Annotated in this window: 49 protein-coding genes, 1 other RNA gene, 4 pseudogenes and 1 riboswitch (1 of these 55 only partly in view); of the genes and pseudogenes, 20 read left to right on the plus strand and 34 right to left on the minus strand. The window is 71.7% G+C overall.

All coding sequences use genetic code 11. The annotated features are described in order from the left end of the window. From JK364_RS36360 to JK364_RS36370, 3 genes are all read left to right on the plus strand, one after another. Positions 1 to 705, plus strand: partial view of an AraC family transcriptional regulator gene (locus JK364_RS36360; RefSeq protein WP_201855715.1) — the 3' portion only. It extends 108 nt beyond the left edge of the window; the window shows 705 of its 813 coding nt (coding positions 109–813); its start codon lies off the left edge, out of view; it ends in the stop codon at positions 703 to 705. Positions 706 to 979: 274 nt separating this feature from the next. Next, entirely contained in the window at positions 980 to 3064 is a 2085-nt protein-coding gene (locus tag JK364_RS36365) for a bifunctional glycosyltransferase 87/phosphatase PAP2 family protein (protein ID WP_201855631.1), read from the plus strand. Positions 3065 to 3163: 99 nt separating this feature from the next. Then, entirely contained in the window at positions 3164 to 3796 is a 633-nt protein-coding gene (locus JK364_RS36370) for a superoxide dismutase family protein (protein WP_201855632.1), read from the plus strand. 75 nt (positions 3797 to 3871) lie between these two features. On the opposite strand, the gene JK364_RS36375 is transcribed toward JK364_RS36370, so the two are convergent. Continuing rightward, complete coding sequence (locus JK364_RS36375; RefSeq protein ID WP_201855633.1) at positions 3872 to 4471, minus strand: HD domain-containing protein; 600 nt, start codon at positions 4469 to 4471, stop codon at positions 3872 to 3874. A 170-nt stretch (positions 4472 to 4641) separates the two neighbouring features. Beyond that, positions 4642 to 5067, minus strand: coding sequence for a Rid family hydrolase (locus JK364_RS36380; RefSeq protein WP_201855634.1), 426 nt, complete (start codon positions 5065 to 5067; stop codon positions 4642 to 4644). A 128-nt stretch (positions 5068 to 5195) separates the two neighbouring features. On the opposite strand from JK364_RS36380, the gene JK364_RS36385 reads away from it, so the two are divergent. Further along, complete coding sequence (locus JK364_RS36385; protein WP_230993021.1) at positions 5196 to 5705, plus strand: MarR family winged helix-turn-helix transcriptional regulator; 510 nt, start codon at positions 5196 to 5198, stop codon at positions 5703 to 5705. Between the two features lie 74 nt (positions 5706 to 5779). Here JK364_RS36385 and JK364_RS36390 read toward each other — a convergent pair whose 3' ends face one another. Next, positions 5780 to 7012 (minus strand): cytochrome P450, encoded by a 1233-nt coding sequence (locus JK364_RS36390; RefSeq protein ID WP_201855635.1) that lies wholly within the window; start codon positions 7010 to 7012, stop codon positions 5780 to 5782. Positions 7013 to 7262: 250 nt separating this feature from the next. Between JK364_RS36390 and JK364_RS36395 the strand changes: the two genes are divergently transcribed. After that, the gene (locus JK364_RS36395) at positions 7263 to 8432 is read left to right on the plus strand and encodes a steroid 3-ketoacyl-CoA thiolase (protein ID WP_201855636.1); all 1170 of its coding nucleotides are present in this window, start codon (positions 7263 to 7265) and stop codon (positions 8430 to 8432) included. Here the strand turns inward: JK364_RS36395 and JK364_RS36400 are convergent. The 8 genes from JK364_RS36400 to JK364_RS36435 form a co-directional block, all read right to left on the minus strand. After that, the gene (locus JK364_RS36400) at positions 8416 to 9351 is read right to left on the minus strand and encodes an ECF transporter S component (RefSeq protein WP_230993022.1); all 936 of its coding nucleotides are present in this window, start codon (positions 9349 to 9351) and stop codon (positions 8416 to 8418) included. The genes JK364_RS36395 and JK364_RS36400 overlap by 17 nt on opposite strands. Continuing rightward, on the minus strand, positions 9348 to 10976 hold the full coding sequence (locus tag JK364_RS36405) for an ABC transporter ATP-binding protein (RefSeq protein ID WP_201855637.1): 1629 nt from the start codon (positions 10974 to 10976) through the stop codon (positions 9348 to 9350). Before JK364_RS36405 ends, JK364_RS36400 begins: the two co-directional genes overlap by 4 nt. Continuing rightward, on the minus strand, positions 10973 to 12457 hold the full coding sequence (locus JK364_RS36410) for an energy-coupling factor transporter transmembrane component T (RefSeq protein ID WP_372462051.1): 1485 nt from the start codon (positions 12455 to 12457) through the stop codon (positions 10973 to 10975). Before JK364_RS36410 ends, JK364_RS36405 begins: the two co-directional genes overlap by 4 nt. After that, positions 12430 to 13041, minus strand: coding sequence for an SCO2322 family protein (locus JK364_RS36415; RefSeq protein WP_230993048.1), 612 nt, complete (start codon positions 13039 to 13041; stop codon positions 12430 to 12432). Before JK364_RS36415 ends, JK364_RS36410 begins: the two co-directional genes overlap by 28 nt. Positions 13042 to 13346: 305 nt before the next feature. After that, positions 13347 to 14684: a prenyltransferase/squalene oxidase repeat-containing protein gene (locus tag JK364_RS36420; RefSeq protein ID WP_201855639.1), complete on the minus strand. Its 1338-nt coding sequence runs from the start codon at positions 14682 to 14684 to the stop codon at positions 13347 to 13349. Positions 14685 to 14857: 173 nt separating this feature from the next. After that, a riboswitch (cobalamin riboswitch) is annotated at positions 14858 to 14932 on the minus strand. A 56-nt stretch (positions 14933 to 14988) separates the two neighbouring features. After that, positions 14989 to 15528, minus strand: coding sequence for a GNAT family N-acetyltransferase (locus JK364_RS36425; protein WP_201855640.1), 540 nt, complete (start codon positions 15526 to 15528; stop codon positions 14989 to 14991). 93 nt (positions 15529 to 15621) lie between these two features. After that, a complete protein-coding gene (locus tag JK364_RS36430; protein ID WP_201855641.1) occupies positions 15622 to 17220 on the minus strand; it encodes a cytochrome P450 in 1599 nt (532 codons plus the stop codon). A gap of 102 nt (positions 17221 to 17322) precedes the next feature. After that, positions 17323 to 18375 (minus strand): Strvi_7410 family MBL fold metallo-hydrolase, encoded by a 1053-nt coding sequence (locus tag JK364_RS36435; RefSeq protein WP_201855642.1) that lies wholly within the window; start codon positions 18373 to 18375, stop codon positions 17323 to 17325. 267 nt (positions 18376 to 18642) lie between these two features. On the opposite strand from JK364_RS36435, the gene JK364_RS36440 reads away from it, so the two are divergent. Next, positions 18643 to 20109: an aldehyde dehydrogenase gene (locus tag JK364_RS36440; protein ID WP_201855643.1), complete on the plus strand. Its 1467-nt coding sequence runs from the start codon at positions 18643 to 18645 to the stop codon at positions 20107 to 20109. Then, complete coding sequence (locus tag JK364_RS36445; protein WP_037947116.1) at positions 20109 to 20342, plus strand: ferredoxin; 234 nt, start codon at positions 20109 to 20111, stop codon at positions 20340 to 20342. Before JK364_RS36440 ends, JK364_RS36445 begins: the two co-directional genes overlap by 1 nt. Before the next feature lie 113 nt (positions 20343 to 20455). Here JK364_RS36445 and JK364_RS36450 read toward each other — a convergent pair whose 3' ends face one another. Both JK364_RS36450 and JK364_RS36455 read right to left on the minus strand, forming a co-directional pair. Continuing rightward, complete coding sequence (locus JK364_RS36450) at positions 20456 to 21076, minus strand: response regulator transcription factor (RefSeq protein WP_201855644.1); 621 nt, start codon at positions 21074 to 21076, stop codon at positions 20456 to 20458. 203 nt (positions 21077 to 21279) lie between these two features. Beyond that, positions 21280 to 21894 carry a TetR family transcriptional regulator gene (locus JK364_RS36455; protein WP_201855645.1) on the minus strand — a complete coding sequence of 205 codons (615 nt, stop codon included), beginning with the start codon at positions 21892 to 21894 and terminating at the stop codon, positions 21280 to 21282. Between the two features lie 393 nt (positions 21895 to 22287). Here JK364_RS36455 and JK364_RS36460 point away from each other — a divergent pair, with 393 nt between their 5' ends. The 3 genes from JK364_RS36460 to JK364_RS36470 all read left to right on the plus strand — a co-directional run bounded on the left by JK364_RS36460 (position 22288) and on the right by JK364_RS36470 (position 25617). Next, the gene (locus JK364_RS36460; protein WP_201855646.1) at positions 22288 to 23628 is read left to right on the plus strand and encodes a glycosyltransferase family 4 protein; all 1341 of its coding nucleotides are present in this window, start codon (positions 22288 to 22290) and stop codon (positions 23626 to 23628) included. Between the two features lie 136 nt (positions 23629 to 23764). Continuing rightward, the gene (locus JK364_RS36465) at positions 23765 to 24499 is read left to right on the plus strand and encodes a class I SAM-dependent methyltransferase (protein WP_201855647.1); all 735 of its coding nucleotides are present in this window, start codon (positions 23765 to 23767) and stop codon (positions 24497 to 24499) included. Next, entirely contained in the window at positions 24496 to 25617 is a 1122-nt protein-coding gene (locus tag JK364_RS36470) for a glucosidase family protein (RefSeq protein WP_201855648.1), read from the plus strand. The genes JK364_RS36465 and JK364_RS36470 overlap by 4 nt, the downstream gene beginning before the upstream one ends. Before the next feature lie 330 nt (positions 25618 to 25947). On the opposite strand, the gene JK364_RS36475 is transcribed toward JK364_RS36470, so the two are convergent. From JK364_RS36475 to JK364_RS36505, 7 genes and pseudogenes are all read right to left on the minus strand, one after another. Next, a complete protein-coding gene (locus JK364_RS36475; RefSeq protein ID WP_201855649.1) occupies positions 25948 to 26241 on the minus strand; it encodes a hypothetical protein in 294 nt (97 codons plus the stop codon). Between the two features lie 89 nt (positions 26242 to 26330). Next, a complete protein-coding gene (locus JK364_RS36480) occupies positions 26331 to 27341 on the minus strand; it encodes an LLM class F420-dependent oxidoreductase (protein WP_201855650.1) in 1011 nt (336 codons plus the stop codon). A gap of 255 nt (positions 27342 to 27596) precedes the next feature. Next, positions 27597 to 28436, minus strand: coding sequence for a DUF5336 domain-containing protein (locus JK364_RS36485; RefSeq protein WP_201855652.1), 840 nt, complete (start codon positions 28434 to 28436; stop codon positions 27597 to 27599). Between the two features lie 162 nt (positions 28437 to 28598). Next, the gene (locus JK364_RS36490) at positions 28599 to 29543 is read right to left on the minus strand and encodes an N-acetylmuramoyl-L-alanine amidase (protein ID WP_201855654.1); all 945 of its coding nucleotides are present in this window, start codon (positions 29541 to 29543) and stop codon (positions 28599 to 28601) included. A gap of 304 nt (positions 29544 to 29847) precedes the next feature. Then, positions 29848 to 30519: a class I SAM-dependent methyltransferase gene (locus JK364_RS36495; protein WP_201855656.1), complete on the minus strand. Its 672-nt coding sequence runs from the start codon at positions 30517 to 30519 to the stop codon at positions 29848 to 29850. Between the two features lie 112 nt (positions 30520 to 30631). After that, on the minus strand, positions 30632 to 31291 hold the full coding sequence (locus JK364_RS36500; protein WP_230993023.1) for a response regulator transcription factor: 660 nt from the start codon (positions 31289 to 31291) through the stop codon (positions 30632 to 30634). Further along, a pseudogene (locus tag JK364_RS36505) lies at positions 31275 to 32477 on the minus strand (sensor histidine kinase); the annotation flags it as partial. The pseudogene JK364_RS36505 and the gene JK364_RS36500, both read right to left, overlap by 17 nt. Positions 32478 to 32809: 332 nt before the next feature. Between JK364_RS36505 and chsH3 the strand changes: the two are divergent. The 3 genes from chsH3 to JK364_RS36520 all read left to right on the plus strand — a co-directional run bounded on the left by chsH3 (position 32810) and on the right by JK364_RS36520 (position 35858). Beyond that, a complete protein-coding gene (gene chsH3 / locus JK364_RS36510; RefSeq protein ID WP_201855658.1) occupies positions 32810 to 33664 on the plus strand; it encodes an enoyl-CoA hydratase ChsH3 in 855 nt (284 codons plus the stop codon). Positions 33665 to 33834: 170 nt separating this feature from the next. Continuing rightward, positions 33835 to 34920: a Zn-dependent alcohol dehydrogenase gene (locus JK364_RS36515; RefSeq protein WP_201855660.1), complete on the plus strand. Its 1086-nt coding sequence runs from the start codon at positions 33835 to 33837 to the stop codon at positions 34918 to 34920. Beyond that, entirely contained in the window at positions 34905 to 35858 is a 954-nt protein-coding gene (locus JK364_RS36520) for a 3-oxoacyl-ACP reductase (RefSeq protein WP_201855661.1), read from the plus strand. The genes JK364_RS36515 and JK364_RS36520 overlap by 16 nt, the downstream gene beginning before the upstream one ends. A 184-nt stretch (positions 35859 to 36042) precedes the next feature. On the opposite strand, the gene JK364_RS36525 is transcribed toward JK364_RS36520, so the two are convergent. Then, positions 36043 to 36204 (minus strand): hypothetical protein, encoded by a 162-nt coding sequence (locus JK364_RS36525; protein WP_020871724.1) that lies wholly within the window; start codon positions 36202 to 36204, stop codon positions 36043 to 36045. A 137-nt stretch (positions 36205 to 36341) separates the two neighbouring features. Further along, positions 36342 to 38549 carry a hypothetical protein gene (locus tag JK364_RS58180; RefSeq protein WP_201855662.1) on the minus strand — a complete coding sequence of 736 codons (2208 nt, stop codon included), beginning with the start codon at positions 38547 to 38549 and terminating at the stop codon, positions 36342 to 36344. A 241-nt stretch (positions 38550 to 38790) separates the two neighbouring features. Between JK364_RS58180 and JK364_RS36535 the strand changes: the two genes are divergently transcribed. From JK364_RS36535 to JK364_RS36550, 4 genes are all read left to right on the plus strand, one after another. Further along, complete coding sequence (locus JK364_RS36535; RefSeq protein ID WP_201855663.1) at positions 38791 to 39825, plus strand: ABC transporter substrate-binding protein; 1035 nt, start codon at positions 38791 to 38793, stop codon at positions 39823 to 39825. A 150-nt stretch (positions 39826 to 39975) separates the two neighbouring features. Further along, positions 39976 to 40824, plus strand: a complete 849-nt coding sequence (locus tag JK364_RS36540) for a Nif3-like dinuclear metal center hexameric protein (protein ID WP_201855667.1) — start codon at positions 39976 to 39978, stop codon at positions 40822 to 40824. A 39-nt stretch (positions 40825 to 40863) separates the two neighbouring features. Continuing rightward, positions 40864 to 41607: a zinc ribbon domain-containing protein gene (locus JK364_RS36545; RefSeq protein WP_201855719.1), complete on the plus strand. Its 744-nt coding sequence runs from the start codon at positions 40864 to 40866 to the stop codon at positions 41605 to 41607. 4 nt (positions 41608 to 41611) lie between these two features. Continuing rightward, positions 41612 to 42916, plus strand: coding sequence for a bifunctional RNase H/acid phosphatase (locus tag JK364_RS36550; protein WP_201855668.1), 1305 nt, complete (start codon positions 41612 to 41614; stop codon positions 42914 to 42916). A gap of 102 nt (positions 42917 to 43018) precedes the next feature. Here JK364_RS36550 and eda read toward each other — a convergent pair whose 3' ends face one another. Both eda and yaaA read right to left on the minus strand, forming a co-directional pair. Further along, the gene (gene eda / locus JK364_RS36555) at positions 43019 to 43678 is read right to left on the minus strand and encodes a bifunctional 4-hydroxy-2-oxoglutarate aldolase/2-dehydro-3-deoxy-phosphogluconate aldolase (protein WP_201855670.1); all 660 of its coding nucleotides are present in this window, start codon (positions 43676 to 43678) and stop codon (positions 43019 to 43021) included. 118 nt (positions 43679 to 43796) lie between these two features. Further along, positions 43797 to 44600: a peroxide stress protein YaaA gene (gene yaaA / locus JK364_RS36560; protein ID WP_201855671.1), complete on the minus strand. Its 804-nt coding sequence runs from the start codon at positions 44598 to 44600 to the stop codon at positions 43797 to 43799. A gap of 316 nt (positions 44601 to 44916) precedes the next feature. Here yaaA and rnpB point away from each other — a divergent pair. Further along, an RNA gene (rnpB, locus tag JK364_RS36565) (RNase P RNA component class A) lies at positions 44917 to 45321 on the plus strand. 240 nt (positions 45322 to 45561) lie between these two features. Here rnpB and JK364_RS36570 read toward each other — a convergent pair. From JK364_RS36570 to JK364_RS36610, 10 genes and pseudogenes are all read right to left on the minus strand, one after another. Then, positions 45562 to 46365 (minus strand): SDR family NAD(P)-dependent oxidoreductase, encoded by an 804-nt coding sequence (locus JK364_RS36570; protein ID WP_201855672.1) that lies wholly within the window; start codon positions 46363 to 46365, stop codon positions 45562 to 45564. 233 nt (positions 46366 to 46598) lie between these two features. After that, a pseudogene (locus tag JK364_RS36575) lies at positions 46599 to 47215 on the minus strand (LLM class oxidoreductase); the annotation flags it as partial. Between the two features lie 27 nt (positions 47216 to 47242). After that, the gene (gene gcvPB, locus JK364_RS36580) at positions 47243 to 48805 is read right to left on the minus strand and encodes an aminomethyl-transferring glycine dehydrogenase subunit GcvPB (protein WP_201855674.1); all 1563 of its coding nucleotides are present in this window, start codon (positions 48803 to 48805) and stop codon (positions 47243 to 47245) included. Then, on the minus strand, positions 48802 to 50178 hold the full coding sequence (gene gcvPA / locus JK364_RS36585) for an aminomethyl-transferring glycine dehydrogenase subunit GcvPA (RefSeq protein WP_201855676.1): 1377 nt from the start codon (positions 50176 to 50178) through the stop codon (positions 48802 to 48804). The genes gcvPB and gcvPA overlap by 4 nt, the downstream gene beginning before the upstream one ends. A gap of 95 nt (positions 50179 to 50273) precedes the next feature. Next, positions 50274 to 51497 carry an ATP-NAD kinase family protein gene (locus JK364_RS36590; protein ID WP_201855677.1) on the minus strand — a complete coding sequence of 408 codons (1224 nt, stop codon included), beginning with the start codon at positions 51495 to 51497 and terminating at the stop codon, positions 50274 to 50276. Between the two features lie 323 nt (positions 51498 to 51820). Continuing rightward, positions 51821 to 52765, minus strand: a complete 945-nt coding sequence (locus JK364_RS36595; protein ID WP_201855679.1) for a LysR family transcriptional regulator — start codon at positions 52763 to 52765, stop codon at positions 51821 to 51823. A gap of 101 nt (positions 52766 to 52866) precedes the next feature. Further along, positions 52867 to 53100: pseudogene (locus tag JK364_RS55795) on the minus strand (3-hydroxyacyl-CoA dehydrogenase family protein); the annotation flags it as partial. Between the two features lie 59 nt (positions 53101 to 53159). Further along, positions 53160 to 53210: pseudogene (locus JK364_RS57700) on the minus strand (hypothetical protein); the annotation flags it as partial. A gap of 30 nt (positions 53211 to 53240) precedes the next feature. Beyond that, the gene (locus tag JK364_RS36605; RefSeq protein ID WP_201855681.1) at positions 53241 to 54869 is read right to left on the minus strand and encodes an acyl--CoA ligase family protein; all 1629 of its coding nucleotides are present in this window, start codon (positions 54867 to 54869) and stop codon (positions 53241 to 53243) included. A 216-nt stretch (positions 54870 to 55085) separates the two neighbouring features. Further along, the gene (locus tag JK364_RS36610) at positions 55086 to 56327 is read right to left on the minus strand and encodes a PucR family transcriptional regulator (RefSeq protein ID WP_201855682.1); all 1242 of its coding nucleotides are present in this window, start codon (positions 56325 to 56327) and stop codon (positions 55086 to 55088) included. Positions 56328 to 56413: 86 nt separating this feature from the next. On the opposite strand from JK364_RS36610, the gene JK364_RS36615 reads away from it, so the two are divergent. Both JK364_RS36615 and JK364_RS58185 read left to right on the plus strand, forming a co-directional pair. After that, a complete protein-coding gene (locus JK364_RS36615) occupies positions 56414 to 56560 on the plus strand; it encodes a hypothetical protein (protein ID WP_230993024.1) in 147 nt (48 codons plus the stop codon). 97 nt (positions 56561 to 56657) lie between these two features. Then, the gene (locus JK364_RS58185) at positions 56658 to 56735 is read left to right on the plus strand and encodes a 50S ribosomal protein bL37 (RefSeq protein WP_370443954.1); all 78 of its coding nucleotides are present in this window, start codon (positions 56658 to 56660) and stop codon (positions 56733 to 56735) included. Positions 56736 to 57092 lie beyond the last annotated feature (357 nt).

A 57092-nucleotide genomic window follows, 5' to 3' on the forward strand; every position in this document is an offset into this window, starting at 1 on the left:
CGCACCAGCGGGGCGGGGATGGTGATGGTCTTCAATCCCGACGATCCGCATGACGGGGAGGCGGCCGCCGAGCTCGGCTACAAGTACCGCATCGTCCATATAGGTCCCGATGTGGTACGGGATGTCCTCGCCGATGTGGCCGACAGCGCGGACGGCCGGGCGGCGCTGCCGCTGTTCGACCGGCCCGTGGTGTCCGATCCCCTGCTGCCCCGCGCCCTGCTGCGGCTGCACACCGCCCTGGTCGGCGGCGCCGGTCCGCTGGTGCGGGACGAGCGGCTGACCGCGGCCGTCGGGGCGATGGTGCGGCGCGGGGCCACCGGGCCGTTGTGGGCCCGGGAGCTTCCGGACGGGAGCGGCGAGCAGGTGCGGGCCGCGCGACAGGCCAGGGCGCTGCTGGAGGAGGCGTACGCGGAGGAGATCCCGGCGGCGCGGCTCGCGGAGGCCGCCAGGTGCAGCCGCTTCGCGCTCTACCGGGCGTTCCGTGCCGCGTACGGGATGGCGCCGAGCGACTTCCAGCGGCAGCTCCGGCTGCGCCGGGCGCGCGGGCTGCTCGTGGCGGGCAGCAGTGCGGCGGAGGCCGCGGCCCAGGCGGGGTTCGCCGATCAGAGCCACTTCCACCGCTGGTTCGTACGGTGCTTCGGAGTGACGCCGGGAACATTTCAGCGCGCCGCGAGTCCCGATTCGCCGCGCACCCCGCGGCCCTGATGAAATTGGCCCGGACCATACGGACCCTCGCGGAGCGCAAGGACCCTGCCAAAGTCTGACATCTTTCGGACAACCCCGGACGACAGTCAGGTGAAGAGGGGGTGTTCGGCGTCTGTGTAGGGGGCTCAGTAAGGTCTCAAACATCCGGGACAGATGAAGAGGGCGAGTGGGGGAGCGGCACGGCGTGGCGAACGTGGAGCGGAGCGGACTGGGGAGAAGTCCGGACACGGGGCCGGCCTCCGGCACCGTAGGGGCGCGGACGCCACGGACCAGAATGGGGCTCGTCGCCCTGTGGCTGCTGGCGGGCGTGCTGGCGGTCCGTCAGGCGGCGGCGGTGCTGCGGCTGCCGCCCGATGAGCGGCTGACCGACCTGGAGACCTGGATCGGCGCACACGGGGTGCTGCATGTCAGCGGGTCGCTGTACGACGGGGACTCCTTCACCGGCACCCCGTTCTCCGGGCTCGTCCTCAAACCCCTGACCCAGGCCGCCGAGCAGAGCCTCGGGGTCGCCTGGACCTTCGGCACCCTGCTGCTGGTCGTCGTCCTCGGGCTGGTCGTGGCCCGGTCGCTGCCCGGCCCGGTCTCCCGCCGCACCTCGCTGATCGCCGCACCGCTGGCCATCAGCCTGCTGGTGCTGTCGCTTCCGGTGCGCAACACCTTCACCCTCGGCCAGACCAGCATCATCCCGGTGCTCCTGGTCGTCCTCACCGTGCTGCCCAGAACCTCCGGGCGGCAGGCCGGTGTGCTCATCGGAGTGGCCGCGGCGCTGCAGCCCGCGCTGCTGCTGTTCGCCGTCGTGCTGTGGCTGATCGGACGGCGCCGGGCCGCCGCGCTCGCGGGCGCCACGTTCGCCGTCTGCACCGCGCTCGCCTGGGCGGCCATGCCGCACGACTCGTGGACGTACTGGGGGCATCACATCGGCGGCTTCGGGCTCGGCGCCCCCGCCGACAGCCTGGCCAACCAGTCGCTGCACGGGCTGCTGCTGCGCATCGGCATCGAGGGCCCGATGGAGCTCGCGCTGCTGGCCGTGCTCGGGGTCGCGGTCGCGGTGATCGGCCTGCGGCGCGCGGTGCGCTACGCGAGGGACGGGCAGCTGCTGCTCGCCGCCGCCATCACCGGCAGCGTGGCACTCGCGGTCTCGCCCACCTCCTGGCAGCACCAGCAGCTGTGGATCCTGCTGGCCATGGTCGGCCGGGTGGGGCGGCGTGGCTCCGACCGGCTGGTGTGGCCGGTTCTGGTCGTACTGACGATGTCGCTCAACCGCACCGCGCTGCTGCCCGACATCGAGATCCTCGGCCATATCGGCTATAATGCGCCGCTGCTCGCCGCGCTCGCCGCCGCCTGTCTGGTGCCGTTCCTCTCCCGCACCTCGCCGCGCTGGGACGACCCCGAGCCGACGCCGGTCGCCGAACCGGCCAGGAGCCGCTTCGCCTGGGTGCCGCTGCTGCGCGTCCTCAAGCGGCCGCTGTCCCGCCCGAACCTGATGCTCGAGCTGGTGCTGATCCGCGTCGGCTACTTCGCCTACTCCTGGATCCGGGGCCACGCCCCGGACGAGCGCAGCGTGGCCGAGGGCCACGGAGACCAGGTGCTCACCCTCGAGGGCTGGCTGCACATCGACATCGAGCACTGGTTCAACGCCATCGTGGCCGACACCGGATGGCTCAGAGACTTCATGAACTGGTACTACAGCACCTTCCACTTCATGATTCCGCTGTCCCTGCTGGCCTGGCTCTATCTGCGCCGCCCGGCGACCTACCGCTGGGCCCGCACTCCGCTGGCCTTCGCCACGATGCTCGCCCTGGTCGGCTTCTGGCTCTACCCGCTGGCCCCGCCACGGCTGATGGGGCTCGGCTACGTGGACACCGCGCACGGCCCGCAGGACCTGAGCAACCCGGACTTCGGCGCGCTCACCAAGCTGTCCAACCAGTACGCGGCCATGCCGTCGCTGCACGTGGGGTGGTCGCTGTGGTGCGGGGTGGTCATCGCGATCGTGGCGCCGTACGTCTGGGCGAAGGTGCTCGGCATCCTGTACCCGCTGCTGACCACGGCGGTCATCGTGGGCACCGCGAACCACTATGTGCTGGACGCGATCGGCGGCGCGGTCATCGTCACGGCCGGGTTCGCGCTGCAGTACGTGTTCCTCGGCGTGGGCGGGCGCCCGCACGAGGAGGCGCCACCTCTGTCGGCGACGATGGGCGCCGCGGTCACCCGCGTCAGGGGGCTGGTCCCGGGGCTGGTACGGCAGCGCAGTGGACGGCACGACGGCGCCGAGCCCGCGGAGCAGACCCGGATCGGGGCCGCCGAGTCCCCCGAAAAGGGGGCCGGGGCTCGCGTTGAGCGGGATGACCAGCGGGTCTAGCGTGGTGAGAAGGGGGCGGAAAGGCGTGAAAGCGCGTTAAACGGGGGGATCCGGGAATCGAGACGGGGAGCGGGGACCCCGACCGAGGAGGGATCAAGGATGTCCCTGGTGAAGGCAGTAACCGCGGCGGTCGCGCTGGGTGCCTCAATGGCGATCGCGACACCCGCGGTCGCCGCGCCGCCACACCCCTTCGTCATCGTCCACGACAGGTTCCAGCCGGCGTCGGAGGCGAAGCACGCCGGTGCGGTGACCTACGACAAGTCGCTGGTGCCGACGTCCGCGTCGGTGTTCATCGCGGAGGCGCGGCTGAGCGGCAAGGGCATGAAGTACCACCACGAAGGTGGGGAGAACCACGGCCACTACCCGATGCACAAGGGCACGTTCGTGTTCATCAGCGTGCGTGGCCTCGCGGCCGACCACCACTTCGGGATCCACGTCCACACGAAGCCGTGTGGCACCAAGCCCGACTCGTCGGGGCCGCACTACCAGAACAAGAAGGACCCCAAGCAGCCCTCGACCAACCCGAAGTACGCCAACCCGCAGAACGAGGTGTGGCTGGACATCACCACCAAGAGCAACGGCAAGGGCTGGGCCAAGTCCTGGGTGAAGTGGAACTTCCGGCCCGATGAGGCCCGTTCCGTGGTGATCCACAAGCATGCGACGGGCACCACGTCGGGCAAGGCCGGGCAGGCCGGCGCCCGGGTGGCGTGTGTGAACGTGCCGTTCAAGTAGCGGTTGGCGGCCACCAAGTAGCGGTTGGCGTCCACGGCGCTCGGTGGAGGGCGGGCAGGCATCACGCCTCACGCCTCACGGCGGTAGCAGTCCGCCCTCCACCGAGGCGTCCCTGATCTCCTCGTACAGTGCGCGCAGCGTCTCGCTCACGGCCACCCGCGGCAGATGCAGCCCGTCCAGCGCCTCGGCGTCCACGGGAGCGTGGCTGTCGGTGGCCATATCGCCCCAGCCCTGGCCGGTCAGACAGCGCATCAGGGTGGGGTTGAGCCGGTCCACCCCGCGCACCAGGCACGCCTCGGGCGTACGGCCCTCCTCGTACTCCCGCCACAGCGCGAGGAGTTCGGTCCCGAGCGGCGCGGGGAGCGCGGCGAAGCGCGGCGGTTCACCGCCCGCGGCGCCGCGCTCCACCGCGTCCATCTCGACGAGGTCGTGCATCAGGCAGAGCTTGAGCATCTTGGTGAGGTCGAGCCGCTGCCCGGCCTCGCGCTCGAACTCGGCGTGCAGGATCCAGCTCACCATCGCCAGATGCCAGGAGTGCTCCGCCACGCTCTCCTTGCGCTCCGGGGTGGCGTTGTTGGCGCGCTCGGTCTCACGGAGGCGGGCGGTGAGGGCTATGAAGTCGAAGAGTCTTCGACGGTCGCCCGCCGCGCCATGCGGGCCGCACATCTCGCTCATGGCGGTCAGTGTGCCCCCGCCCGGCGGGTTGTGGGACTCCTGGCGCGGCACGAACAGCTTACGTCTCGGCACCGAGCGGCGAGTGGTTTGCGGCGAAGAGGCGCGGTTCAGTCCTTGGTGACGACGGTTCGGTCGCTGGAGATGATGGTTCAGTTCCCGGAGATGATGGATCAGTTCCCGGAGCCGACGATGGCGGTGACGCGGATCTCCACGCGCACGGCGGCGAGGCCGAGGACCGTGACGCCGGTCTCGGTCCAGATCGGCGCGCGGCCGTCGAGGCGACGGCGGAACTGCTCGGCCATGACCGTGTTGTGGTCGTCGCCGATGACGTCTTCTCCCGGTGCGACCTTGTGGTAGGAGTTGACGTGGATGACGTCCTTCCATGTCGCGCCGACCGTGGCGAGCGTGCGCTCCACGTTGTCGAAAGCCTGGATGATCTCGTCTTCCAGCGAGTCGGGGATGACCAGGTCGTCATCCACCCCGGCCTGACCGGAGATCTCGACCCGGTCGCCGACGCGGACGGCTCCGCTGTAGCCGAGGGCCTCGTGCAGCTTCTCGCCGTAGCCCGGAGCGATGCCGAAGGTGACGGTGCTCATGATGCTCCCTCTTCCTGTCCATGGGGGCGCGTTTCCTCTTGTATGAGTTCACGCGTAAAGTGAGGCTAGCACGCAATGACTTCAAGCGTAAAGTGATGCCAGCCTTCACCGGAGAGGCGGGAAGATCCATGACCAGCACGGGAGGGCCCATGAGCGGCGCGGACGAACACGAGGACGACGAGGAGCTCCGATGGCTCGACGAGCAGGAGAAGGCGGCGTGGACGGGGATGATCTCCCTTGTCCTGCTGCTGCCCGGCAAGCTGGAGTCGCCGCTGCGGCAGGAGCACGGCCTCACCCTGTTCGAGTACCTCGTGCTCAGCCACCTCTCCGAGGCTCCGCGGCGCAAGCTGCGGATGGGAGAACTCGCCTTCCTCGCCAGCGGGTCGCTCTCCCGCCTGTCCAACGTCATCAAGCGCTGTGAACAGCGCGGCTGGGTCGTACGGACACCTGACCCGGCCGACGGCCGTTACACCCTCGCCGAACTCACCGACGCCGGCTTCGACATCGTGCGCCTGGCAGCGCCCACACACCTGCGCGCCGTACGCCGCATCGTCCTCGACTCGCTCAACGCCGCCGACCAGAAGGCCCTCGCCCGCATCGCGCAGAAACTCCGTATCGTCCCCGACGACTTCGGCTGACAGCCGTCCCACGCGACGACCCGGGACGAGCGGGCGCCGAGGCCACATGACCCGCCGGACAGCGGCTGGGTCGCTTATGTGTAGGTCACCCTGAGCTCCTTGATCCCGTTCAGCCAGGCCGAGCGCAGCCGCCGGGGCTCACCCGCGAGCCGGATGTCCGGGAGGGTGTCCGCGATGGCGTTGAAAATCAGCCGGATCTCCAGCTCCGCCAGGCTCTTGCCGAGGCAGAAGTGCGGTCCGCCGCCGCCGAAGCCGAGGTGGGGGTTGGGGTCGCGGGTGATGTCGAAGACCTCGGGGCGGTCGAAGACCTCGGGGTCGTTGTTGGCGGACGAGTAGAAGACGCCGACCCGCGCTCCCGCCGCGATGGGCTGTCCGCCGAGTTCGGTGTCCTGGGTGGCGGTGCGCTGGAAGGACATCACGGGGGTGGCCCAGCGCACGATCTCGTCGGCGGCGGTGGCGGGGCGCTCGGCCTTGAACAGCTCCCACTGGTCGGGGTGGGTGAGGAAGGCGTGCATCCCGTGGCTGATGGCGTTGCGCGTGGTCTCGTTCCCGGCGACGGCGAGCAGCAGTACGAAGAAGCCGAACTCGTCCGAGCCCAGATTGCCCTCGTCCTCGGCGGCCACCAGCCGGCTGACGATGTCCTTGGCCGGGCACGCCTTGCGGTCGGCGGCGAGGTTCATGGCGTACGAGATCAGCTCCATGGCCGACTCGGCGCCGATCTCCTCGGTGATGGCCAGTTCGGGATCGTCGTACGCGACCATCTTGTTGGACCAGTCGAAGATCTTGGACCGGTCCTGCTGGGGGACGCCGATCAGCTCGGCGATCGCCTGCAGTGGCAGTTCGCAGGCGACGTCGGTGACGAAGTCCCCGTTGCCGCTCTCCCTGGCCCCGGCCACGATGCGGGTGGCGCGGTCGCGCAGGGCGTCCTCGAGGGCGCGGATGGCGCGCGGGGTGAAGCCGCGCTGGACGATTTGGCGGACCCGGGTGTGCTCGGGCGGGTCCATGTTCAGCATGATCAGCTTCTGGACGTCGATCTGATCGCGCTGGATGTGCTCGTTGAAGCGGATGATCGCGGTGTTGGCGTGGGAGGAGAAGATCTCCGGCCGGGTGGAGACCTCCTTGACATCGGCATGGCGGGTGACGGCCCAGTAGCCGTCGTCGTCGAAACCGGCCACGCCGTGTGGCTGGGGGATCCAGCACACCGGGGCCGTCTGCCGCAGCTGGGCGAGCTCCGGGAGTGGCACCCGATGCTGATGGAGGTCGGGGTCGGTGAGGTCAAAGCCTTCGGGGAGAGCTGGACAGGACATCGGCCACTCCAGAGATCTGACGGCCTATCAGAAGTGTCCGCAAGGTAGTAACGGGTTCTACAAGTAGCAAGAGATAACGCGGCCATAGTTTCGGGGGATTGATGCCCCTCGATGTCCGCTCAACCCCTGCACAACCCTTGCGCCGCCGGGCCGGGGCTCAGCAGACTGAGCTGAAGAACTAGAACGCGTACTAGTTCTGACGCGGGCGCTGCCGGGAGCCCCGCGGATGCGATGAGAGGACGAGACAGCCATGGCCGCCGAACCCGTCATCGTCGAAGCCGTCCGCACGCCCATCGGCAAGCGCGGAGGCGCGCTCGCCAACCTCCACCCCGCCTATCTGCTCGGCGAGACCTACCGCGAACTCCTCGCCCGCACCGGCATCCAGCCCGACTGCGTCGAGCAGATCGTCGGCGGCACGGTCACCCACGCCGGGGAGCAGTCGATGAACCCCGCGCGCACCGCCTGGCTGGCGATGGGGCTGCCGTACGAGACCGCGGCGACGACGGTGGACTGTCAGTGCGGCTCTTCGCAGCAAGCCAATCATATGGTCGCCAATATGGTCGCCACCGGTGTCATCGACGTCGGCATCGGCTGCGGCGTCGAAGCCATGTCGAGGGTGCCGCTGGGCAGCGGCTCCAAACACGGCCCGGGCAAACCGTTCCCCGAGGAGTGGAACGTGGATCTGCCCAATCAGTTCCAGGCCGCCGAACGCATCGCCCGCAACCGCGGCCTGACCCGCGGACACGTCGACGCCCTCGGGCTGCTCTCCCAGGAGCGGGCGGCACGGGCCTGGGCCGAGGAGCGGTTCAAGCGCGAGACCTTCGCGGTGCAGGTGCCCACGACGGAGGACGAGCAGACGGCCGGCGAGGGCATGTGGCGCGCCGTCGACCGGGACGAGGGGCTCCGCGACACCAGCATGGAGGCGCTGGCCGGACTGAAGCCCATCATGCCCACCGCCGTGCACACCGCGGGCAACTCCTCCCAGATCTCCGACGGCGCCTGCGCGGTCCTGTGGGCCTCCAAACGCATGGCCCGCGCCCTCAAACTCCGCCCCCGCGCCCGCATCGTGGCCCAGGCCCTGGTCGGCACCGATCCGCACTTCCACCTGGACGGGCCCATCGACGCCACGAAAGCGGTCCTGGGCAAGGCCGGGATGACCCTGAAGGACATCGACCTGATCGAGATCAACGAGGCATTCGCCTCGGTGGTGCTGTCCTGGGCGCAGGTCTTCGAGCAGAACCTGGAGAAGGTGAATGTGAACGGCGGCGCGATCGCCCTGGGGCACCCGGTGGGGGCCACGGGGGCGCGCCTGATCACGACGGCACTGCATGAACTGGAGCGCGCGGACAAGGAGTTCGCGCTGATCACGATGTGCGCGGGCGGGGCGCTGGCGACGGGCACGATCATTCAGCGGCTGTAGGGGCGTCGGAAGCGCCCTGGTCCTCGAAGGTGGTCGGGTCCTCGAAGGTGGTCGGGGTCTCGAAGGCCGCGCGGCGGGTGGCGCGGCGGAGGGCCTTGAGGATGGGGGTGCCGAGGGTGAGGGTGAGCACCATCGTGACCACGGCGCGCGGCAGGTCCCAGCCCAGCGAGGTGGCCAGGCAGTACGCCATGAAGCGGGCGAGGTTGTCGCCGAGCGGGTCGCCGGGGACGTAGGAGATCCCCGAGGCCATGCCCTGCATCAGGGTCCAGCCCTGGAGGTTCATGACCGTTCCGTAGGCCACGGACGCCACCGCCCCGTACCCCGCGAGCAGCAGCGACTCCGCCCGGCCGGGCGGCCGGGCGGCGCCGGGGAGCAGGCCCGCGCCCATCGCCACCCAGCCCATCGCCAGCATCTGGAACGGCATCCACGGGCCCACCCCGCCCGTGAGCAGCGCGGACGCGAACATCGAGACGGCGCCGAGGACAAAGCCGAAACCGGGGCCCAGCACCCGCCCCGACAGCACCATCAGGAAGAACATCGGCTCGATCCCGGCCGTTCCCGCGCCCAGTGGGCGCAGGGCCGCCCCCGCCGCCGCCAGCACTCCGAGCATCGCGACGGCCTTGGCGTCCAGACCGGTGTCCGCGATGGTCGCCACGACCACGGCCAGCAGGAGCGGGAGCAGCGCGGCGAACAGCCAGGGCGCGTCGGCGGCGTGGGTGGTGATCCCGGAGTCGCCCGGTGCGAACAGCGGCCAGCCGAAGGCGACGACACCGATCGCGGAGACGAGCGCGAGCGCCGCCACGGAGCGCGGGCCGAGGCGGATGGCCTTCGTCCTGCCGTCGCGTTTCCGCTCCGCCCGGTGCGGCCCGCTCGGTGCTGTCCCGCTCAGCGCTCTCCGGCTCGGCGCTGTCCGGCTCATGGGGCTTCCTCCAGGGCCAGTGCCTTGCGTATCTGCGGCACCGTCAGCCACGGCAGTGGGGCCAGCACCTTGGCCACTTGTGGGGCGAAGGCGGGGGAGGAGACCACCACCTCCGCCGTGGGGCCGTCCGCGACCACCTCGCCCTCGGCCAGGATGACGACGCGGTGGGCGAGTTCGGCCGCGAGTTCCACATCGTGGGTGGCCAGTACGGTCGCGTGGCCGTCCGCGGCCAGCCCGCGTACCACCTCCACCAGGCGCGCCTTCGCCGCGTAGTCGAGCCCGCGGGTGGGCTCGTCGAGCAGCAGCAGGGGCGGACGGGCGGTGAGGATGACGGACAGGGCGAGCGCCAGCCGCTGCCCCTCCGACAGATCGCGCGGATGGGCGGTGTCCGGCACCTCCGGCAGCAGTCGGCCCACCAGCTCCCGGCAGGTGCCGGGCGCGGCGCCCGCGTCCTGGTCGGCCGCCGCGCACTCGGCGGCGACCGTGTCCGCGTAGAGCAGATCGCGCGGCTCCTGCGGTACGAGGCCCACTTGGCGGAGCAGTTGGGCGGGGCGGGTGCGGTGCGGTACGACCCGGTCCGGGCCGACGCGCACCGAGCCCGAGGCGGGTTCGTACAGTCCGACCAGGCTCGCCAGAAGCGTGGACTTGCCCGCGCCGTTGCGTCCCATCAGCGCCACCGTCTCGCCCGGCCGGACCGTCAGGTCCACCCCGCGCAGTGCCTCCACCCGGCCGTGGCGTACGGACAGCCGCGCCACCTCGCCCACCGGCTCGCCCGGCGGCGGATCGGCCACCCTCCGCGGGGCGAGCGGCGCGAGCCGCTCCCGCAGCGGCCCCGCCTTGCGGCGGGCGTCCCGTACGGACAGCGGCACCGGCGGCGGCCACCCCGCGAGGCCGCCCAGCGCCACCACGGGCGGCTGGACGGGCGACATCGGCAGCAGCTCGGCCGGTGCGCCGGTCAGCGGGGCGGCGCCGGGGGAGGGGAGCAGGATCATCTGGTCCGCGTACTGCACCACGCGCTCGAGGCGGTGTTCGGCCATCAGGACCGTGGTGCCCAGGTCGTGCACCAGCCGCTGCAGCACGGCCAGCACCTCCTCGGCCGCGGCCGGGTCGAGCGCGGAGGTCGGCTCGTCGAGGACCAGGACGCGGGGGTGGGTGGTGAGCACCGAGCCGATCGCCACGCGCTGCCGCTGCCCGCCGGAGAGCGTGGCGATGGGACGGTCCCGCAACTCGGCCAGGCCCAGCAGATCGAGGGTCTCCTCGACCCGGCGGCGCATGGTGTCCGGGGCGATGCCGAGCGACTCCATGCCGTACGCCAGCTCGTCCTCGACGGTGTCGGTGACGAAGTGCGCGAGCGGATCCTGGCCCACGGTGCCGACCACGTCGGCGAGTTCGCGCGGCTTGTGGGTACGGGTGTCCCGGCCCGCGACGGTGACGCGGCCGCGCAGGGTGCCACCGGTGAAATGCGGTACGAGACCGGAGACGGCCCCCAGGAGTGTCGACTTACCGACCCCGGACGGGCCCACGAGCAGACACAGCTCGCCCTCGGGGACCGTCAGGTCCACCCCCGCGAGGGCGGGCCGCGCCGCACCGTCGTAGTGGACCGACACCTGCTCGAAGCGGATCACTGCGTGGCCTCCTCGGGCCCCGCCCCGGCTCGGGCGTCGCCTTGGGCGCCGGGCGGGGTGTGTGCGGTGGGGTTGCTCGGGGGTGGCGCCGTGGCCGCGTCGCCGGGTCGCGGGTGTGGCTCGATGGCGGGTTGGGCGCCGGGTTGCGGGTGCCGCTTGGCCGCGGGCCGGGTGTCGGGGCCGGGGGATTCCGGGCGCTGCCGGTCCCGGGCTTGGGCCGGTTCGGTGGGGGCCTTGTGCGGCGGGGCCGGTTCGCGGGCCGGGGCCGGTGTCGGTGGCGGGGCGGCGAGGGCCGGGAGCAGGCCCAGGAGTACGGCCGCCGCGGGCCATAGCGGCAGCGTTGGGGTGGTGAGCGGGACGACCGATGGCTGGAGGGCCTCGGGGGCGTAGGAGGCGGCGCGGATCATCAGTGCCGCGACCGCCGCTCCCGACCCCGCAACCAGCCACGCCCGTACGCCCCAGCGGTCCGGGCGGTAGCGGCTGCGCACCGAGCGGCGGCCGCCCAGCCACAGGCCGCCGAGCGCGGCGGCGAGTCCGGCGAGCAGCAGCGGCAGACCGTAGCCCGCGCCCTCGGCCGCGAGCAGACCGTACGTACCGCAGCAGACGCCGAGCAGCCCGCCCAGCGTCAGCGCGGTGGTGGTACGGGCGACGGCGGGCGGGACCTGGGCGGTGCGGCCGTAGCCGCGCGCGTCCATCGCCGCCGCCAGAGCCACCGAGCGTTCCAACGCGCCCTCCAGCACCGGCAGTCCGACCTGCAACAGCGCCTTCACCCCGCGGTCGGGGCGGCCGCGCAGCCTACGGGCGGAGCGCAGCCGAGTCACGTCCGCCACCAGATGGGGTGCGAAGGTCATCGCCACCACGACCGCGACCCCGGCCTCGTAGAGCGCGCCGGGCAGCGACTTGAGCAGCCGCGCCGGGCTGGCGAGCGCGTTCGCGGCGCCGACGCAGATCAGCAGGGTGGCCAGCCGCAGCCCGTCGTACAGCGCGAAGACCAGCCCCTCGGCCGACACCCGGCCGCCGATGCGCACCCCCTGCGCCCAGTGGGGCAACGGGACTTCGGGGAGGGTGAAGAGCACCCGCGTCCCGGGGATCGGCGAGCCGAAGAAGACCGCGAAGAACAGCCGGATGGCCAGCACGACGAGACCCAGCTTGAGGAACGCGGTGTACGAGCGGGCCCATGGCGCGTCCGTGCGGCGCACGGCCACCACATAGCCCGCGACCGCGATGAGCAGCCCGAGCAGCAGCGGGTTGGTGGTGCGGGACGCGGCCGTGGCCAGCCCGAGCGCCCACAGCCACCAGGCTCCGGCGTGCAGGGCGCCTCCGCGGCGCGGGGTACCGGCTCGCAGCCGGGCGCGGAAGCCGTTGCGGAAGCCGTTGCGGAAGCCGACGCCGGGGCGGCGTGGGGCGGTGGCCTCGGGGGCGGTGTGCGGTGGCATGGCGGTCTTCCGCGCGCTCATCCGCGACGGCGGCGCGCCTGCCACACCGCCGCGGCGCCGAGCAGTACGACGGCGGCGAGCCCGCCGATCAGCCCGGCCGAGGGGCCCGAGCCGCCGTCGTCCGCCTTGCCGCCGTCGCCCTTCGGGGCGGCGTGGGCGTCCACGGAGGTGCTCGCCTTGTCCCCGCAGCCCGTCTCCGGATAGCCGGAGATGGCGCACAGCAGCGCGGCGGAGTTGTAGCGCAGCGGCTTCGCGACGGCGGCGAGCGCCTCCCCGGCGGACGCGTCCTCGCCGACCCGCGCGCACTCCGTACGGGGTGCGGGTGGCGTCCGGCGGTCGGGTGCGTCGGTGGCCGTACCGAAGTCGATGACCACCGCGACCCGTTTGGTGGAGTCCGTGGCCGGGGTGTCGGCACAGACGGCGGCGAAATCGGCCATGCCGCGCGGCCGGGTGGCGTCGTCCGAGTCCTCGCTGAGCGCGAAACGGAAACCGATCATGTCGCCATCACCGGGCCGTGCGGAGGAGGGCCCTTGGGTGGCATAGCTCCAACTGCCGCCGTCCCCGCCCCGCTGCCAGAACGACCAGTAGCGATACCCGTCGGCGGCCTGCGCGGGCGCCGCGCAGGCCATCGCGAGAAGGGCGACGACGGGCAGCGCCAAGGCGACGGCGGACAGCGACAGCCGGGCCGCCCGGCCGCACCAGGCGAAACGCGCGCGGGTGCGCGGGACGGAAATCGCGTCCGCGCGCCGGGCCTGGGCCGCGCGGGTGCGCGGTGCCGGTGCCGGTGCCGGTGCCGGTGCCGAGGAGGCGTACCGGACCCGTGCCGTGCGGGTGCGCGGGACCGAAGCGGCCCCGGTGCGCGGGACCGGAGCCGCCCCGGTGCGCGGGGCCGAAGCCGCCCCGGTGCGGACCGGTGCCCCATATGTGCGCGGGCTCAAAGCTGCCGCCTCTTCCGGCCGCTCAGGAGGAAGCCGATGCCCACGCCGGCGACCGCGCAGACGCCGACCGTCCACCAGACGCCGCCGATCCCGCCGTCGTCGTCCTTCTTCTCTTCCTTCTCCTCGCTCTTGCCGCTCCCGTCCGACTCCGCGCCCGGGGCCGCCGCCTCGGGCTTCGGGCCGGTGGCGTTCAGCTGCCGCACGAGGTCGGCGCCGCCGAAGTCGCGGGGGTTGGCGCCGGCCGCGTGGGCCGCGAGGGTCAGTTTGGCGAGGGCGCCGGGGTCGCCCTTGGCCCAGGCCGCCGCGCCGCTGCCCTTGCTCTGCAGCCACTGCAGGGGCTTGCTCGCGGCCGCGCTGTGCTCTCCGGCGGCGAGCGCCACCACCGCGTCGGCCGTGCCGCCGAAGTCGGGCTGGTCCTTGGCGCCGGGCATCGCGGACTTCAGATGCGTACCGGTGTCGGACATGACGCGGGAGAGGTGGGCCAGGGCGGCCTCGGCGGCGTCCTCGGGCGAACCGGCTCCGCCCTTTCCGCCCGCGCAGCGCAGCGGCTTCGGCTCGGCGCCGCTGTCCTTCCCGACGGTCTCGAAGACGAAGCCCTTGCCCCGCGCGGCCAGCGCGGCGCTCGCGGTGGCCAGCTCATTGGCGACGGGCTCGCCCTTGGCCGCCGTGTACGCGAACGCCCCGCGCTCCGCCGCCTTCGCCGAGCAGTCCAGTTGCAGGCCGAGCAGCGCGTCGTACGGGCTCTTGCCGCCCTTGTCCGAGGCCTCCTTGTCCGAGGCCCCCTTGCCCGAGGCCGCCTTGTCCGAGGCCGCCGTCACCTTCGCCGGGTCCTGGCCGGTGGCGGCGAAGGCGCCGACCGCCGCCGCGGTGGAGTTGGCGTCGCTCGGGCCGCCCGGGTTCATGCCCCAGCCGCCGTCCTCGTTCTGGTGGCGCTTCAGCCAGCCGATGCCCTTCTCCACGGTGCCGGAGCGCCCGCCCACCGCGGCCAGCGCCTGGATCGCCGCCGCCGTCGCGTCCGTGAACTCGCCCTTCTTCGGGTCACACGCCTTGGACGTGTCCGCGCGGTACGCCGCGAAGCCGCCGTCAGCGCAACTCTGCCCGGCCAGCCAGTCGATGGCCGACTTCGCCGGGGTGACGCCCACCGCGTCCTGGGCGAGCAGCGCCAGCGACTGCCGCCACACCCCGTCGAACTTCGGGTCCTTGGCGCCGTAGAGCCCCTCGGCACGCCCGGCCGGGCCGTCGTCGGCCACGGCGGCAGGCGCGGCGGCCGCGCCCAGGGCGGCGCACAGGGCGGCGCACAGGGAAAGAGCCGCCACGCTGCGGCGAATGTTCATGGCTGTGGTGCCTCTCGGTCGGTGGACGGGCGCACGCAGCCGCGCACGGCCGTCCAGCCGCGCCGTACGCGGAACGCTCCGCGGCACGCCTGGCACCCGGCTCAGCTCCGCATACCTCGACGGTGCCGCCACCGGTCGTCCGGCGGCGGGAGCCTGCGTCGTCGCGCCCGCCCGGGTGTTCCGGCTCGTACGCCCCGCGGGGCGCGCTCACGGTTGCGGGTCAGCGCCGGAATCGCACCGGCTTCCCCCGATCGGACGCGTATGAAGTTTACGGACAGCTTATCGGCCGACTTATCGGGCGCCTTCAGCCGCCCATGGACGGGGCCGATCGACGGCCTTCGCGCCGGACGGCCGTGAGACAGCGCGTCGTCGTGCCGTCCTCCTCCTCGATATCACGGCGGTGCGCGAAGCCGAGCCGGGTGAGCAGGGTCAGCGACGCCTCGTTGGCCGCCATGACCGTGGCGTGCACCTCGTTCAGCCCGAGCGCGCCGAAGCCGTGGCCGACGACCGCCTCGGTCAGCTCGGTTCCCAGACCGCGCCCCCACGCCTCCGGCGCCAGCGCGTAGACGATCTCGTGGCCGCCGACGACCTCGGTCGGCTTGATCTCGGCGTGGCCGACGTACCGGCCGTCCTCGCGGACGGCCCATACGTCGAACAGCCGCCGGGCGTAGACCTTGGTGAGGATCCGCCCGAACAGCGCCCGGTCCTCGGCCTCCGCGGCGAGCCGCCCGTCCCCCAGCCAGCGGCACACCCGCCGGTCCTGGAACAGCGTCACGAAGGCGTCCTCGTCCTCGGGCCGGTACGGCTCGAGCAGCAGGCGCGCGGTGCGCAGCGTCGGGGTCACGCGCCGCGACGCTACGCGGCCGGGCACCACCCGGCAATCCGATACCGCGCGCCCAGCGGTCCGGCCCCTCAGCCCCCCGCTCCCGGTCGTCCGCTACCCGCGGCGCCACCACTGGGCCAGGGACTTCCACCAGCGGCGCCGGGCCTCGTGCTCGGCGCCGGATTCGGGCTCCGTCTGCGGCTCCGGCTGCGGCTCCGACTGATGCTCCGCGGTGGCGGACGCGGTGTCCGGGGTCTCGCCGGAACCGTCGTCCGGGGCATCCGCGCGGGCGACCGCGGGCGTCCTGCCCACGGCCCCCGAGATGGCCGCGGTCGCCGCCGCCGCCATTTCGGCCAGCGCCTCGTCGGACTTGGCGGCCGTCCGCGGGAAGCGCACCGGCAGCGCGGCCAGGGCCCGGTGGAAGGGGCCGGGCCGCCACTCCAACCGCTCGGCGGGAACGGCGAGTTCGAGATCGGGCAGGCGATCGATCAGCTTCTCGATGGCGACGGAGGCGATCAGCTGGGCCGGGTCCTTCGCGGGGCAGGTGTGGGGGCCCGCGCTCCACGCCAGATGGGCCCGGTTGCCGCGCCGGTTCGACAGCAGATACGGGTCGTTGTTGGCGGCCGCGAGGCTGATGACGACGGGGTCGCCCTTGGACAGCCGGTGTCCGTCGACCGTGACGTCATGACGCGGGTAGTGGACGCAGAAGTTGGCGAGCGGCGGGTCCTTCCACAGGACCTCGTTGAGCGCGTCCTCGATCAGCATGGTGCCGCCCGCGAGATCGCCCCGGAACCGTTCGTCCGACAGCAGGAGCAACAGCCCGTTGCAGATCAGGTTCTGCTGGGGCTGGGTACCCGCGCCGACGAGGACGACGATCTGGTGGATCAGCTCCTCGTCGGTGAGCTCGGCGGGGTGGGCGATCAGCCAGGACGTCATGTCCGGGCCCGGAGTCTCCCGCTTCAGGGCGATGAGCTGGAAGAGGGTCTCCGCGAGGAGCGCGTTGGCCTGCTCGGAGTCCTCGGTGACGTCGAAGAGCGCCGAGAGCGCCCGGACCAGATTGTCGCTCAGCTCGGGCGGGCAGCCGAAGAGCTGGTTGAAGACGAGCAGGGGGAGCCGGGCGGAGTACTCCTTGAGCAGATCGGCCTCGCCCTTGGGGCCGAAGAGGTCGATAAGGAAGTCGGCGCTCCGCTCCACGTAGCGGCGCAGCGCGTGGATGTCCAGGCGGTCGAGGGTGTCGGAGATCGCCGCGCGCAGCCGGTGGTGCTGCTCGCCGTCGCTGCACAGCGCGTTCGGCCGGTACATCATCATCGGCACCACGGGGTTGTCCATGGGGATGGTGCCGTCGGTGAGCGCCTGCCAGTGGCGGGCGTCCTTGGAGAACGTCTCGGGGCCGCGCAGGATGTCCAGCGCGGTCTGATAGCTGGTGACGAGCGAGACGGGGACGCCGGGCGCCAGCTCCACGGGCGCGATGCGTCCGTGATCCCGCAGGCGGGCGTAGGTGGCGGACGGGTCGGCGGCGAACTCGGGGCCGTGCAGCGACTCGAGCCCTGCCCCGGCCGGGGCAGGGCTCGAGTGTGCGGGGCAGCCCGGGGGCGGTGTCGGATCAGCGGCCGGATCTGCCGGATCTGCCGGGCCTGCTGCCGGATCGGCCGTCGGAGTCGGAGTCGGATCGGCCGTCGGAGTCGGGTCGGAATCGCGGGTGGGGCTCGTCACGCATGCTCCTGCTGATACGGCTGTTACGGGGGGTGTGCGGCTGTGTGCGCCAGGCCGGTAAGGCTAGCTTCCGGTTCGTCGGACCGGCACCCCATACGTCACTCAAATCGCTCGGTACATCACAGGATCGCTGCCCGGCACCGCTTCCGCCCTGCCCAGCTTCACCAGGCGGCGCAGATGCGCCTCCGCCTCCGAGACCGCGATATTGCGGGAGCCGAAGGGGATCTGCTCCCACGGGCGGTTCCACTCCATGGCCTCGGCCAGCCGCCACGGGGTGAGCGGGGTGGTGAGCAGCGCCAGCAGCCCGGCCAGCCGCTCCTCGTGGTGGTCCAGCAGCGCCCGCACCCGCGCCGGGGCGTCGGTGAAGGCGTACTGATGGGCGGGGAGCACCTCGGCGGGGGCGAGGGCGGCGACGCGTTCGAGGGAGTCGAGGTAGTCGCCGAGCGGGTCGGTGACGGTCATGTCGTCGGGGTCCTCGTAGAGCCCGATATGGGGGGTGATCTCGGGCAGCAGATGGTCGCCGGAGAACAGGCGGCCATGGCCGGACAGGCCCTCCCCAGCCTTCGGATGGGCCTCTTCGAGGTGGAGGCAGACATGGCCGGGGGTGTGGCCGGGGGTCCAGATGGCGCGCAGCCGCCGGCCCGCCAGATCGAGGAGTTCACCGGGGACGATCTCGCGGTCGGGGAGGGCGGCCCGCTGCCCCGGGAGGCGTGTGCGGCCGGACGCGCGGGTGGCGCGCAGCGGAGCCAGATGCTCCTCGGGCGCCCCGGCCGCGCCGAGCTTCTCCTCCAGATAGTCCAGCCAGCGGGAGGGCTCGGCCTCCCGGGTGCGCCGGACGACCTGGGCGTCGGCGGTGTGCATGGCGATCCACGCCCCGGACACCTCCCGCACCTGGCCGGACAGCCCGTGGTGGTCGGGGTGGTGATGGGTGACGAGGACGCCGTGGACATCGGCGACGGAGGCGCCGCACGCGGCGAGCCCGGCGGTGAGGGTGTCCCAGGCCGTGGGGTCGTCCCAGCCGGTGTCGATCAGGACCGGGCCGCGGTCGGTGTCGAGAAGGTGGACCAGGGTGTGCCCGAGTGGGTTGTCGGGGATCGGCACCGGGATGCTCCACACTCCGCCGCCATGGTCGGTCACGCGCGTCACCTGCGCCATCGGCTCCCCCTCTCCTCGACACAAGCATTGCCCACTATAGCTAGAACTGGTATCAGTTCTGATGCAGCGTCAGATATTGGCTGCCTCGATTGGCGGACCCGGCCCCGTTCGGGCCGACCGTACGTACCCGTACCCCCTCAGTCAGACGTATCCCCTCAGCCAGACCCACACCTCAGCCAGACCCGCACCTCAGCCAGACCCGTACCTCAGCCAGACCCGTACCTCAGCCAGACCCACACCTCAGTCATCGGCCGGAAGGCAGCAGCGATGAACGACCTCATCGAGCACGGGCAGCTCTTCATCGGCGGCGCGCTGGCCGATCCGGCGGGCGAGGACACCATCGAGGTCGTCTCGCCGCACACCGAGCAGGTCATCGGCAGGGTGCCGCACGCCTCCCGCGCCGATGTGGACCGGGCCGTCGCGGCGGCGCGGACCTCCTTCGACGAGGGCCCGTGGGCCCGGACGAGCCTGGACGAGCGGATCGCGGTGGTCACCCGGATCAAGGACGCCATCGCCGTACGCCATGAGGAGATCGCCCGGGTCATCAGCGCGCAGAACGGCTCCCCGTACTCCTGGAGCGTGCTCGCCCAGGCGCTCGGCGCGATGATGGTGTGGGACGCGGCGATCACCGTGGCCCGCGACTTCGTCTACGAGGAGCGGCGGGCCGGGGTGCTCGGCCCGCTGTTGGTGCGGCGGGAGCCGGTCGGGGTGGTCGCGGCCGTGGTGCCGTGGAACGTACCGCAGTTCGTGGCCGCCGCGAAGCTGGCGCCCGCGCTGCTCGCGGGGTGCTCGGTGATCCTCAAGCCGTCGCCCGAGACGCCGCTGGACTCCTACATCCTGGCGGAGATCGCGGCCGAGTCGGGGCTGCCCGAGGGGGTGCTGTCGATCCTTCCGGCCGACCGCGAGGTCAGCGAGTACCTCGTCGGCCACCCGGGCGTGGACAAGGTGTCGTTCACCGGCTCGGTCGCGGCCGGCAAGCGGGTGATGGAGGTGGCCTCGCGCCAATTGACCCGGGTCACACTGGAGCTGGGCGGCAAGTCGGCCGCGGTGATCCTGCCGGACGCGGACCTGGAGGCGGCCGTCACCGGGATCGTGCCCAACGCCTGGATGAACAACGGCCAGGCGTGTGTGGCCCAGACCCGGATCCTCGCGCCGCGCACCCGCTACGACGAGATCGCCGAGCGGTTCGCGGCCGCCGCCTCCGCCCTGGTCGTCGGCGACCCGCTGGATCCGGCCACCCAGGTCGGGCCGCTGGTGGCGCGGCGGCAGCAGCGGCGGTCGCTGGACTACATCGCGCTGGGGCAGCGGGAGGGCGCCAAGGTGCTGACCGGCGGCGGCCGTCCGGAGGCCCAGCAGACCGGCTGGTACGTGGAGCCCACGCTCTTCGGCGACGTCGGCAACGACATGCGGATCGCCCGTGAGGAGATCTTCGGCCCGGTGATCTGTCTGCTGCCGTACGGGGACGAGGAGGAGGCGGCCCGGATCGCCAATGACTCCGACTACGGGCTGTCCGGCTCCGTCTGGACGGCGGACGTCGGGCACGGCATCGACTTCGCACGGCGCGTCCGCACCGGCACCTACTCGGTCAACACCTTCAGCCTCGACATGCTCGGGCCGTTCGGCGGCTACAAGAACTCCGGTCTGGGCAGGGAGTTCGGCCCGGAGGGGTTCTCCGCGTACCTGGAGCACAAGATGATCCACCTGCCCCAGGGGTGGGACGGGGAGCCGAGCTGATGGGGGACCGCTGGCGGATCGAGGTGGACCGCGGCGTGTGCATCGGCTCGGGGATGTGCGTGAGCACCGCCCCCGGCGGCTTCCGGCTCGACGGGGCGCGGCAGTCGCATCCGGTCGAGACGGAGGCCGATGCCTCCGAGGCGGTGCTCGCGGCGGCCGAGGGCTGCCCGGTCGAGGCGATCGCCATCCGGCTGTCCGAAACCGGTGAACAGGTCTTTCCCCCCGACGAGTAGCTCTCCTGGCCGCCGTTGGCCGGATCGGAACCCGCCGACCGCCGGGTCAGAGGCCGCGTTTGGCCGGTTCAGGACCCGCCGTCGGCGCCTGCGGACCCGGGGCCGGACTCATCTCAGACCCAGCCCTCGCACTGCGATATCCGTATGGCGTCCACGCGGTTGCGCGCCCCGGTCTTCCGGGTGATCGCGGCCAGATAGTTGCGGATCGTCCCGGTGGACAGATGCAGCGTACGGGCGATCTCCGATATGGAGGCGCCGTCGGCGGCCAGCGACAGCACGCCCAACTCCCGCTCGGTCAGCGGGATCTTGGCCGCCTGGAGGAAGCCGTAGCCGAGCGCGTCGTCCACGTACCGCTCCTTCTTCGCCACCCGCCGTATGGCCTCGATCAGCCGTTGCGGCGGGGCGTCCTTGTCGACGTAGCCGAGCGCACGGGCCTCATGCGCGCGGCGCAGTGGGCCCGGCCGCTCCGAGTTGACCAGCACCAGCAGTCCGCAGTCCGCGCCCTCCCCAGAGGCGGATGCCACGAACTTCCCCCACTCGCCCTTCCGCGCCGCCTTGTCGGCCGCCGGGCTGTCCGTATCCACCACGCACACCTGCGGCTGTAAGGAACGGGCCCTGCTACGCGCGTCGCGCCAGGAGCACGCGGCCGCCTCGATGTCTGGTTCGGCCCCTATCACGGATGCCAGAGCCGATCTCAGCAATCCTGACTCGTGTACCAGAAGTAACCGGATCACGAACTTCTCCACCCCCCACGATGCGGTTCTCTCGTCGCGCGCCGTTGTCGCTCTGTCGCGCGCCGTTCATGAATACCGGGATTGGGCAGGGCGTGAACGCGGAATTTGAGCCAATGGGGGGCGCGAGGGCGCATAAACCCCTTCCAGGAGCTCGAAGGGGCGCAGGAATTGGCGCGCGCGCCCCTGTTGTACCGTCCGTCCGGCTATCGGGCCGGGGTGGGGGCGGTGAGGTCGATCAGCCGGCAGACGGTCTCGATGTCGATCTTCACCTGGGCGATCGAGGCCCGCCCCGAGAGCCAGGTGATCAGCGCCGAATGCCAGGTGTGCTCGATGACGCGGACCGCCGAGAGCTGCTCGGCGGTCGGAGCCTCGTCCAGCCCCATCGCGTCGAGGATGATCGCGGTGGTGAGCCGGGAGACCGTGTCCACCTCCGGGCTGACCGACCGGTCGGCGAAGGTGAGCGCGCGCACCATCGCGTCGGCCAGATGGGGTTCGCGCTGCAGTGCGCGGAAGGCGCGCATCAGCGTCTGGGCGACCCGGGCGGCCGGTTCCTCCTCGGACGGCGGCCGCTTGCGCAGCGTCTCGTGCATGTGCTGCAGCTGATCCTGCATCGTGGCGACCAGCAGATGGACCTTGGAGGGGAAGTAGCGGTAGAGGGTGCCGAGCGCCACTCCGGAGTTCTCCGCGACCTCGCGCATCTGGACCGCGTCGAAGCCGCCCCGGCTGGCCAGCCGGGCGCTGGCGTGCAGGATGCGCCGACGGCGCGCCTCCTGCCGCTCGGTCAGCTGCAGGGCGGCCGGCTTGACTTCTGCGGTCATTTGTCCCACTTCGAATGTGTTGCGTCTGCGGGTCGGCGACAAGCGGACATCGTGCATGATGACAGGACCGTCCCGCGCCTGCGAGTCACTGGAACTCGTTCTAGGCTAGCGCGGGTCCTCCCTGAAGCACCCGGGTCCGCGCGGTTGGGGCAGGTTGCTGTCGAGCGGCGCTCGCGGTCGCGTCGGCGGGGGGTGCGTCCGGTGCACACCCCCGTCGTCAACTTCTCCTGAACGTCCGGGCTACCGAGTGGTAGGGATCACCTGCCCCGGCCCTGGAGAGGTCGCCCGGGGCAGGTATCTTCGTGACTCCTCAGGGGATGCGTTAGTGAAACTTGTTCTAGATAAACGGAAGCGGATACGCTCCCGCTGAACTGCACCAAGGAGGGGGCGCGAGTGACCGCAGAGGCCGCGCAGGAGACCGGGGCCGACCCGCTTCGAGCAGCACCCCCCACCGCCGCCGGGGAACGGCCGCTGCGCATCGCACTGCTCAGCTACAAGGGGAATCCGTTCTGCGGGGGCCAGGGCGTCTATGTGCGCCATCTCTCCCGCGAACTCGTCCGGCTCGGCCACACCGTCGAGGTCATCGGCGCCCAGCCGTACCCGGTGCTCGACACCGAGGAGGGCGTCACCCTCACCGAGCTGCCCAGCCTGGACCTCTACCGCCAGCCCGACCCGTTCCGCACCCCCCGGCGGGAGGAGTATCGGGACTGGATCGACGCCCTGGAGGTCTCCACCATGTGGACCGGCGGCTTCCCCGAGCCGCTCACCTTCAGCCTGCGCGCCCGCCGCCATCTCGCCGCGCGCCCCGGCCAGTTCGACGTCGTCCACGACAACCAGACCCTGGGCTACGGGCTGCTGGGCCTGGAGAAACTCGGCTTCCCGCTGGTGACCACCATCCACCACCCGATCACCGTCGACCGCCGGCTGGAGCTGGACGCCGCCGACGGCTGGAAGCGCCGGTTCTCCGTGCGCCGCTGGTACGGCTTCACCCGGATGCAGAAGCGGGTGGCCCGGCGGCTGCCCTCGGTGCTCACCGTCTCCGGCTCCTCCCGCCGGGAGATCGTGGAGGACCTCGGGGTGCGGCCGGACCGGATTCATGTGGTGCACATCGGCGCGGACACCGGCCTGTTCTCGCCCGACCCCGCCGTCCCGGAGACCCCCGGCCGGATCGTCACCACCTCCAGCGCGGATGTGCCGCTCAAGGGCCTGGTGTATCTGATCGAGGCGCTCGCCAAGGTCCGCACCGAGAACCCCCAGGCGCATCTGGTCGTCGTCGGCAAGCGGCCGGAGGAGGGGCCGGTGGCCACCACCATGGCGCGCCACGGGCTCGAGGACGCCGTCGAGTTCGTCAAGGGCATCAGCGACGCCGAACTGGTGGACCTGGTGCGCGGCGCCCAGATCGCCTGTGTGCCCTCGCTGTACGAGGGGTTCTCGCTGCCCGCCGCCGAGGCCATGGCCACCGGCACCCCGCTGGTCGCCACCACCGGCGGCGCGATACCCGAGGTCGCCGGGGTCGACGGCGAGACCTGTCTGGCCGTACCGCCCGGCGACGCCGACGCGCTCGCCGCGGCCCTGACCCGGCTGCTGGGCGACGCCGACCTCAGACGGCGGCTGGGCGCGGCCGGCCGGGAACGGGTGCTGCGGCGCTTCACCTGGGAGCAGGCCGCCCGCGGCACCGTCGAGCAGTACCGCCAGGCCATCGGCGTCTCCGCGCGGACCGCCGCCCACCGCTGAGCCCCTTGTCCTTCCCAGTTCCCACGCCTCCCGACCGCCCGACGCCTCCCGACCGCCCGATGCCTCCCGACCGCCCGACGCCTCCCGCCCCCGACCTCTCCCGCCTCACGAATCCGCCGGACGAAAGCAGACCCCCGTGCTGACCGTCGATTTCTCCCGCTTCCCCCTCGCCCCCGGCGATCGCGTCCTCGACCTCGGCTGTGGCGCCGGACGGCACGCCTTCGAGTGCTACCGGCGCGGCGCCCAGGTCGTGGCGCTCGACCGCAACGGCGAGGAGATACGCGAGGTGGCCAAGTGGTTCGCCGCCATGAAGGAGGCCGGTGAGGCCCCGGCGGGCGCCACGGCCACCGCCATGGAGGGCGACGCCCTCGCCCTGCCCTTCCCCGACGACAGCTTCGACGTGGTCATCATCTCCGAGGTGATGGAGCACATACCCGACGACAAGGGCGTGCTCGCCGAGATGGTGCGAGTGCTTAAGTCCGGCGGCCGGATCGCCGTCACCGTGCCCCGCTACGGCCCGGAGAAGATCTGCTGGGCGCTGTCGGACGCCTACCACGAGGTCGAGGGCGGCCACATCCGCATCTACCGCGCCGACGAGCTGCTGGAGAGGATGCGCGAGGCCGGACTGCGGCCGTACGGCACCCACCACGCCCACGCGCTGCACAGCCCCTACTGGTGGCTCAAGTGCGCCTTCGGAGTGGACAACGACAAGGCGCTGCCGGTGCGCGCGTACCACCAGCTGCTGGTGTGGGACATCATGAAGAAGCCGCTGGCCACGCGGCTCGCCGAGCGTGCGCTGAACCCCCTCGTCGGCAAGAGCTTCGTGGCGTACGCGACCAAGCCCCACGCATCGCGTGAGGAGCGGGCGTGACGGCGCTCGAACCGCGCCCCGGCCCCCGCACCGAACGGCTCGCGCTGCCCGGGGTGCTCAGCCCCGAGCAGGTGCTGCGCACGGTCGAGGGCATCGCCGCCGTCCAGCGCGCGGACGGCGCCATACCGTGGTTCCGCGGCCACCACCTCGACCCCTGGGACCACATCGAGTCCGCGATGGCGCTGGACGCGGCGGGCGAACACGAGCGCGCCACGGCCGCCTACCGCTGGCTGGCCCGGCACCAGAACCCCGACGGCTCCTGGTACGCGGCCTACCCCGACACCCCCGACGGCGTGGCCGCCACCGAACCCACCGACCGCGGCCGGGAGTCCAACTTCTGCGCCTACGTGGCGGTCGGCGCCTGGCACCACTACCTCTCCACGGGCGACGACACCTTCCTCGACCAGATCTGGCCCACTGTCTTCGCCGCCATCGAGTTCGTGCTCGGACTGCAGCAGAGCGGCGGCCAGATCGGCTGGCGGCACCGCGCCGACGGCACCGTGGACCCCGACGCCCTGCTGACCGGCTCCTCCTCCGTCTACCAGGCGCTGCGCTGCGCCCTGGCCATCGCGGAACACCGCGAGGAGCCCCAGCCCGACTGGGAGCTGTCGGCCGGGCTGCTCGGCCACGCCATACGCCACCACCCCGAGCGGTTCCTGGACAAGCACCGCTACTCGATGGACTGGTACTACCCGGTCCTCGGCGGCGCGGTCACCGGCGCCGCCGCCAAGGAACGCATCGAGGAGGGCTGGGACCGCTTCGTGGTCCCCGGGCTCGGAGTGCGCTGTGTCTCCCCCAACCCCTGGGTCACCGGCGGCGAGAGCTGTGAACTCGCGCTCGCGCTCTGGGTGATGGGGGAGTCCGACCGCGCGGTGGACATCCTGCGGTGGATCCAGCCGACGCTGCGCGCCGAGGACGGCATGTACTGGACCGGCTACGTCTTCGAGGACGACGCGGTCTGGCCGGAGGAGCGCACCACCTGGACGGCCGGGTCGCTGCTGCTCGCCGTCGCGTCGCTGGGCGGCGACGAGGCGACGACGGCCGTCTTCGGTGGCGAGCGGCTGCCTCGCGGGCTGGACTCGGACTGCTGTGCGCAGGGGATGTCCGACGGTTCGTGACGCCTGCGGCGGGCTGTTCCCCTACCCGCCCCTTCCCACAACTGGGGCTCCGCCCCAGACCCCGCGGGCCCAGGGGCGGAGCCCCCGCCACGCGGCGGAGCCGCACATCGACACAGCCCCGCGCCCCTTCGGGGCGCATTGCGGAAGTCGGCCGCAGTTCGGACGAGCCCCGAAGGGGCGCGGGGAACTGCGCGACCGGCCACGACGGCGCCGCGGACGATCCACGACAGGTCGGGCCAGCCCCCGGGGGTCTGGGGCGGAGCCCCAGTTTCGGGGAGGGGCGGGTAGGGGAAAGATCCGCCGCAGGCGGCACGATCCGTCGGACGCCCGCTAGCCGCGGCGGAGCCGCCCCGCGATGGTGTGGCCGATGAAGAGGTACACCACGGCCGGGAGGCCGTAGTTGAGGACGGTCCGGAGCCAGTCCGTGTCCATCGTGAAGAGGTCATGGGACCAGCTCGCGAGCCAGCTCGCGGCGTCGTGGACCACCGTGACGAGGTCGTTGGCGCGGTTGGCGTCGAGTAGGGCGAACAGGATCCAGAGGCCGAGGATGACGGCCATGACGTCCGCGACGACCGCCACGACGGTCGCCGCCTGGTTGCTTCCGTGGCGATAACTTCGTGACATGCCTCACGTGTTGCCCCGCGAAGCGAAGCCAAACCCAGCGCGGCCGCACACCCGTACGAGACGGTCGAACCGGCCCTGTACGACGCGCCTCAGCCCGCCAGCTCCGCCAGCACCCGCAGCGTCTCGAGGTCCGGCGACAGCGCCAGCAGATCCGTGATCGGGCCCTTGCGCCACAACTCCAGCCGCTCCGCGATCCGCTCGCGCGGCCCGACCAGCGAGATCTCATCGGCGAAGGCGTCCGGCACGGCCTCGATGGCCTCCGCGCGCCGCCCCGCCAGGAACAGCTCCTGCACTCGGCGCGCCTCGGCCTCGTAGCCGAAGCGGGCCATCAGATCGGCGTGGAAGTTCCGGGCCGCGTGGCCCATTCCGCCGATGTAGAAGCCGAGCATCGCCTTGACCGGCTTCAGCCCCTCCGCCACATCGGCGCACACCCGCACCTGTGTCATCGGCGCCACCATGAAGCCGTCCCGGGCGTCGGCCAGCGTCGCCTGGTAGAGCTCGGTCCGCGACGGCGACCAGTACAGCGGCAGCCAGCCGTCGGCGATGCGCACGGTCTGTGCGATGTTCTTGGGCCCCTCGGCCCCGAGCAGCACCGGGAGGTCGGCGCGCAGCGGGTGGACGATGGGCTTGAGGGGTTTGCCGAGGCCGGTGGCGCCCGGACCGGCGTAGGGGTGCGGGTGGTAGCGCCCGTCGAGCCGCACCGGCGCCTCGCGGTTCAGCACCTGCCGGATGACCTCGACGTACTCCCGGGTCGCCGTCAGCGGGCTCTTGGGGAACGGGCGTCCGTACCAGCCCTCGACCACCTGCGGTCCGGACAGCCCCAGCCCCAGCATCATCCGGCCGCCGGAGAGATGGTCCAGGGTCAGTGCCTGCATCGCGGTGGCGGTGGGGGTGCGGGCGGCCATCTGTGCGACCGCCGTGCCGAGCGCGATCCGGGTGGTGTGGGCGGCGAGCCAGGTGAGCGGGGTGAAGGCGTCCGAGCCCCAGGACTCGGCGGTCCACACCGAGTGGTAGCCCAGCCGCTCCGCCTCCTGGGCGAGTTCCAGATGGCGGGGGTCGGGGCCGCGGCCCCAGTAGCCGAGCGCCAGACCGAGCCGCATGGAAGCCCCCTCGTTCCGCCGGACAGGGTCCGGACAAGGTCCGGACAGGGTGGAGAACGGCGGCTGACGACACGTCAGCCGCACACCGGCCGGACTGTACGGGCCGGGGCCGCACATGGCAACGGCCCCTCGCCCGAGCGTTTCGGGTGAGGGGCCGTGGGTGCGTCATGGGACGCGCACGGTCACGTCATGCGATGTGCGTCCGTACGTCCGTACGTCCGTACGTCCGTGCGTCATGCGACGCGCATACGCGGGTCAGCCGCGCTGGATCCCCGTGGTGTCCTGCAGCACACCGCGGCGGCCGTCCTGCGTCTGGGCGACCAGCGCCTGACCGCGCTGCTCCACCGCGAGGTACCAGGTGCCGGGGGCCAGTTCGGCGATGGTGCTCGACGAACCGTCCTCCGCGTACAGCGGACGGGCCACCGGCACCGCGAACCAGAACGGGGCGAAGTCCCCGCCACCCGCGGCCGGCGGGGTGGGGGCCGGAGCCTGCTGGCCGCCGAAGGGCTGGCCGGGCTGCGGCTGACCGGGCTGGCCGGGCTGCGGGGTGCCGTACGGCGCGGGGGCGCCGGGCTGGGCACCGCCCGGACCCGGGTAGCCGTACCCCGGCTGCGGGCCCTGGGCGCCGTACGGGGACGGGGCCGGGGCGGCGGCGTTCATCAGCGGGGCCTTGAGAGCCGGGACGCGCTGGGTGAGCAGCGCGACGGCCGCCATCGCCAGGGTGGCGATCAGGCCGAGGATCTGTCCGACGCCCTTGTCGGCTCCGTCCGGGCCGCCGATGATCGTCCACAGCGAGCTCCAGGCCGCGAAGACCGCGAGCGCCGAGCCCCACTGCTCGAGCGAGAGCCCGAAGAGATTGCGGCCCGCGGGCTGGAAACGCGCGGAGACGATGAGCGCCGCGGCGATCAGTCCGGCCAGGAAGATCGAGGGCAGTACGGGGAAGAAGGCGGACTTCCATCCGTTCTCACCGGCGTCCTTGCAGAAGCTGCTACCGCCGCAGTCGACGGTGTAGAAGTCGAGGAAGGAGGCGATGAACAGCAGCACCGCTGCTCCGATCACCACGCCGTCGCCTCGAGTGAGCGAGCGGATGTTCAACGTGAGGTCCTTTGTCGGTTTCGTCTGTACGAGCGCTGCCGCCAGGCGCGATAGCGCGAAGGCGTCGGGGGTGGGCCCCATCGTACGGGTGAATCCGCCTGCGGAGACCGGGGGTGTCTCATCGGTATCCCGGTCGTGACCTCCCGTTCGGTTGTGGCGGCGCTACTCGTTCAAGAAGTCCGTAATGCCCTGTGCGATGCCGTGTGCCGCGCGTTCGCGCCACGCCGTGTCGGTCAGTTCGGCGGCGTCCTGGGAGTCGCGCATGTTGCCGCACTCGATGAACACCTTCGGAACGGTGGAGAGGTTGAGTCCGCCCAGGTCACCCCGGACGTCCAACCCGCTGCCGTCGCCGATGTACTGCGCGGGCGCGCTGCCGGTGGCCTTGGCGAACTCGCCGCGCAGCCGCTCGCCGAGTTGGCGGGACGGCGCGGTGATGGCGGAGGTGTCCGCGCCGCCGCCCCGTACGGACTTGGGCAGGATCACATGGAAGCCGCGCTCCCCGGCGGCCGCGCCGTCCGCGTGCACGGAGACCACCGCGTCGGCGTGGGCCTTGTTGCCGATCTCCGCGCGCTCGTCGACGCACGGCCCGTACGGCCGGTCGCCGTCCTGGGTGAACCGCACGGTGGCGCCGCGCGCTTCGAGCAGAGTGCGGGCGCGGCGCGCCACATCGAGGGTGAAGGACGCCTCGGGGTAGCCGGAGTTGGTTTCCGTGCCCGTGGTGTCGCACTCCTTCCGCTCGGTGCCGATGTCCACGAGCCGGGAGATCCGCGAGGGATGGTCGCGGTTGTGCGGATTGTGGCCGGGGTCGATCACCACGACCTTGCCCTTGAGGGGCTTTCCGGGTGTTCCGGGCTTTCCGGACTCGCCGGATGGAGTGGACGGTGCGGATGGGGCGGACGCGCCGGACGACGGGGGCGGCGGGGAGGACGTCGAGGAGGTCGTGGGCCCGCCCGCCCCGCCTGCCCCGTCCGCACCGTCGTCCTTCGAACCGCCCAGGGAACTCCACAACAGCCAGCCGACGAAGCAGGCCGGTATCAGCGCCACCAGGACGATGGCGAGGGTGCCGCCGCGACGACCGGGCTCAGGAGGAAAGCTGCCGTAGGACACGCGGGCGATGGTAGCGGCCCGGCCGACGCGCCTCGAACGCCGGGCGGCCGCGCCGCCCCGGCCGGGTCAGGCGCCGCGACGGTCACCGGGCGTGACGGTCGCCGGGCCTTCCGGCGGGGCCCCGGCCACGCGGGCGCGCCCGCCGCGGATGCCTCCGTGGGGGGCGGGGGCGTCTGCCGCCGTCTGCCACCGGGGCGGGGGTGCCGGTTGCCGTCTGCCGCCGGGGACGGGGCATCGGCCGCCGTCTGCCGCCGGGGACGGGCGGCGGCGGGACAAGCCGGGTGCCCCGGCCATGTGCTCGCGGTCAGGCGGGCGGGGCGGCCGCGGTGCGGCGCAGTACGCGGAGCGAGCGGGTGGCGGAGAGCTCGGTGAACGCGCCGGAGGCGAGCGCGCGGCGGTAGATCCGGTACGGCGCCTGGCCGCCGTCCGCCGGATCGGGGAAGACGTCGTGGATCACCAGCAGCCCGCCCGGCGCGACATGCGGCGCCCAGCCCTCGTAGTCGGCGCTCGCGTGCTCGTCGGTGTGCCCACCGTCGATGAACACCAGCCCGACCGGCTTCCCCCACACCGCCGCGACCCGCGGGGACCGCCCGACCATGGCGATGACGTGGTCCTCGAGGCCCGCCCGGTGGAGGGTGCGGCGGAAGGTGGGCAGCGTGTCCATCCGCCCCACCTCGGGGTCGACCACCTCTGGGTCGTGGTACTCCCAGCCCGGCTGCTGCTCCTCGGAGCCCCGGTGGTGGTCCACGGTCACGGCGACCGTCCCGGCCGCGCGGGCGGCGTCGGCCAGCAGGATCGTGGAGCGCCCGCAGTACGTGCCGACCTCCACCAGCGGCAGCCCCGGCGCCGCCGCCCGCACGGCCGCGGCATACAGGGCGAGCCCCTCGTCCAGCGGCATGAAGCCCTTCGCCGCCTCGAAGGCGTCGAGCACGGTGCGGTCGGGGACCGCGGGCGCGGCGGCGGCAGACTGAGTCACCCGCTCATCCTGCCGCACCGCCACCGGCCCGCGGCGCCCGGGGCCACGGCCCCTCGACGGGTGCCCACCGGGGACGTACCGAGCAGATCGGCGGAAGTCGGCCGCGGCCGACTTACAGCCAGCCGTTCTGGCGGGCGGCGCGGACGGCCTCCATGCGGTTGCGGGTCTGGGTCTTGCCGATGGCCGAGGAGAGATAGTTGCGCACGGTGGCGGGGGAGAGGTGCACCTTGGCCGCGATGTCCGCGACCGTCGCCCCGTCCACCGCCGCCGAGAGCACATCGCGCTCGCGCTGGGTCAGCGGGTTGGGGCCCGCGCTGAGCGCGGCCGCGGCCAGGCCCGGGTCGATCACCCGCTCACCGGCCAGCACCCGGCGGATCGCCACGGCCAGCTCCTCCACCGGGCCGTCCTTGACCAGGAACCCGGCCGCCCCCGCCTCCATCGCCCGGCGCAGATAGCCGGGGCGGCCGAAGGTGGTCAGGATCAGCACCTGGCAGTCCGGCAGCGCCTCGCGCAGCGCGGCGGCCGCGTCCAGACCGCTGCGGCCGGGCAGCTCGATGTCGAGCAGCGCCACATCGGGCCGGGTCTCCAGGGCCCGGGGCACGATCTCGTCCCCGTTCCCGAGCTGCGCGACGATCTCGAAGTCGTCCTCGAGCCCGAGCAGCAGGGCGAGCGCGCCCCGCATCATCCCCTGGTCCTCGGCGAGCAGGAGCCTGATCACGTCCTTCGTGCCCTCCGCCGTGGCCACGTCCTTCGACCTCGGCCTCCACCACATCCTCCGTATCCACCGGCAGTTCGGCGACGAGCCGGAAGCCCCGGCGCCCGCCGGGGCCGGACTCCAGTGAGCCGCCCGCTGCCGACAGCCGCTCGGCCAGGCCCTTGAGCCCCGTACCCCCGATCGCCCCGATCGCGCCGTCCGCGCCCGCCATGTCCGTCGCGCCCGCCGCGCCCGCCGCACCCGTACCGGTGGCACGGGAGCCTACGCCGCCCCCGTCGTCCGTGATCTCCAGCCGTACCCGGTCCATGCCGCTCCGCACCTCGATCTCGCACCGGGACGCCCCGCTGTGCCGCACCACATTGGTGACGCCCTCGCGGACCACCCACCCCAACAGGGCCTCCGTCTGCGGGGCCAGCGGCGGTCCCTCGCGGCGGACGACGGCCTCGATACCGGCGGCGTCCAGTGCCGAGCGGGCCCGGTCCAGCTCGGTGGCCAGGCTGCCCTCGCGATAGCCGGTGACGGCCTCGCGGATCTCGGTGAGCGCCTGCCGCCCCACCGCCTCGATGTCCGCGGCCTGCCCCAGCGCGGCCTCCAGGTCCTTCGGGGCGAGCCGGCGCACCGCCTCCGCCTTGACCACGACGACCGACATGGTGTGGCCCAGCAGGTCGTGCAGATCGCGGGAGAACCGCAGCCGCTCCTTCTCCACCGCCGTACGGGCCAGCTCCTGGCGGGTCGCGCGGAGCTGGGCCACGGTTTCGAAGAGCGACAGGATGGCCGCCGTCACCAGACCGGACAGCATGGTGCCGTAACCGACCGTGAGCGAGTCCGAGGGGCCGCCGCGGAGCCCGGCGATGACTCCCGCGGAGGCGGACAGCACGAGGATGACGGGCCCCAGCTTCCGCCTCCCCCCGCGCAGCACGATCCCGGAGGCCAGCGACAGCAGCGGGAAACACAGCAGCCAGTTCCCGGCGTAGCCGATGCCCAGCGCATAGGTGACCGCCGCCAGCCCGGCCAGCGCCAGCGGCGGGATCCTGGTGTGGCGGCGGCGCTCGTCGAGGGCGGTGAAGACGGTGGTGAGGTAGAGCGCCATGAAGGCCGCCACCCCCGCGCCACCGAGCCAGGGCAGCGGCGTCTTCTCCTTGAAGAGCGCCTGTACGTCCCCCGTGAGCATGAAGAGCCAGGGCACGAAGGCCCGGCGGCCCGGTGGCTTGAGGCGCTCGATGCGCGCGGCGGTGGCATACATGCGTCCGACCCTACGGATCCCCGTATGAGCTGGGCAGATGCGGATGTCGGGGGATGGCCGTGACATTTGTCCCAGGGCCTTCGGTGCCCCGGTCGCCACCATCTGACGGGCCGTCAGTAGACGCCGTCCACACCCTTCCCCCTTCGGGGCGATTGGGCTATACAGGGTGGCATCGGCTAGAACGCGTTCTACATGTCCGCGCGGACGACTCCACGCGGCCGACGCGACCCTGCCGACCAGCGACGACCCCGGCGCGGCCGACGGTGCGGACGGGCGGGCCGGGGTCTTCGGACCGTGGCCCAGCGAGCGGACCAAGGAAGTGGTGTCGCCCCATGCCCATCGATGTCGCGAAGGCCGTCTCGGCCGAACCCCGGAGCACGGCTCTCATCTGGGGGCAGAAGGACATCCAGCTCTACCACCTGGGCATCGGCGCCGGAATCCCCGCCACCGACCCCCAGGAGCTCCGCTACACCCTGGAGAGCAAGCTCCATGTGCTCCCCAGCTTCGCGACCGTCGCGGGCGGCGGGATGGCGGTCGCCGGGGGCATGGCCGCACCCGGTATCGACGTCGACCTCGCCGCCGTACTGCACGGCGGTCAGACCGTCGAACTGCACCGGCCCATCCCGCTCGGCGGGGACGCCACCCAGACCTCGAGGGTCGCCGCCGTCTACGACAAGGGCAAGGCGGCCGTCATCGTGCTGCGCTCCGACGTCGCCGACGCGGACGGCCCGCTGTGGACCTGCGACACCCGGATCTTCGTCCGGGGCGAGGGCGGCTTCGGCGGTGAGCGCGGCCCCTCCGACCGCGTGGAGCCCCCGGCCCGCGAGCCGGACCGCACGGTGGAGCGGGCCATCCGCGAGGACCAGGCGCTGCTCTACCGGCTCTCCGGGGACTGGAACCCGCTCCACGCCGACCCCGAGTTCGCCAAGCTGGCGGGGTTCGAGCAGCCCATCCTGCACGGGCTGTGCTCGTACGGGATGGTGCTCAAGGCGGTCGTGGACACGGCGCTGGACGGGGAGGTGTCCCGGGTGCGCTCGTACACCACCCGCTTCGCCGGGGTCGCGTACCCGGGCGAGACCCTGCGCGTCCGGATGTGGCGGGACGAGGGGCGGGTCCAGGTGACGGCGACCGCCGTCGAGCGGGACGACGCACCGGTCCTCACCGACACCATCGTCGAACACACCTGAGATGACGCACACCTGAGATGACGCACACCTGAGATGACGCACACCTGAGATGACGCACACCTGAGAACACGCACACCTGAGAACACGCACATCTGAGATGACGCATGCCTGAGCTCACGCACGCCAGGCACGCCTGAGAACACGCACGCTCGACATCACGAGGAGCCGCTGTGCGCGCAGCCGTACTTCACGAGACGGGACAGGACAAGCTCGAGGTCCTCGACGACATCGAGGCGGTGGGGTTCGGCCCCGGCAAGGTCCGGCTGCGGCTGAGGGCCACCGGGCTGTGCCACTCCGACCTCTCCGCGATGGCCGGGGTGCTGCCGCAGCCCGCGCCGTTCGTCCCCGGCCACGAGGGCGCGGGCGAGATCCTGGACGTGGGCGACGGGGTGACCGGGCTGAGCGCCGGCGACCGGGTGCTGGTGTGCTGGCTGCCCGCGTGCGGCGGCTGCCCGGCCTGTCAACGCGGTCAGACCGAGCTGTGCCTGACCGGGTTCATGAACGCCGGAACCCCCAACTTCCGCCGCCCCGGCGGCAGTCCGGAGGACGTCTTCGGGATGTCCGGGACCGGCACCTTCGCCGAGGAGATCGTCCTGGCCGCGCCCTGTGCCGTGCCGATCCCCGACGACGTCCCGTACGACATCGCGGCGCTCATCGGCTGCGGGGTGACCACCGGGCTCGGGGCCGTCTTCAACACCGCCCGGGTGGAGGCCGGTTCATCGGTCGCGGTCATCGGCTGCGGCGGGGTGGGCATCAGCGTCATTCAGGGGGCGAGGGCGTCGGGCGCGGCGCAGATCGTCGCCGTCGACCCCGTGGAGTCGCGGCGCGAGGCCGCGCTGCGCTTCGGCGCCACCGAGGCGGTGACCCCGGACGGTCTCGACACCGCCAAGAACAGCGTCACGTCGGGCGAGGGCTTCGACTACGTCTTCGAGGTCGTGGGCCGCTCCGCCACCGCCCGCCGGGCGTACGAGATCACCCGGCGCGGTGGCACGCTGTGCGTGGTCGGCGCCGGGGCGCTGGACGACTTCCTCCAGCTCAACATGTTCGAGCTGTTCTTCGACGAGAAGCGGATCCTGCCCTCGCTGTACGGCGGCGGCGATGTGCTCCGCTCCTACCGGCGCACCATCGACCTGTGGCGGGCGGGCCGGATCGACCTCGAAGGGCTGATCACCCACCGGGTGCGGCTCGGTGAGATCAATGACGCGATAGGCCAGATGCGGACCGGGGAGGCGCTGCGCACATGCATCGAGATGTGACCGGGCCGCTGACCGGGAAGACCGCGATCGTCACCGGCGCCGGACGCGGCCTCGGCCGCGCCGAGGCCCTGGAACTGGCGCGGCTGGGCGCCAGTGTCGTCGTCAACGACTACGGGCAGGGCGGACGCGACGGCAGCGGCGAGGCATCGGCGGGACCCGCCGAGCAGGTCGCCGAGGAGATCCGCGCGGCCGGCGGCCGGGCCACGGCCCACGCGGGCGACGTGGCCGACTACACGGAGGCGGGCGAGCTGGTCGGGCTCGCGATCGACACCTACGGTGCGCTGGACATCCTGGTCAACAACGCGGGCATCCTGCGTGACCGGATGGTCTTCTCGATGGGCGAGGACGAGTGGGACTCGGTGATCCGGGTCCATCTCAAGGGCCACTTCAACACCATCCGCTTCGCCGCCGCGCACTGGCGCGAGCGGTCCAAGGCGGCGGACGGCGGCCCGGTGCACGGCCGGATCGTCAACACCTCCTCCGAGGCGTTCCTCGCCGGTTCGCCGGGCCAGCCGAACTACGCGGCGGCCAAGGGCGGCATCGTCGGGCTCACCACGTCCACGGCGGCGGCCCTCGCCAAATACGGGGTGACCGCCAACGCCATCTGCCCGCGCGCCCGCACCCGGATGACCGAGGACGTCTTCGCCGACTTCGAGCTCCCGGAGGACGGCCGCCTCGACGCCCTCGCCCCCGAACACGTGGCCCCGCTGGTCGGCTATCTCGCCTCACCGGGCGCGGCGAAGGTGAACGGCCAGGTGTTCGTGGTGCACGGCGGCATGCTGGCGATTCTGGAGCGGCCGAAGGTGGCGGCGAAGGTGGACGCGAAGGGGGACGCCTTCGGCTTCGAGGAGCTGGACGCGGCGCTGACGCCGTACTTCGCGGAGCGGGGCGGGGAGGGCTTCGCGGCGGTGGAGGTGCTGGGGCTCAAGCGGGGGTGAGGCGCCGTCGGCCGAGGGGGAGGGGGCTGGCCGGGGGCACCCCGCGATCGCCGGACGGGCCGGACTTCCGGGGGAAATCCAGCCCGTCCCGCGATCGGGGACGACGCTTGAGGCGCCTACGGCCTTGAGGTCTTGAGGTCTTGAGGCCGTGAGGCTCTGAGGTCTTGACGGTCCTCAGGAGCCGTCAGGAGCCGTTCTCGTTCGGGCGACGGTGGCGGCCGTGGGCCGGTGCCTGGGTCTCCTCGGACGCGGCCTGCCCCCGGTGCTTGCCCTGAGAGCCGTCGGCCTGGGCCGCGGCGGCGTCCCGCGGGCGCGCCTGGGTCGTGTCGATATGGGTTTCGGACATGGTGGGTACGTCACCCCGTCAGATCGCTTTGTACTGTGCGAAAGGGGCTGACCACGATGTCGCACGACGTTCCATGCGCATCACCCGAGGCGTCCCGCGCGTGACGGAACGCAGGAATGCGCAGCCCCTACCCGAGTCTAACCAATCGGGTGATCCCGGACCCAGCGGGGTGGCCGGGGCCGGGGTGGCCGCGCGAGCGGTGCCTGCTGCAGCGGTACGGGCCGCAGGGCGGGGGTCAGACCGGTCCCGGGAGCGGGCTCCGGCTCGGGCCCCATCTCCTGCTCGACCCCGGCCCACGACCCGGTCCCACCCCACGGCTCCACCCCGGACCCGCACTCGGACTCCGGCACCCGCTCGTGCACGCCCATCGGCAGCGGCTCGTGCACGGCCATCGGCAGCGGCTCGTGTACGGGCATCGGCACCGGTTGGTGTACGGCCATCGGCACCGACTGGTGTACGGGCATCGGCGCCCGCTCCCGCAGCGGCATCGGCTCGGGTGCCCGGGACGGCGTCGGCGTCGGCGTCGACTCGGACACCGGCCCGGACGCCCGCACGGGGACGGACGCGCCGGGCCCGCCGACCCGGGTCCACGGTGTGATCCTGGTCGCGACCCCGGCCACGGGCGTCGCCGCCCGCGACGCCTGAACAACCCGCGCTTCGGTCGCAGCCGGGCCGGATGCCCGTGTCACCCCCGCGATCGGCCGAGCCCCGGCCGCCTCGTCCGCCCCCCACGCCGCCGCCACGTCGTCCGGCCGCGGCCGCCACAGTGCCTCCGCCGTCCCGGCCGTGGCCTGGCCGGATGGCTCCGCCACCCGCGCCACCGGCGCGATCCGCCGGGCCCCCGCCGCGTCGTCCCGTCGCCACAGTGCCTCCGGCGTCCGGGCCGTGGCCTGGCCGGATGGCTCCGCCACCGGGCCGGATGGCTCCGCCACCGGGCCGGATGGCTCCGCCACCGGGCCGGATGGCTCGGCCACCGGTGTCACGCGCGCGATCCGCCGCGCTCCCGCCGCCTCGTCCGCCCCCCACGCCGCCGCCACGTCGTCCGGCCCCCACGGCGCCGCCGTGTCGCCCGGTCTCCATGGCCCCGCCGTGTCGTCCCGTCGCCACGACCCCGTCGGGTCGTCGGGTCTCCATCGCGCCTCCGACGACCCGAACGACCCCACCCCCGACGGCTCCGCCGCGCTCGCGGTGCTGTGCGTGGCGTTGGCCGTGGCACCGCTCGTGGCACCCGGCGCCGCCGTCACCCACGAGCCCCCCGACAGCCTCGGAGCCGCCCCCGGCGCCCCGGGCAGGCGCACCCGGGCCAGCCCGCAGGGCACCTGGGGGGTGACGTACGGCAGGCGCAGCTCGCCGTCCCTCGTCCACAGGCCCGCGCCCGGGAGCCAGCCCTCCGGGGCCGGGAACTCGCGCAGGCGCCGCTCCGCCGGGCGCCATACGCCCACCCACGGCCGCCCGGCCCCGGCCCCGGCCCCGGCCCCGGCCCTGGCCCCGGAGCCGCTCCGTCCGTCGATGCGGAAGGCGACCGCGCACACCTCGGGCGTCAGCACCTGCCCCGGCTGTACCGCGAACGGCGTGGCCTCCGACCATCCCGCGGGCCGCAGACAGTCCGGGAACCGCACCGGGCGGGTGCTGCCCAGCACGCCCCAGCCCAGCCGCTGCTCGCCGGGCGCGTCGGACCGTACGAGCAGCAGACCGCTGTCGGGGTCGGCGAGCAGCAGCCGGTCGTCGCTGCGCTCGGTGATCTGGAGCAGCGGGCTGGTCTCGCCGCCGCGCCGCAGATCGACCACGACGGTCTTGGTGCGGCCGTCGAGTTCGCGGTCGAGGGCCAGCAGCCGGCCCGTACGGTCCAGCCAACTGCCGCCCGTACAGCGGCCGGGCACCTCGGCCAGGTGCTGGGGGGCGAGGACGCCGCCGCCGAACAGCAGCCAGACGGAGGTGGACCGCACCCCGCGCCCCAGCGCGAACGCGCACAGGCCGCCGGGCGCGGGCGGCAGCAGTGAGACCTCGGCGCGGTCGATGCCGCCGAGCGGGCGCTCGCCGGTGCCGGGGCCGGCCGGGTAGAGCAGCGAGAAGGCGTGGTGGCCGGCCACTTGGCGGTGGATGAGCACCTGCCCGTCGGCCAGTGGCAGCAACTCGCTGTCCGGCTCCTCGGGCTGGGCGGCGGGCAGCGGCACGGCATAGGGCTCCGGGCCGTCCAGCGTCCAGCGCTCGGGGTACCAGCAGCCCGCCTCCCCGCTGAGCGCGAGCCGCGCGCCGTACGAGCGGTCCGAGGCGATGGTGAAACCCCCTCGTGGCCGGTCGCCGACGCCCCCGGTGAGGGCGGTGTCGAAGGCACAGGCAGTCATCGGTCAGTCACCTCCGGCCACTGAACGTAGTTTTCGCACTCCCTGCCGAAGGCCGTAATGGGCCTGCTCCACCCGTAAGTGTGGCTGTTGCCCGATTCGCCTGAGAGGTCGGGGGTGAATGTGCTGTAAGCGACGCGGGGATGGTTTGTGATTAAAGTTCTGTGATTAAAGTAAGGCACACCTAAGTGCGATCGGCGCGCTCGTGAGAACGGGCGCGCCCGGCTATCCCTGGAGCTCCGTCATGTCCCTGCGCGCTCGCGGCAGTGCCGCCCTCGCCCTCGCCCTGGCCGGGGCGCTCTCCCTCACCGCCTGCGGATCGTCGGACGACGGCGCGGACGACGGCAAGCGCAACGGCGGGGGCGGGAAGTCCGTGGCTCAGGGCGGCAAGGACTTCGGCAAGGCGGCGGAGGAGACCGCGAAGCTGGGCACGGATGCCAAGCCCGGCGCGTTCCCCCGCACCATCACCCACGCGATGGGCAGGACCGAGCTCAAGAGCAAGCCGAAGCGGGTCGTGGTGCTCGACGTCGGCGAGCTCGACAACGTGATCTCGCTGGGGCTGAAGCCGGTCGGCTACGCCCCCTCCGAGGGCGACCAGGCCATACCCGACTACCTCAAGAAGGACGCCGGGAGCCCGAAGAACGTCGGCACCATCAACAACCTCAACCTCGAGGCCATCAACGCCCTCCACCCCGATCTGATCCTCGGCAGCAAGCTGCGCGCCGAGCCGCTCTACGACGAGCTGAAGCAGATCGCCCCGACCGTCTTCTCCATCCGCCCCGGCTTCACCTGGAAGGAGAACTACCGCCTCAACGCCGCGGCCCTGGACCGCACCGCCGAGGCCGAGCGCTCCCTCGACGCGTACGAGAAGAAGGCCGAGAAGCTCGGCGAGGACATCGGCGCCGACAAGCCGACCATCACGATGCTCCGCTTCATGCCGCAGGCCACCCGGCTCTACGCCAAGGCGTCCTTCATCGGCACCATCCTCCAGGACGTCGGTCTGCCGCGGCCGAAGAACCAGCAGATCGACGATCTCGCCGCGGAGATCGGCCCGGAGCGGATCGACGAGGCCGACGCCGACTGGATCTTCACCGGCGTCTACGGCGACCCCAAGGCCACCAAGCGCGACCAGGCGCAGTCCAACCCGCTGTGGAAGAAGCTGACGGCGGTCAAGGCGGGCCGGGCCCGATCCGTCGACGAGGAGACCTGGTACCTGGGCCTCGGCGTCACCGCCGCCGACCGGGTCCTGGACGACCTGCGCGGCTACCTCGTCCACTGATACGCGTCACCACTGATGCGCGTCACCACTGATGCGCGTCACCACTGATGCGCGTCACCACCGCGACCGGGCGTCGCGGGCGTCGCGGTCGTCGCGCTGAGTGAAGGCCGGGGCAGGGCTCAGCCGTGATCCGGGAGGTAGCCTTGCCCCGTGCCCGCACTCAACGACGTCCTCGCCGCGCTCGATGCCCTCTGGCCGCCCGAGCGGGCGGAGCAGTGGGACGCCGTCGGTACGGTGTGCGGTGACCCCGACGCCGAGGTCACCCGCGTGCTGTTCGCCGTGGACCCGGTCCAGGAAGTGGCCGACGAGGCGGTGGACCTCGGCGCCGATCTGCTGATCACCCACCATCCGCTCTATCTGCGGGGGACGACCACGGTCGCCGCCTCCACCTTCAAGGGCCGGGTGGTGCACACCCTGATCAAGAATGACATCGCCCTGCAGGTCGCGCACACCAACGCCGACACCGCCGACCCCGGCGTCTCCGACGCCCTCGCCGGCGCGCTCGACCTGCGGATCGTCGGCCCGCTGGTGCCCGATGCCACCGACCCCGAGGGCCGCCGCGGACTGGGCCGGATCTGCGAGCTCGACCACCCCGAGACGCTGCGGGAGTTCGCCGAGCGCGCCGCCGCCCGGCTGCCCGCCACCGCGCAGGGGATCCGCGCCGCGGGCGACCCGGACCGTAACGTCCGCCGGGTGGCCGTCAGCGGCGGCTCCGGCGACAGCCTCTTCGACGCGGTGCGCGCGGCCGGGGTCGACGCGTTCCTCACCGCCGATCTGCGCCACCACCCGTCCTCGGAGGCGCGGGAGCACAGCGATCTCGCCCTGCTGGACGCCGCGCACTGGGCCACCGAATGGCCCTGGACCGAGCAGGCCGCGGCCCAGCTGGACGAGATTTCCGACCGGCACGGCTGGGGTCTGCGGACGCATGTCTCCCGTATCGTGACCGACCCCTGGACGGCCCACGCCGCGGCCCCCGCCGCCCCTCGCTCGACTCCCTGACCTCGTTTCCGTCCCACTCGACTCCCCTGGAGCCCCACGCTGAATGCCGCGCCCGCCGATCAGATCCGCCTCCTCGACGTCCAGGCGCTCGACGTCCGGCTGTCGCAGCTCGCGCACAAGCGCAAGACGCTGCCCGAGCACGCCGAGATCGAGAGGCTGAACGCCGATCACACCCAGCTGCGCGACCTGCTCATCGCCGCGCAGACCGAGGAGAGCGACACCGCCCGCGAGCAGACCAAGGCGGAGCAGGACGTGGAGCAGGTGCGCCAGCGTGCCGCCCGCGACCAGAAGCGCCTGGACTCCGGGGCCGTCACCTCGCCGAAGGACCTGGAGAACCTCCAGCACGAGATCGCCTCCCTCGCCAAGCGCCAGGGCGACCTGGAGGACATCGTCCTGGAGGTCATGGAGCGCCGGGAGTCCGTTCAGGAGCGGGCCGCCGAGCTGACCGAGCGGGTGGAGTCCCTCCAGTCGAAGATCGGCGACGCCACCTCGCGCCGGGACGCGGCGGCCGAGGGCATCGACGCCGAGATCGCGACCGCCACCAAGGAGCGCGAGGTGATCGCCGGGACCGTCCCCGCCGATCTGCTGAAGCTCTACGACAAGCTGCGCCAGCAGCAGGGCGGCGTCGGCGCGGCCCGGCTCTACCAGCGGAGCTGCGACGGCTGCCGCCAGGAGCTCGCCATCACCGAGCTCAACGAGGTGCGCTCGGCGGCCCCCGACACGGTGCTGCGCTGCGAGAACTGCCGCCGGATCCTGGTCCGTACGCCCGAGTCGGGGCTGTAGGCCGATGGCGCGGCGCTTCATCGTCGAGGCGGACGGCGGGTCCCGGGGCAACCCCGGGCCGGCCGGCTACGGCGCCCTCGTGCGCGACGCCGAGACCGGTGAGACGCTCGCCGAGGTGGCCGAGTACATCGGCACCGCGACCAACAACGTGGCCGAGTACAAGGGCCTGATCGCCGGGTTGCGGGCGGCGTACGCCCTGGACCCGGCGGCCGGGGTCCGGGTGCGGATGGACTCCAAGCTGGTCATCGAGCAGATGTCGGGCCGCTGGAAGATCAAGCACCCCGATATGCGGCCGCTCGCCGCCGAGGCCAAGGGGATCGTCCCGCCCGGCCAGGTGACGTACGAGTGGATCCCGCGCGAGAACAACAAGCACGCGGACCGGCTCGCCAACGAGGCGATGGACGCGGGCAAGCGGGGCGAGCGGTGGCAGCCGAAGGTGCCGCCCGGCGGCACGCTGGCGGCGGGCGGCACACTGGCGGCGGGCGCGCCGGAGGCCGCCGGGCCGGAGACCATGGCGCCGGAGACCTTGGCGACCGGGCCGGAGACCTTGGCGACCGGGCCGGAGACCTTGGCGACCGGGCCGGAGACCGTGGTGCCGGAGGCCGCCGCGCCCGCCGACGACGCCCTCGCCGAGCCCGCCGCCACGGGGGCGGCCCCGGCGGTGGGCTGGGGCTCGGCGGATCTGGGCACCCCCGCCACGTTCGTCCTGCTCCGGCACGGGGAGACCCCGCTCACCCCCGAGAAGCGCTTCTCCGGCAGCGGCGGCACCGACCCCGCGCTCTCCGACGTCGGCCGCCACCAGGCCGAGCGGGTGGCGGCGGCGCTCGCCGCACGCGGCACCATCCAGGCCGTCGTCGCCTCACCGCTGCGGCGCTGCCGGGAGACCGCCGAGGTGGTGGCGCGGCGCCTGGGACTGGACGTCCGCGTCGAAGAGGGGCTGCGCGAGACGGACTTCGGCGCCTGGGAGGGCCTGACCTTCGCGGAGGCCAAGGAGCGCTACCCGGACGACCTGGACGCATGGCTGGCCTCCACCGAGGTGGCCCCCACCGGCGGCGGCGAGAGCTTCGCGACGGTCACGCGCCGGGTCGCGCTCGCCCGCGACAAGCTGATCGCCCGTTACCAGGGCCGTACGGTGCTGCTGGTCACCCATGTCACCCCGATCAAAGTCCTGGTCCGGCTGGCCCTGGGCGCCCCGCCGGAGTCCCTGTTCCGCATGGAGCTCTCGGCGGCATCGCTGACGGCGGTGGCGTACTACGGGGACGGGAACGCGTCGTTGCGGCTGCTGAACGAGACGGCGCATCTGCGATAGGGACCGACCGCGGCAGCGGTCACGATGCCGATCGCGTAGCGGTCACGGTGCCGACGGGTGGCGGCTGTCACCGCCGCAGTGCGTGCCGACCGGTGGCGGCTGTCACCGCCGCAGCGCCGCCGCCTCCCGGGCCAGGGACTCCACCCGGGCCCAGTCGCCCGCCTCCAGCGCGTCCGTCGGCAGCATCCAAGTGCCGCCCACGCAGCCGACGTTGGGGAGGGACAGATATCCGAGGGCGTTCGAGGCATTGACCCCGCCCGTCGGGCAGAAGCGGGCCCGGGGGAGCGGGGAGGCGAGCGCCTTCAGGTATGCGGTGCCCCCGGCCGCCTCCGCCGGGAAGAACTTCATCTCCTCGACCCCGCGCTCCAGCAGCGCCACGACCTCCGAGGTGGTCGAGACCCCCGGCAGATACGGCAGCCCGGACGCGTCCAGCGCCCCCAGCAGCCGGTCCGTCCAGCCGGGCGTGACCAGGAAGCGCGACCCGGCGGCGACGGCCGTCTCCACCTGCTCCGGGGTCAGGACCGTACCGGCGCCGACGACCGCGTCCGGGACCTCGTCGGCGATCGCCCGGATCGCGTCCGCGGCGGCGGGCGTCCGGAAGGTCACCTCGATCGCGGGCAGCCCGCCCGCGACCAGCGCACGGGCCATCGGAACCGCGTCGGCCACGTCGTTGACGATGACCACGGGGATGACGGGGGCGAGGTCGAGCAGCGAGGAATCCGGGGAACCGGGGGAGGGCGCGGTGCTAGTCACGGCGCCCATCCTGCCCGCGGTGCGGCGCACCGCGCAATGGTGGTTGCGCATGTCGCAACGAGCTCGTACGAGTCGCAACGAGCCCGTACGCAACGGGAGCGGGCCCGCACGGCACCCGAGTACCCACCTACAGCTCCGTCACCACCACATCCACCCCCCACGCCCGCCCCGCCCGCTCCGGCGCCGCCGCCTCCACCACGTACCCCAGCCCGCGCAGCGCCTCCACCAGCTCGCCGGGGCCGTCCGGTTCGGCGCCCGCGGTCAGCAGGTCCCGTACCATCCGGCCCTTCGTCGCCTTGTTGAAGTGGCTGACGACGGACCGCTTCTCGACCCCGTTCACGATCTTCGACTGCAGCACCCGCACCGTCGCCGTCCGCTCCGCGACCGCCCCCTTGGGCTTCCACGCCGCCGCGTACGCCGCCGAGCGCAGGTCCAGCACCAGCCCGTCCCCGGCGGCCTCCGGAAGCACCTCGGCCATCGGGGTCCGGGTCCGCCAGTAGGTGCCGAGCGCGCCGAGCCCCGGGAGCTTCACACCCATCGAGCAGCGGTAGGAGGGGATGCGGTCGCCGATCCGTACGGCGCCCCACAGCCCGGAGAAGACCAGCAGCGACCGCTTCGCCCGGCGGCGGGCGGGAGCGGGGAGCGTGGCCAGGCCGAGCGCGTCGTACAGCACACCGGTGTAGATCTCCCCGGCCGGCCGCGCCGCGGCCTCCCGCAGCGCCGCGTTCTTGGCGATCTCGCCGCGCAGCCCCTCGCTGAGCCCCAGCGCCTCGGCGGCCTTCCCCTCGTCGCCCGAACAGAGCGACACCAGCTCGTCCAGCACCTCCGCCCGCGCCTCGCCCAGGCCCGGCAGCGACAGCGATCCCAGGTCCAGCGGGGACCCGGCGCCTCCCGTGGCCTTTCCTTCGGACGGCGGCAGCAGGACGAGCACGGCGGATCTCCTCGAAGGTCGAATGGTCGTCGGCGACGGGGCGCGGGGCGGACCCGGAAAACCAGGCCCGGCCCGCCCGCAGCCTACGGCCTCCGGCCAACCACCCCGCGGCCCGCGGCCCACGGTCTCCGGCTACGGGGTGTCCGCCGCATGGCAGGGCTTCGCCCCTGGACCCCGGGGTCTGGGGCCCAGTTGAGGGAAGGGGCGGGCAGGGGAAAGCAGCCCGCCGCGGTCCGGCCCGCCACCGGCCGGGGCGGTCCGGGGCTGTCCGGGCCGACCGGGCCGGCCCTACGGGTATCATGGTCAACACGGCGGACGAGTCGGCCGGGCGGTCGCGTCGGGGTCCTTCGGGCCCCGCCGAGGAACGTCCGGGCTCCACACGGCAAGGTGGTGGGTAACGCCCACCCGGGGTGACCCGCGGGACAGTGCCACAGAAAACAGACCGCCGGACGCCGCGAGGCGACCGGTAAGGGTGAAACGGTGGTGTAAGAGACCACCAGCGTCCGAGGTGACTCGGACGGCTCGGTAAACCCCACCTGGAGCAAGGTCAAGAGGAGCCGCCGCACGGCGGCTCTGCGCGGACGATCGAGGGCTGCCCGCCCGAGTCCGCGGGTAGACCGCACGAGACCGGCGGCAACGCCGGTCCTAGATGGATGGCCGCCTCCCCGAGGGCCGCGAGGCCCCCGGGAGACAGAACCCGGCGTACAGGCCGACTCGTCCGCCACCAGAGGCCCCTAATCAGCGAATTTGCTGGTCAGGGGCCCTTTTCCAGGGAAACCTGAGCTTGGCCGGACCCTGGTCCGCACCAGTTCAAACGGGGTCGCGCGGCTACGTACGCAGCCATGAAAGCAGCCATGGGACGCGGGGCCGGAGTTCCGCGGGGGCGGGGTGTGATCTGCGGGGCCGTGGCGGCGTCGTAGTCACGAGGGCGGGCGGTAGTCATCGGCGCGTGTCCCGTCGGTCAGAAGTCGGTGAGCTTCGATGCCAGCCGGAGTCCCAGTGCGCGGGCCGTCCGATTCGGCAGGCGTTGGACCAGGCGGGCGAACAGTGCGTTGCGGCGGCCGTCGACCACCGACGCCTTGCGCGAGTCCAGTGCGCGGAAAGCGGTGGTGACGACTTGCTCCGGCTGCCGCAGCCCGCCCAAGCTCGCCATTGCGGGCAGAATGTCCTCGGACTTCTGTCCTGTGACGGTCACCCCCGGAGAGACCGCCAGCACCCGGACGCCCGCGTCGGCGACCTCGGCAGCGACCGCCAGTGTGAATGACTGCGCCATGGCCTTGCTCCCGCCGTAGGCGGCCAGGTAGGGCGTGGGCAGGAACGCGGAAGCACTCGTGACGTTCACGATCGTTCCACGGCCGCGTGAGACCATGCCCGGCAGGAAGCGGATCGTGTTCTCCACCAGGGCTTGCCCGTTCAGGTTCACCATCGCTGCGACGACCGCCGGATCGGCTTTCGCCGCTGCCCCGCCGACCCCGCCGCCCGCGTTGTTCACGAGGAAACCGACCTCCAGCCCTTGCTCGACGGTCCACTCGAACATTGCCCGCGGCGCCCCGGGCTCGGACAGGTCCAGCTTCTCCGTCAGCACGCGCACTCCGTGTGCGGAGTGCAGGGACGAGGCGAGCGCCTCCAGTTTGTCGCCCGATCGGGCCACGAGGACGAGGTCCGCACCACGCTGGGCGAGCCTGGCGGCGAACTCGGCGCCTATGCCGCCCGACGCCCCCGTAACCAGCGCCGTGGTACCGGACAGACGAGACAGGTCCTGCATGATTCTCCTCGGACTGGAGGCCGTTTAGCTTGGTTCGTTCACGCTAACCACGTAAGTGCGCGGCACCATCCACTTGGCGGGCAAGTGAGAAACATGCCTGATGAGATCTCTCATAACGCGGACGATCCCGCCTCAGCAGCGCCCCTGGGAACAGCCGTAAGCACGCCTTCCGAGGACCTGCGCGCCGACGCCCGCCGCAACCGCGAACGCGTCCTGAAGGCCGCACGCGAGGTCTAGGAGCGCAGGCGGATGTCACCGTCATGGGCGTAGGTGGTGAGCATCAGCTCGTCGGCGCCGGTGCGCTTCTGCAGGTCGTCGAGCCCGGAGCGTACCTCGTCCGCGGTGCCGTGAATGACGTCGGAGTTCCACGATGGCACGAAGTCCCGCTCCATCGAACTGTAGGGGTAGGTCTCGGCCTCCTTCGGCGCAGGGATGAGTCCGGGGCGTCCCGAACGCAGCCGAATCATGCTCAGCGCGTAGGCCAGCACCTGGCGGCGGGCCTCCTCCTCGTCGTCGGTCGCCAGCGCGGAGACGCCGATGAGCGTGTACGGCTCGTTCAGGACCGCCGAGGGCCGGAACGACTTCCGGTACGGGTCCAGCGCCGGGACGGTGTTCTGCGCCGCGAAGTGGTGCGCGAAGGCGAAGGGCAGCCCGGAGGCGCCGGCCGGTGCGGGGACTGTACGCCACCGGGGGAGGCCGACTGCACGGGGCCGGGAACGGTGTGAACACGGCGGTAGGGATGTCCCTTGGGGAAGTCGTCGTCCAGGAACCCGATCAGCTCGGCGAGCCGCCGGTTCGGTTCCGCGCCACGACGGTGCGCGGTCCGCCGCCGCCGGGCATTGGTCGCCCCGCGGCGGTGGACCGACTCACGGTCCGCTCAGCTCCGGGCGCCGGTGTTCGCCCTCTTGCGCAGGTAGGCCCGCCAGGTCATGGCCCAGCGTGCGGGGTCCTCCATCGCGTCGTGATCGAGGCGGTGTACCGCCTGGTTGTGAGGCGCGGTCTTGACGATCTCGGGATCGGAGTATGCCTCGTCGGAGATCTGGGCGAGGACCGCGATCCAGGTGTCGAGTGCTTCCTTGCCGTACATCTCGCCGGCTTCGGGTGTGAACGGTTCCGGGATGAGCCATGGTTCGTGGCTGGTCCACATGGCGTCCACCCCGAAGTCCGTCATGCGGTTCTGGACGTCGTGGACGCCGACGCCGGTCTCCTCCTTCATCTGAGCCAGGCTGTAGCGCGTCATTTCCAGGCGCGGGCTGGTCGCGTCGGGGTGCGAACGGGTGACGCCGCGGATGGCGAGCAGCCCCCGCTCCATGTAGTTGTTGGCGAGGACGGAGATGTCGGAGGCCTCGGCCACACCCTCCGCCCCCATGGCGCGGATCCAGGCGTAGGCCTTCAGCACCACGGGCACGTTGCCCCAGAACTCGCGGATCTTGCCGCAGCTCTCCGGCCGGTCGTGATCGAGGTAGTACCGGTCGCCGTCGTGGGCGACAACCGGAGTCGGCACGAAGGGTGCCAGTTCCGCCGAGCAGCCGTAGGCGCCGACAGCCGGTCCCCCCACCCCGCTCTTGGGCGCGCCGAAGGTCTTGTGGAGCATGAACATGCAGGCGTCGAAGCCGATCTCGCGGGCACGGATCTTGCTCATCATGCCGTTGAAGTTGGCGCTGTCGTAGAAGCACAGGCCACCCGCTTCGTGCACCACCCGCACCCACTCGCGCATCTCCGGGTTGTACACACCCATGTCGTCCGGGTTGTTGACCATGAGAGCGGCCGTACGGTCGGACACCGCGGCCTTCAGGGCGTCCAGCGAGGGGTAACCGTTCTCGTCGAGCATCAGGGTGATGACCTTGAAGCCCGCGGCGGCGGCGGTCGCGGCGTTCGAAGGGTGGGTCTGGATCGTGGTGATGATCTCGTCGCGCTGCTCCAGTTCGCCGCGGGACGCATGGTAGGCACGTGTCACGGCGCAGCTGGTGTACGCGGCGTCGGCGCCGCCACCGGCCTGGAAGATGAACTGGTCCATGCCGGACAGCTCGCGCAGAATGGCGTCGAACCTGTGCACGATCTCGAGAGTTCCCTGCAAGGTGTCGTCGTCCTGGTAGGGATGCGCCTCAGTGACCTCGGGGCGCCATGCGATCGCCTCGTTCACCTGCGGGTTGTACTTCATCGTGCACGTGCCGAAGAGGCTGACGCCCATCATGCCGAGAGTCTGCTGCGACAGCCGCAGGTAGTGGTAGAGCACCTCCGGCTCCGAGACCTCGGGCAGTGCCGGTCTGTCATGTCGTCGCAGGGCGACGGGGATCAGGTCAGCGACGTCCCCCACCTCGGCCTGCACCGCCTCCTCGGCTTCAGGTACGGCGAGGCCGCGGCGGCCGGGATAGCCCATCTCCAGGATGACCGGCTCGTTCCAGACCGGGGCGTGGTATTCGCGAAGCTTGGCGCTCATCGTGCTACTACCTCCGAGAGTGCGTCGGCGAGACGCAGCAGGTCGGCTTGGGTGTGTACTTCGGTGACGCAGAAGAGGGCACTCTGCCCGAGCTCGGGGAAGTCGCGCGACAGGTCCTTGCCCCCGAATATGCCGTGCGCGCGCAGTGCCTTGTTGATGTCCGCGACGCTGTGCCCCGTGCCGCTGAAGTCCACGACGAACTCCTTGAAGAAGCCCGACGGGAAGGCCACCCGGACGCCTTCGATGGAGGCGATGCGCCGCGCGGCGTAGTGGGCGCGCCGCAGGATCAACTCGCCCACGTCCTTGAAGCCCTCGGGGCCCATCAGCGCCATGTAGACGGCGTTGGCGATGGCCCACATGTAGACCGAGTGACCGGTCCAGTCCTTGCCCTTCTCGCGCAGACCGTAGGAGCTCTGCTCGAAGAGGCTGAGGCCGAAGCCGTATTCGCCTTCCTTCGTTGTGTCCGTGATGCTGATGAACAAGGTCGGGTACTGGCGGGCGTAGCGTTCCTCGTCGCGCGAGGCGATGAAGCCGCCCACTCCACCGCCCGTGTTCATGTGCACGCCGAGCGGCTGGGTGGTGCCGATGACGATGTCGGCCCCGTAGTCGATGGGCGCAGCCAGCACGCCGAGGGAGATTGGATCGACGCCGACGATCGTCTCGGCCCCGGCGGCGTGGGCGATGGCGGCGATCTCAGCCCCCTGGTGCTCGATCACACCGAGGTAGGAGGGGGTCTCGAAGTAGACTGCGGCCGTCTTGTCGCCGACCACCTCACGCAGGTCGTCGAGGTCCATCAGACCTGTCGCGGGGTCGAATTCGACGAGGCGGACCGTGATGTGGCTCGGCATCTCGATCGGTTCGCAGTAGTTACGGATGACGGAGAGCCGCTCCGGGTCGATCGCCCGGACCACCGCGACCTCGTCCCGCCCGGTGATGCGCGAGGCCATCCGAATCGCGTGCCCCGCCGCGACTCCCCAGCTGCGGACCGGCATGCCGACCAGGTCCATCTTGAGGAGTTCGCCGAGCTGACTGCAGAACTCGAACCAGGCCTGGTTGCGTCCGTGATCGGAACTCGGCTCGCCGAACACCGAGGTGAGCCACTCATTGCGGCGCACCACCTCGTCGACGGCCGCCGGCACGTGGTGCTGCCAGCAGCCGGCGCCGAGGAAATTCAGGTTCTGCTCGGTGGTCTGATTCTTCGACAGCGTACTGATGAGATGGCGTTGAAGCTCACTCTCGGTCAGCGCGGGGGGAAGGTCGAGCGGGCGCGAGAGGCGGTGCTCGACCGGGACCTGACTGAACAGCTCCGCCACGGAACTGGCACCGATCGAGTCCAGCATTTCCTGCTTGATCGCTGGCACGGAATTGGCCATGTACCTGTGTGCTACATGTTCTTTCATTGGATTCTCCTTGTATGGATGACCATGGGGCTTCCGGCTCTGCCCCGCGCCGGATCGGCCGGTCGGGGTCAGGCGCTCACTTTGTGGAAGACGCTGCGGTCCGGGCCGGTGTGGAGCCGCATGTAGCCGGCAAGCAGCGCGTCGACCTCGGCGTCGCCGGTATCGACGCGCAGACTCGCCGCCTCAAGAGCGACGAGCTTGTCCAGCGGGGTGACCACGACGATGCCCTCGCGGCCGACCTTCCGGATGACCTTGGCGCTGATCTGCTGGTTGCCGCGCCCGAACAGGTAGCCCTGGCCGCCCAGCACGCCCACTACGATGCGGGTCTCACGCCCCTCCATGAGGCCGAGCAGCGCCCGCTCGTCGAGATCGGACCCGACGAGCGCACCGTCCAGCACGGCGTCGACGCCGAGCAGCGTGGAGGGCAGGCCGAGCGACTTCATGACGCGTCGCATGGTGGTGCCGGGCCCCACGATGTAGAGGACCCCCTCCCGCATCCGTGCCGCGACGCGCCGGCAAGCCGCTTCCAGCACCGCGTTGTCGTCCGCTCGGGATCCCGCTTTGGCGTTCTGCGCGAGATGGCGCTCGTAGGGACTGCGGGCATAGCCGTACAGACGTGCCGAGAGCCGGTCCTCGCGGAAGGCGGTCTCGTCGAGGTCCATGACCTCAGCGTCTCGTAGTCGGGCCGTAGGACTGCCGTCGAGGAACAGAGCCGCGAGGCCGCCCGCGCTTTCGGGGTTCGCGCCGAACACCGCCGAGTGCATCTTCACCCCCGCCGGGATGCCGAGCACAGGCACGCGGTCGCCAACCGCGCTCAGAATGTCACGCGCCGTGCCGTCGCCGCCTGCGAACAGGAGAAGGTCGACCGCCGAGAGTGCCATCGCCGCAGCGGCCGCCTTGGTGTCGGCGGGCCCGCTGGCACCCGGCTCTGTCCGGTGCACGACGACAGGGTCCAGTCCGGCGGCCAGGGCGCTGTGCTCGCCCAGGTCACCGGACGCCGTCACGAGGCGGAACGGTGTCTTCGAGGCGGCGAGACGAGCGAGCGCGCGGACAGCTCGTTCGCCCGACAGAGGGCGCGCGCCCCGCCGCTGCGCCTCTTCCAGGATGTCCGGTCCGTCGGTCCCCTTGAGGCCCACGCTGCCGCCCATGCCCGCGAGCGGATTGACGATCAGGCCCAGTTTCCTGCCCGTCCGACACTCCTCGACCTCGCCGGAGAGGGGACGATCCGGTTCCGCCGTCGCTGCCCCAGCGGCACCGAGCGTCGCATCATCTCGGTCCGGGTTATCCGGCATAGGGCTGAACTCCTACTTGCATGCGGTCGGGACGTTTTCATCAGGGGCGGCTCAGGCCTGCCGCACGTCAATGACGGGCCGGCTGCGCTGGGGCGCTGATCCATTGGGCTTAGCCAAACACCCCTCAGCGACAAAGAGAAACAAAACTTCGGCCGCACCTACGCCGTGTAGTTGTTAATAGGCTTCTCGCGCGGCTGTGAATCGTTCCATTACTGGTTCGCATGATAGGAAGACGCGGGACAGCCACTGATGCCTCGGACCCCGAGGTGCCTGATACCGGGATACGTCAGGAGCCGTGCGCGACGGGTCGACTGAGCGGGTGCTCAGAACTCCTCGGGCCTACCAGTTGCCGTCTCGATGCGCGACACCAGGTCACTTTCCCGATCCCGTACCTCGACCGCTGTGGCGCGGAACGCGTCGATCAGGGGTGTCGCAGGCCCGCGCCATGCCAGAACCAACTCGGATCCGGCGACATCGGTGATGGGTCGGAACACGATCGATGGACGTGGGGCGAATCGGGACATGCTGATCGCGGTGACCGTGATCGCTTCTCCGGACGTGACTTTCTCCAGCTCTCCCTCCATCGAGCCGACCATGGGCCCGATCCGAGGAAGCAACTGTTCATCCAGTTCGGTGTCGCGCAGCGTCCAAAATCTCGACCATGTCCTGTCGTCGGTACGCGGCGCGAGAATCCGCTCATCGACAAGATCGTTCAGGGTCACGGCTCGAGCGGCTGCCAGAGGATGACTCTGGTCGACACCAATAGCGCGGGGTTCGACGAACATTGGCTCGACGTGGAGGTCGGGGCATTCGATCGGCGTCCGCACAAATGCGATGTCGGTGGTGTTCGAACACAGGCCACAAGACGGGTCGCCCCACTGGAACGTCTCCAGCTCGATTGCGACAGAAGGATGGTTCGCACGAAAGGCGCGGAGGATTGGCGAATCGAGTTCGAGCAGTGAGGACACGCTGAAACCGATGCGGAGCGGTGTCTCGATTCTGTCGCGGGTGGCACGGGCGGCCAGTGTGCCCTCTTCCAGGGCGTTGAGTGCTGTGCGAACGCCGCTGAGGAACAGTTCCCCGGCTTCGGTCAGGGCGACCGAGCGGGTGGTGCGCATCAGGAGCGGGACCCCGACCTGCTCTTCCAGCTCGGCGACGCTGCGGCTGAGTCCTTGCTGCGAAATGTGAAGGATCGCGGCCGCGCGTGTGAAGTGCAGCTCTTCGGCGAGGGTCGCGAAATGACACAGCCGGCGTGTGTTGACGTCCACATCACCAAAGGTAGGGCGTGCACAAGTGTTCGATAATCAGATGCCGTCCAGCGCGACCGCGGGAAGCGCTGGGGGAGCAGCTCGTCAATACTGGTAGAACCCCTGCCCGGACTTGCGGGGTGTGCGCATCCCCGCTGCATGCCGGTGTCGATGTCCTTGGCGCTGGCGAAGCCTGACTCCATCATGCGGATCGCGGACAGCGGGTAGGGGATCAGCAGTGCGTTGACCACGAAGCCGGCGCGGTCCCCCGCGGTGATGGTCCGCTTCCCGAGCGCCTCGAGCGCGAACCGCTCGGCCCGCTCCCGGGTCCGTGCCGCGGTGAGCAGCGAGGGCACCCGGTCGTCACCGCACGGCTCAGCGACTCGCGGATCCGGACTCTGCCGCGTTCGACGCCCGCCCGGTCCGCGTCGGCCACCACCACGTCGAGGCCCGCGCGGGCACACACCTCGGCGATTCTCCTCGGGGCGCTTCCCTGTCAGCCACGGATCCGGCGCTCCTGATCGGACCACTCCTTGGCCCGCAGCTCGAACTTCTGAATCTTGCCGGTGGCGGTCTTGGGCAGTTCGGTGACGAACTCCACGATGGCTGGGGCCTTGTAGCGGGCGATCAGCGTACGGACGTGCGCGATCAGGCTGTCGCCGTCAAGAGCGGCGCCGTCCTTGAGGATGACGAAGGCCTTGGGGCGTTCACCCCATCGCTCGTCCGGGACGCCGACGACCGCCGCTTCCTGGACCTCGTGGTGGGAGAGCAGCGCCTGCTCGACCTCTATGGTCGAGATGTTCTCCCCGCCCGAGACGATGACGTCCTTGGCACGGTCGGTCAGTTCGATGTAGCCGTCGTCGTGCCAGACGCCCAGATCGCCGGAGTGGAACCAGCCGCCCGTGAACGCCTCCGCGGTGGCCTCGGGATCGTCCAGGTAGCCCTTCATCACCGTGTTGCCGCGCATCACGATCTCGCCGACCGTTCGCCCGTCTCTCGGTACGTCCTTCATGTCAGTGTCGACGACCCGCACCGGATCGGCCTGGAACATGGCCACACCCTGGCGGGCCAGCAGTCGGGCGCGCTCGTCCGGGGTGACGTCGCGCCAGGCGTCCTTTCGCTCGCAGACCGTGTAGGGGCCGTAAGTCTCGGTGAGTCCGTAGACATGGACGATGGAGGCGCCCAGCTCCTCCATACGTCCGATGATGGCGGGGCTCGGTGCCGCCCCCGCCGTCGTCACGACCAGCGGCTTGGAGAGGGGCTTGGCCGCGGGGGAGTTCGCCAGCATGACCAGAACTGTCGGCGCGCCGTTGAAATGGGTGACGCCCAAGCTCTCGAGCAGATGCCAGATGTTCTCCGGATCCACGGTGCGCAGACAGACGTGCGTGCCGCCGACCGCGGTGACGGCCCAGGCTGTGCACCATCCGTTGCAGTGGAACATCGGCAGGGTCCACAGGTAGACGCTGTCAGGGGTGTGTCGTGAGTGGATCACCTCGCCGAGGGCATTGAGGTACGCGCCCCGGTGGCTGTACATCACCCCTTTGGGCCGTCCGGTGGTGCCGGAGGTGTAGTTGACCGAGATGGTGTCGAGTTCGTCGTCCACGGTCCATTCCGCGTATGGGGCATCGTCACCGCGGCTCAGCAACTGCTCGTAGTCGGGTCCGGACAACAGCGGACGGGCACCGGCGCCCAGGCCCGTGCCGGTGAGATCCACGAGGGAGACGATTTCGCGAACGGAGGCCAGCCGGTCCGCGATCGGCAGGACCATCTCCTGCAGTCCTGTGTCCACCACGAGGAGCTTCGCGCCGGAATGGTCGCAGATATAACGCATCTCCTCCGGCGACAGGCGAGTGTTGACGGCGACCAGGGAGGCTCCGGCCAGCGGCACCGCGAAGTGCGCGATCAGCAGCTCGGGCGTGTTCGGGCACAGGTAGGCCACCCGGTCGCCCGCTTCCACACCGGAGGCGCGCAGCGCGGCGGCGAGCCGAATGGTGTGGTCGGCGAACTCGGCATAACTCAGGCTGCGGTCCCCGTAGCGGATCGCGGTCTTGTCCGGATGGGCCACGGCAGCGCGCTCGAGATAGGCCAGCGGGGTGAGCGGGGTGATGTACGGCGGCTGGGTCATCACTGTCTCCGGAAGGCGAGTGGGCTGCGGCGTAGGGCGCGGGACGGACAGGCAGCCCACCCGGTTCGGAGGGAATAGGGCAGCGCGCCATGAGATGCCAGCAGCGGAGATCGACGTGGGATGGTGGGTACCGATGGCTGAACGGGGTGGCACCAGAATGCGGGACCGGTGCCAGTCCTCGTTAGTGGCAGGATCACAAATGCGGTTGTGGCCGACTCACAAACCGTGGGTCCGGCCTCGCCGACCGCCCAGCAGTCGTACCGCGACCAGGATCTCCAGCACGTCCGCGAAGCGCCTCAGGTCGCAGCCGGTGCGCTCGGCGATCCGCTCCAGCCGGTAGTAGGCCGTGTTTGGATGCACGTGCAGGCGCTGCGCCGTGGTGCGGGCGTTCAGATCGCTCGCTACGTACTCGAGGAAGGTGGCGACCAGATTGCTCCCGTTTACGAGGTCCTCCGTCACGAACCTGGAGATATCCGGACGGATGAGGCGTCGTGCCGTGTCGCCGTGGCGGAGGAACAGGTAGTCCAGGCTGGACACCAGCGGCAGCGCGATCACCCCGGCCTCGTTACCGAGTCCCTCTCGCGCGGCGCACGCCTCGGCGTATGCCTCAGGGATCTTGCCGAGGCCGGCGTGGTGCGTACTGATGCCCACCGAAAGTCCCTGACGTCGCAATTCCGGGAGCAGATGCCCGAGGGTTTGAGTGAACGCCGCCGTACCGCCCGTCTGGGCCGGTGCGACGCCCACGACTTCGTCCTGGCGGGCGACCGCGAATCCCCGCGGCACGAGTCTGCGTAGCGTGGCGACGACATCTTGGAGCGTCTGCTGGGCCGATCCGCCGGCCGGAGTCAGGACCGGAGTGGCCGAGAGCACGACCAGGCGAGCATCAGCTTCGAGTCCCACCGCCCGCAGCAGTGCCTGTTTCGGACCGGCGGAGATGTCCCGCGCGGCCAGCAGGTCCTCCAGCAAGTCGCGGCGGACCCGGTCGCTTTCCGCGAGATCGTGCTGCTGGGCGGTCAGGTAGGCCTCGGCGGCCAGCGAGCTTCCCACCTCGATGACGCGCATGACTTGCCCGACGAGGGCGAGCGCCGCGTCGCGCGAGTCCGGGTCTTCCCCGCCCATCTCGAGCAAGGTCTCCCAGAGGGTTAGCTGCGCGACCCGGAAGGCGTGCAGGAAGTCGGAGAGGGAGATGCCCTGCCGGACTCTGCGCCCGGCCTGCGTCTCGGTGGGCGGAAAGTCTTCCCGCCGCGCAGGTCTGCCGAGCCGCACACTGGTGAGCAGTGCCCGGAAAATGGCTTCGACGTGTACCGTCACGTCGCTGCGAAGTTCCGGCGCTGTACAGGCCGCGTACGCCGGAACCTGGTCCCAGATAGCCTCGACGGCGCTGGTGACCACACGGCCGAGGGACGCCTCGACCGTGTCGACGACACCTTCTACCGCGTCATTGTCCGCCGTGGTCATGTCTGTTCCCGTCGGCCGATCGGGCCGCGCAGAACAGGCGCTGCGCGCTCCTGCGAGGTTAACGCGGGCTTGTGGGGTGATCACACATGCAGCAGATGGCCGCGCAGACGGGACGCTTCGACCTGATCCTCGACACCGTCGGAGCGCCCCACGCGCTGGAGCCCTATCTGGGCGCCCTGGCCATCGACGGGACCCTCTGCCTGGTCGGTATCCGGCTGAGCCGAGGGGCGTGATGTGCCGAGGGGCTGGGTAAGCGCGCCGCGATCATCGCTTGAGATGCCGAGGTAATCGGTACACATGGGGCGAAAGCATTGCCGGAAAGGAGGCGACATGTCGTCGAAGCGACGTCGTAAGAAGAAGGCCCGTCGTAAGAACGGGGCTAACCACGGTAGCCGTCCTCAGTCCTGACCTGGGGTTTCTGCCGAGTGACGGCAACGGGCTCCCCGAGCGTGTGGCGCCGCCGCGCCCGGGGGCGGGGAGCCCGTCGGTCGAGCAGGGCTTCGGTCCGGGTGGGACGTACCTGGCATTCGTTCAGGTCGTTCGGGTCGTCCAGGTCGTTCAGGTCGTCCAGGTCCGTCGCCACGGGGGCGCGTGCGGTTGCGGTGTGCGCTTGTTGTGCGCTGTGGTTCGCGGGATGGAGGGGGAGCGCGCTGCGCGTTCGCGGCCGGGTGAAGGGCGGGAAAAGGGTGGTGTGCTCCCGCCGCGCGCTTCGTAGCGCGCGATCGCGCTTCGTAGCTCCGATTACTTCCGGGGCGAAGTGTGAGC

The sequence above is a fragment of the Streptomyces endocoffeicus genome (assembly GCF_016741935.1).
Taxonomy (GTDB): domain Bacteria; phylum Actinomycetota; class Actinomycetes; order Streptomycetales; family Streptomycetaceae; genus Streptomyces; species Streptomyces endocoffeicus.

Coding starts and splice junctions, on each gene's coding strand:
- JK364_RS36535 (WP_201855663.1), top strand. CDS start 38,791: ATGTCCCTGCGCGCTCGCGGCAGTGCCGCCCTCGCCCTCGCCCTGGCC.
- JK364_RS36380 (WP_201855634.1), bottom strand. CDS start 5,067: ATGAGCACCGTCACCTTCGGCATCGCTCCGGGCTACGGCGAGAAGCTG.
- JK364_RS36605 (WP_201855681.1), bottom strand. CDS start 54,869: ATGACCCAGCCGCCGTACATCACCCCGCTCACCCCGCTGGCCTATCTC.
- JK364_RS36435 (WP_201855642.1), bottom strand. CDS start 18,375: ATGGCGCAGGTGACGCGCGTGACCGACCATGGCGGCGGAGTGTGGAGC.
- gcvPA (WP_201855676.1), bottom strand. CDS start 50,178: ATGGCCAATTCCGTGCCAGCGATCAAGCAGGAAATGCTGGACTCGATC.
- JK364_RS36525 (WP_020871724.1), bottom strand. CDS start 36,204: ATGTCCGAAACCCATATCGACACGACCCAGGCGCGCCCGCGGGACGCC.
- chsH3 (WP_201855658.1), top strand. CDS start 32,810: ATGCCCATCGATGTCGCGAAGGCCGTCTCGGCCGAACCCCGGAGCACG.
- JK364_RS36400 (WP_230993022.1), bottom strand. CDS start 9,351: ATGAGCCGGACAGCGCCGAGCCGGAGAGCGCTGAGCGGGACAGCACCG.
- JK364_RS36390 (WP_201855635.1), bottom strand. CDS start 7,012: ATGTCCTGTCCAGCTCTCCCCGAAGGCTTTGACCTCACCGACCCCGAC.
- JK364_RS36440 (WP_201855643.1), top strand. CDS start 18,643: ATGAACGACCTCATCGAGCACGGGCAGCTCTTCATCGGCGGCGCGCTG.
- JK364_RS36610 (WP_201855682.1), bottom strand. CDS start 56,327: ATGACCACGGCGGACAATGACGCGGTAGAAGGTGTCGTCGACACGGTC.
- JK364_RS58180 (WP_201855662.1), bottom strand. CDS start 38,549: ATGACTGCCTGTGCCTTCGACACCGCCCTCACCGGGGGCGTCGGCGAC.
- JK364_RS36500 (WP_230993023.1), bottom strand. CDS start 31,291: ATGTGGTGGAGGCCGAGGTCGAAGGACGTGGCCACGGCGGAGGGCACG.
- JK364_RS36415 (WP_230993048.1), bottom strand. CDS start 13,041: ATGGCCTGCGCGGCGCCCGCGCAGGCCGCCGACGGGTATCGCTACTGG.
- JK364_RS36420 (WP_201855639.1), bottom strand. CDS start 14,684: ATGAACATTCGCCGCAGCGTGGCGGCTCTTTCCCTGTGCGCCGCCCTG.
- JK364_RS36385 (WP_230993021.1), top strand. CDS start 5,196: ATGACCAGCACGGGAGGGCCCATGAGCGGCGCGGACGAACACGAGGAC.
- JK364_RS36370 (WP_201855632.1), top strand. CDS start 3,164: ATGTCCCTGGTGAAGGCAGTAACCGCGGCGGTCGCGCTGGGTGCCTCA.
- JK364_RS36550 (WP_201855668.1), top strand. CDS start 41,612: ATGGCGCGGCGCTTCATCGTCGAGGCGGACGGCGGGTCCCGGGGCAAC.
- JK364_RS36590 (WP_201855677.1), bottom strand. CDS start 51,497: ATGCCGGATAACCCGGACCGAGATGATGCGACGCTCGGTGCCGCTGGG.
- JK364_RS36480 (WP_201855650.1), bottom strand. CDS start 27,341: ATGCGGCTCGGTCTGGCGCTCGGCTACTGGGGCCGCGGCCCCGACCCC.
- JK364_RS36570 (WP_201855672.1), bottom strand. CDS start 46,365: ATGCAGGACCTGTCTCGTCTGTCCGGTACCACGGCGCTGGTTACGGGG.
- JK364_RS58185 (WP_370443954.1), top strand. CDS start 56,658: ATGTCGTCGAAGCGACGTCGTAAGAAGAAGGCCCGTCGTAAGAACGGG.
- JK364_RS36475 (WP_201855649.1), bottom strand. CDS start 26,241: ATGTCACGAAGTTATCGCCACGGAAGCAACCAGGCGGCGACCGTCGTG.
- JK364_RS36455 (WP_201855645.1), bottom strand. CDS start 21,894: ATGACCGCAGAAGTCAAGCCGGCCGCCCTGCAGCTGACCGAGCGGCAG.
- JK364_RS36520 (WP_201855661.1), top strand. CDS start 34,905: ATGCATCGAGATGTGACCGGGCCGCTGACCGGGAAGACCGCGATCGTC.
- JK364_RS36365 (WP_201855631.1), top strand. CDS start 980: ATGGGGCTCGTCGCCCTGTGGCTGCTGGCGGGCGTGCTGGCGGTCCGT.
- JK364_RS36615 (WP_230993024.1), top strand. CDS start 56,414: ATGCAGCAGATGGCCGCGCAGACGGGACGCTTCGACCTGATCCTCGAC.
- JK364_RS36375 (WP_201855633.1), bottom strand. CDS start 4,471: ATGAGCGAGATGTGCGGCCCGCATGGCGCGGCGGGCGACCGTCGAAGA.
- JK364_RS36445 (WP_037947116.1), top strand. CDS start 20,109: ATGGGGGACCGCTGGCGGATCGAGGTGGACCGCGGCGTGTGCATCGGC.
- gcvPB (WP_201855674.1), bottom strand. CDS start 48,805: ATGAGCGCCAAGCTTCGCGAATACCACGCCCCGGTCTGGAACGAGCCG.
- eda (WP_201855670.1), bottom strand. CDS start 43,678: ATGGGCGCCGTGACTAGCACCGCGCCCTCCCCCGGTTCCCCGGATTCC.
- JK364_RS36395 (WP_201855636.1), top strand. CDS start 7,263: ATGGCCGCCGAACCCGTCATCGTCGAAGCCGTCCGCACGCCCATCGGC.